This window comes from Clostridium tertium (genome assembly GCF_902652255.1).
In the GTDB taxonomy this organism is placed as follows: domain Bacteria; phylum Bacillota; class Clostridia; order Clostridiales; family Clostridiaceae; genus Clostridium; species Clostridium tertium_A.
Genome location: NZ_CACRTO010000021.1, coordinates 1 through 57,671 on the forward strand (window position 1 = coordinate 1; position 57,671 = coordinate 57,671).

Annotated in this window: 58 protein-coding genes (1 of these 58 running past the window's edge); 4 read left to right on the plus strand and 54 right to left on the minus strand. The window is 28.7% G+C overall.

Translation table 11 applies throughout. From position 1 onward, the window contains the following. The coding region (locus GPX08_RS10345; protein ID WP_156626869.1) for an IS3 family transposase at window positions 1-85 on the plus strand (85 nt) is incomplete at its 5' end. Window positions 86-147: 62 nt separating this feature from the next. Here GPX08_RS10345 and GPX08_RS10350 read toward each other — a convergent pair. Genes GPX08_RS10350 through GPX08_RS10365 form a run of 4 tightly spaced genes read right to left on the minus strand, consistent with a single transcriptional unit; the run spans window position 148 to window position 3,253 of the window. Further along, entirely contained in the window at window positions 148-792 is a 645-nt protein-coding gene (locus GPX08_RS10350) for a membrane-spanning protein (protein ID WP_156626737.1), read from the minus strand. Continuing rightward, window positions 789-1,691: a permease gene (locus GPX08_RS10355; RefSeq protein ID WP_156626738.1), complete on the minus strand. Its 903-nt coding sequence runs from the start codon at window positions 1,689-1,691 to the stop codon at window positions 789-791. Before GPX08_RS10355 ends, GPX08_RS10350 begins: the two co-directional genes overlap by 4 nt. After that, entirely contained in the window at window positions 1,684-2,307 is a 624-nt protein-coding gene (locus GPX08_RS10360) for a hypothetical protein (RefSeq protein ID WP_156626739.1), read from the minus strand. The genes GPX08_RS10355 and GPX08_RS10360 overlap by 8 nt, the downstream gene beginning before the upstream one ends. Before the next feature lie 4 nt (window positions 2,308-2,311). Beyond that, window positions 2,312-3,253, minus strand: a complete 942-nt coding sequence (locus GPX08_RS10365; protein WP_156626740.1) for a GTP-binding protein — start codon at window positions 3,251-3,253, stop codon at window positions 2,312-2,314. A gap of 208 nt (window positions 3,254-3,461) precedes the next feature. Between GPX08_RS10365 and GPX08_RS10370 the strand changes: the two genes are divergently transcribed. Continuing rightward, window positions 3,462-4,064: a DUF975 family protein gene (locus GPX08_RS10370; protein ID WP_156626741.1), complete on the plus strand. Its 603-nt coding sequence runs from the start codon at window positions 3,462-3,464 to the stop codon at window positions 4,062-4,064. 206 nt (window positions 4,065-4,270) lie between these two features. Here the strand turns inward: GPX08_RS10370 and GPX08_RS10375 are convergent, their stop codons facing one another. The 6 genes from GPX08_RS10375 to GPX08_RS10400 all read right to left on the minus strand — a co-directional run bounded on the left by GPX08_RS10375 (window position 4,271) and on the right by GPX08_RS10400 (window position 11,167). Continuing rightward, window positions 4,271-5,899 (minus strand): cell shape-determining protein, encoded by a 1,629-nt coding sequence (locus GPX08_RS10375; RefSeq protein WP_156626742.1) that lies wholly within the window; start codon window positions 5,897-5,899, stop codon window positions 4,271-4,273. 453 nt (window positions 5,900-6,352) lie between these two features. Beyond that, window positions 6,353-7,312: a calcium/sodium antiporter gene (locus tag GPX08_RS10380; protein ID WP_156626743.1), complete on the minus strand. Its 960-nt coding sequence runs from the start codon at window positions 7,310-7,312 to the stop codon at window positions 6,353-6,355. A gap of 209 nt (window positions 7,313-7,521) precedes the next feature. Continuing rightward, a complete protein-coding gene (gene deoC, locus GPX08_RS10385; protein ID WP_156626744.1) occupies window positions 7,522-8,196 on the minus strand; it encodes a deoxyribose-phosphate aldolase in 675 nt (224 codons plus the stop codon). A gap of 82 nt (window positions 8,197-8,278) precedes the next feature. Next, complete coding sequence (locus tag GPX08_RS10390; RefSeq protein ID WP_156626745.1) at window positions 8,279-9,325, minus strand: DNA polymerase IV; 1,047 nt, start codon at window positions 9,323-9,325, stop codon at window positions 8,279-8,281. Between the two features lie 11 nt (window positions 9,326-9,336). After that, complete coding sequence (locus tag GPX08_RS10395) at window positions 9,337-10,284, minus strand: DUF4003 family protein (RefSeq protein WP_156626746.1); 948 nt, start codon at window positions 10,282-10,284, stop codon at window positions 9,337-9,339. Between the two features lie 199 nt (window positions 10,285-10,483). Then, a complete protein-coding gene (locus tag GPX08_RS10400; RefSeq protein ID WP_156626747.1) occupies window positions 10,484-11,167 on the minus strand; it encodes a hypothetical protein in 684 nt (227 codons plus the stop codon). Between the two features lie 353 nt (window positions 11,168-11,520). On the opposite strand from GPX08_RS10400, the gene GPX08_RS10405 reads away from it, so the two are divergent. Continuing rightward, window positions 11,521-11,937, plus strand: coding sequence for a hypothetical protein (locus GPX08_RS10405; RefSeq protein WP_156626748.1), 417 nt, complete (start codon window positions 11,521-11,523; stop codon window positions 11,935-11,937). A gap of 211 nt (window positions 11,938-12,148) precedes the next feature. Here the strand turns inward: GPX08_RS10405 and thiI are convergent, their stop codons facing one another. The 11 genes from thiI to GPX08_RS10460 form a co-directional block, all read right to left on the minus strand. Beyond that, a complete protein-coding gene (gene thiI / locus GPX08_RS10410; protein WP_156626749.1) occupies window positions 12,149-13,303 on the minus strand; it encodes a tRNA 4-thiouridine(8) synthase ThiI in 1,155 nt (384 codons plus the stop codon). Continuing rightward, entirely contained in the window at window positions 13,300-14,445 is a 1,146-nt protein-coding gene (locus GPX08_RS10415; RefSeq protein ID WP_156626750.1) for an aminotransferase class V-fold PLP-dependent enzyme, read from the minus strand. Before GPX08_RS10415 ends, thiI begins: the two co-directional genes overlap by 4 nt. Window positions 14,446-14,756: 311 nt before the next feature. Then, window positions 14,757-15,194, minus strand: coding sequence for an ACT domain-containing protein (locus tag GPX08_RS10420; RefSeq protein WP_156626751.1), 438 nt, complete (start codon window positions 15,192-15,194; stop codon window positions 14,757-14,759). Next, window positions 15,194-16,093, minus strand: coding sequence for a homoserine kinase (locus GPX08_RS10425; RefSeq protein ID WP_156626752.1), 900 nt, complete (start codon window positions 16,091-16,093; stop codon window positions 15,194-15,196). The genes GPX08_RS10420 and GPX08_RS10425 overlap by 1 nt, the downstream gene beginning before the upstream one ends. After that, window positions 16,086-17,555 (minus strand): threonine synthase, encoded by a 1,470-nt coding sequence (locus tag GPX08_RS10430; protein WP_156626753.1) that lies wholly within the window; start codon window positions 17,553-17,555, stop codon window positions 16,086-16,088. Before GPX08_RS10430 ends, GPX08_RS10425 begins: the two co-directional genes overlap by 8 nt. Window positions 17,556-17,779: 224 nt before the next feature. After that, a complete protein-coding gene (locus GPX08_RS10435) occupies window positions 17,780-17,992 on the minus strand; it encodes a hypothetical protein (RefSeq protein ID WP_156626754.1) in 213 nt (70 codons plus the stop codon). A gap of 221 nt (window positions 17,993-18,213) precedes the next feature. Beyond that, complete coding sequence (locus tag GPX08_RS10440; RefSeq protein ID WP_156626755.1) at window positions 18,214-20,328, minus strand: hypothetical protein; 2,115 nt, start codon at window positions 20,326-20,328, stop codon at window positions 18,214-18,216. Between the two features lie 5 nt (window positions 20,329-20,333). Then, window positions 20,334-21,068, minus strand: a complete 735-nt coding sequence (locus tag GPX08_RS10445) for a Csa1 family protein (protein WP_156626756.1) — start codon at window positions 21,066-21,068, stop codon at window positions 20,334-20,336. Window positions 21,069-21,498: 430 nt separating this feature from the next. Continuing rightward, a complete protein-coding gene (locus GPX08_RS10450) occupies window positions 21,499-21,687 on the minus strand; it encodes a hypothetical protein (RefSeq protein WP_156626757.1) in 189 nt (62 codons plus the stop codon). A gap of 5 nt (window positions 21,688-21,692) precedes the next feature. Then, entirely contained in the window at window positions 21,693-22,481 is a 789-nt protein-coding gene (locus GPX08_RS10455) for a Csa1 family protein (RefSeq protein ID WP_156626758.1), read from the minus strand. Between the two features lie 346 nt (window positions 22,482-22,827). After that, entirely contained in the window at window positions 22,828-25,380 is a 2,553-nt protein-coding gene (locus GPX08_RS10460) for a calcium-translocating P-type ATPase, SERCA-type (RefSeq protein ID WP_156626759.1), read from the minus strand. A 337-nt stretch (window positions 25,381-25,717) separates the two neighbouring features. Between GPX08_RS10460 and GPX08_RS10465 the strand changes: the two genes are divergently transcribed. Continuing rightward, on the plus strand, window positions 25,718-27,355 hold the full coding sequence (locus GPX08_RS10465) for a putative manganese-dependent inorganic diphosphatase (RefSeq protein ID WP_156626760.1): 1,638 nt from the start codon (window positions 25,718-25,720) through the stop codon (window positions 27,353-27,355). 259 nt (window positions 27,356-27,614) lie between these two features. Here the strand turns inward: GPX08_RS10465 and flgG are convergent, their stop codons facing one another. The 33 genes from flgG to GPX08_RS10630 all read right to left on the minus strand — a co-directional run. Beyond that, complete coding sequence (flgG, locus tag GPX08_RS10470; RefSeq protein ID WP_156626761.1) at window positions 27,615-28,385, minus strand: flagellar basal body rod protein FlgG; 771 nt, start codon at window positions 28,383-28,385, stop codon at window positions 27,615-27,617. Window positions 28,386-28,398: 13 nt separating this feature from the next. Continuing rightward, a complete protein-coding gene (locus GPX08_RS10475; RefSeq protein ID WP_156626762.1) occupies window positions 28,399-29,181 on the minus strand; it encodes a flagellar basal body rod protein FlgG in 783 nt (260 codons plus the stop codon). Further along, window positions 29,174-29,338 (minus strand): hypothetical protein, encoded by a 165-nt coding sequence (locus tag GPX08_RS10480; protein WP_156626763.1) that lies wholly within the window; start codon window positions 29,336-29,338, stop codon window positions 29,174-29,176. Before GPX08_RS10480 ends, GPX08_RS10475 begins: the two co-directional genes overlap by 8 nt. A 38-nt stretch (window positions 29,339-29,376) precedes the next feature. Beyond that, window positions 29,377-29,898 (minus strand): hypothetical protein, encoded by a 522-nt coding sequence (locus GPX08_RS10485; RefSeq protein ID WP_156626764.1) that lies wholly within the window; start codon window positions 29,896-29,898, stop codon window positions 29,377-29,379. A gap of 17 nt (window positions 29,899-29,915) precedes the next feature. Then, window positions 29,916-30,641 (minus strand): FliA/WhiG family RNA polymerase sigma factor, encoded by a 726-nt coding sequence (locus tag GPX08_RS10490; protein ID WP_156626765.1) that lies wholly within the window; start codon window positions 30,639-30,641, stop codon window positions 29,916-29,918. A 24-nt stretch (window positions 30,642-30,665) separates the two neighbouring features. Continuing rightward, entirely contained in the window at window positions 30,666-31,325 is a 660-nt protein-coding gene (locus GPX08_RS10495) for a pilus assembly protein PilZ (protein ID WP_156626766.1), read from the minus strand. A gap of 9 nt (window positions 31,326-31,334) precedes the next feature. Then, window positions 31,335-32,198 (minus strand): AAA family ATPase, encoded by an 864-nt coding sequence (locus GPX08_RS10500; RefSeq protein WP_156626767.1) that lies wholly within the window; start codon window positions 32,196-32,198, stop codon window positions 31,335-31,337. Further along, window positions 32,192-33,355: a flagellar biosynthesis protein FlhF gene (flhF, locus tag GPX08_RS10505; RefSeq protein ID WP_156626768.1), complete on the minus strand. Its 1,164-nt coding sequence runs from the start codon at window positions 33,353-33,355 to the stop codon at window positions 32,192-32,194. The genes GPX08_RS10500 and flhF overlap by 7 nt, the downstream gene beginning before the upstream one ends. After that, window positions 33,355-35,421, minus strand: a complete 2,067-nt coding sequence (gene flhA / locus GPX08_RS10510; RefSeq protein ID WP_156626769.1) for a flagellar biosynthesis protein FlhA — start codon at window positions 35,419-35,421, stop codon at window positions 33,355-33,357. The genes flhF and flhA overlap by 1 nt, the downstream gene beginning before the upstream one ends. A gap of 15 nt (window positions 35,422-35,436) precedes the next feature. After that, complete coding sequence (locus GPX08_RS10515; protein ID WP_156626770.1) at window positions 35,437-37,278, minus strand: fused FliR family export protein/FlhB family type III secretion system protein; 1,842 nt, start codon at window positions 37,276-37,278, stop codon at window positions 35,437-35,439. 11 nt (window positions 37,279-37,289) lie between these two features. Continuing rightward, the gene (fliQ, locus tag GPX08_RS10520) at window positions 37,290-37,559 is read right to left on the minus strand and encodes a flagellar biosynthesis protein FliQ (protein WP_156626870.1); all 270 of its coding nucleotides are present in this window, start codon (window positions 37,557-37,559) and stop codon (window positions 37,290-37,292) included. A gap of 9 nt (window positions 37,560-37,568) precedes the next feature. Further along, the gene (fliP, locus tag GPX08_RS10525; RefSeq protein ID WP_156626771.1) at window positions 37,569-38,339 is read right to left on the minus strand and encodes a flagellar type III secretion system pore protein FliP; all 771 of its coding nucleotides are present in this window, start codon (window positions 38,337-38,339) and stop codon (window positions 37,569-37,571) included. Between the two features lie 13 nt (window positions 38,340-38,352). After that, window positions 38,353-38,721, minus strand: a complete 369-nt coding sequence (locus GPX08_RS10530) for a flagellar formation protein (RefSeq protein WP_156626772.1) — start codon at window positions 38,719-38,721, stop codon at window positions 38,353-38,355. 16 nt (window positions 38,722-38,737) lie between these two features. Further along, complete coding sequence (locus GPX08_RS10535; protein ID WP_156626773.1) at window positions 38,738-39,190, minus strand: flagellar basal body-associated protein FliL; 453 nt, start codon at window positions 39,188-39,190, stop codon at window positions 38,738-38,740. Continuing rightward, complete coding sequence (locus tag GPX08_RS10540) at window positions 39,191-39,931, minus strand: OmpA family protein (protein ID WP_156626774.1); 741 nt, start codon at window positions 39,929-39,931, stop codon at window positions 39,191-39,193. Continuing rightward, the gene (locus GPX08_RS10545; protein WP_156626775.1) at window positions 39,931-40,737 is read right to left on the minus strand and encodes a motility protein A; all 807 of its coding nucleotides are present in this window, start codon (window positions 40,735-40,737) and stop codon (window positions 39,931-39,933) included. Before GPX08_RS10545 ends, GPX08_RS10540 begins: the two co-directional genes overlap by 1 nt. 14 nt (window positions 40,738-40,751) lie before the next feature. Next, complete coding sequence (locus tag GPX08_RS10550; protein ID WP_156626776.1) at window positions 40,752-40,943, minus strand: endoflagellar protein; 192 nt, start codon at window positions 40,941-40,943, stop codon at window positions 40,752-40,754. Between the two features lie 221 nt (window positions 40,944-41,164). Next, window positions 41,165-43,810, minus strand: a complete 2,646-nt coding sequence (locus tag GPX08_RS10555; RefSeq protein ID WP_156626777.1) for a flagellar hook-basal body complex protein — start codon at window positions 43,808-43,810, stop codon at window positions 41,165-41,167. Between the two features lie 77 nt (window positions 43,811-43,887). Beyond that, window positions 43,888-44,271, minus strand: a complete 384-nt coding sequence (locus GPX08_RS10560; protein WP_156626778.1) for a flagellar biosynthesis protein — start codon at window positions 44,269-44,271, stop codon at window positions 43,888-43,890. Window positions 44,272-44,289: 18 nt separating this feature from the next. After that, entirely contained in the window at window positions 44,290-45,018 is a 729-nt protein-coding gene (locus GPX08_RS10565) for a flagellar biosynthesis protein FlgD (RefSeq protein WP_156626779.1), read from the minus strand. Window positions 45,019-45,029: 11 nt separating this feature from the next. Continuing rightward, entirely contained in the window at window positions 45,030-46,586 is a 1,557-nt protein-coding gene (locus tag GPX08_RS10570; protein WP_156626780.1) for a hypothetical protein, read from the minus strand. Between the two features lie 33 nt (window positions 46,587-46,619). Further along, window positions 46,620-47,051, minus strand: coding sequence for a flagellar export protein FliJ (fliJ, locus tag GPX08_RS10575; protein WP_156626781.1), 432 nt, complete (start codon window positions 47,049-47,051; stop codon window positions 46,620-46,622). 12 nt (window positions 47,052-47,063) lie between these two features. After that, entirely contained in the window at window positions 47,064-48,374 is a 1,311-nt protein-coding gene (fliI, locus tag GPX08_RS10580; RefSeq protein ID WP_156626782.1) for a flagellar protein export ATPase FliI, read from the minus strand. 4 nt (window positions 48,375-48,378) lie between these two features. Further along, complete coding sequence (locus GPX08_RS10585) at window positions 48,379-49,137, minus strand: flagellar biosynthesis/type III secretory pathway-like protein (protein WP_156626783.1); 759 nt, start codon at window positions 49,135-49,137, stop codon at window positions 48,379-48,381. Continuing rightward, window positions 49,121-50,137, minus strand: a complete 1,017-nt coding sequence (gene fliG, locus GPX08_RS10590) for a flagellar motor switch protein FliG (protein ID WP_156626784.1) — start codon at window positions 50,135-50,137, stop codon at window positions 49,121-49,123. Before fliG ends, GPX08_RS10585 begins: the two co-directional genes overlap by 17 nt. 4 nt (window positions 50,138-50,141) lie before the next feature. After that, window positions 50,142-51,698 carry a flagellar basal body M-ring protein FliF gene (fliF, locus tag GPX08_RS10595; protein ID WP_156626785.1) on the minus strand — a complete coding sequence of 519 codons (1,557 nt, stop codon included), beginning with the start codon at window positions 51,696-51,698 and terminating at the stop codon, window positions 50,142-50,144. 21 nt (window positions 51,699-51,719) lie between these two features. Beyond that, entirely contained in the window at window positions 51,720-52,031 is a 312-nt protein-coding gene (fliE, locus tag GPX08_RS10600) for a flagellar hook-basal body complex protein FliE (protein ID WP_156626786.1), read from the minus strand. Window positions 52,032-52,040: 9 nt separating this feature from the next. After that, a complete protein-coding gene (gene flgC, locus GPX08_RS10605) occupies window positions 52,041-52,445 on the minus strand; it encodes a flagellar basal body rod protein FlgC (RefSeq protein WP_156626871.1) in 405 nt (134 codons plus the stop codon). A 5-nt stretch (window positions 52,446-52,450) separates the two neighbouring features. Next, complete coding sequence (gene flgB, locus GPX08_RS10610) at window positions 52,451-52,843, minus strand: flagellar basal body rod protein FlgB (protein WP_156626787.1); 393 nt, start codon at window positions 52,841-52,843, stop codon at window positions 52,451-52,453. Window positions 52,844-53,166: 323 nt separating this feature from the next. Then, window positions 53,167-54,024 carry a flagellin gene (locus GPX08_RS10615; RefSeq protein ID WP_156626788.1) on the minus strand — a complete coding sequence of 286 codons (858 nt, stop codon included), beginning with the start codon at window positions 54,022-54,024 and terminating at the stop codon, window positions 53,167-53,169. Between the two features lie 101 nt (window positions 54,025-54,125). Then, entirely contained in the window at window positions 54,126-55,217 is a 1,092-nt protein-coding gene (locus GPX08_RS10620) for an aminotransferase class I/II-fold pyridoxal phosphate-dependent enzyme (RefSeq protein WP_156626789.1), read from the minus strand. Further along, window positions 55,210-56,523 carry a hypothetical protein gene (locus GPX08_RS10625; protein WP_156626790.1) on the minus strand — a complete coding sequence of 438 codons (1,314 nt, stop codon included), beginning with the start codon at window positions 56,521-56,523 and terminating at the stop codon, window positions 55,210-55,212. Before GPX08_RS10625 ends, GPX08_RS10620 begins: the two co-directional genes overlap by 8 nt. Before the next feature lies 1 nt (window position 56,524). Then, window positions 56,525-57,671, minus strand: partial view of an ATP-grasp domain-containing protein gene (locus tag GPX08_RS10630; protein ID WP_156626791.1) — the 3' portion only. Its footprint extends 137 nt past the window's final position; the window shows 1,147 of its 1,284 coding nt (coding positions 138-1,284); its start codon lies beyond the right edge, outside the window — the gene reads right to left on this strand; the stop codon is at window positions 56,525-56,527.

The window sequence follows — 57,671 nt, forward strand, 5'->3', positions numbered from 1 at the left end:
AAAATTTTATAATACAAAAAGATTACAAAAGAAATTAAAAGGTATGGCTCCTATTGAATATAGAAGCCACACCTTAGTAGCATAATTTTATATTATTTACCCTGTCTACTTGACAGGGGGCGGTTCATAAAGCTAGTCACTTTTATTTTAAAAATATACATTCTTAGGTTCACTTATCTTAATATACTCATTTATATTAAGATAATATTCTCCATTATACTCTATTTTTCCTAATACCTTAACCCATTGCCCTTCCTGAAACTTCTCATCTGCCATTGATTTAACTCCAATTATAAAAGAGTCTGCAGCACAACAATTCATTTCTTCTCTTGCTAAAATGAATTTATCACCTTCATATTTATATACAAATCCAGTAAAAATTATATACTTACCTAAAAACTCTTCTCCTCTTTCCTCTAACTCTTCTAAAATATAATGTGTTTCATGATTAATTTCTATAGCATTATGAGAAATAACATTATTAAAATTATTTCCGTTAACCTCTTCATCTATATTATGACTCCTAAATACTAATAGCACGGATACAACTAAGGTAATAACTATTGGTAAAAACTTAATAGAAACATCATCTCTAGAATTAAAAGTAAAAACTTTAGCAATCTGTACTATAATTAAAATTGGCAATACAATTAAGACTATGTTTAAATTTTTAGCACTTTTTTCACTAAGAAAATTATATATATCCCCTGTTATCATTAGAAAAGAAACTAAGGATAATATTAAAATTAATATTAATAATGATATAAATTCATTTACATTAAACTTCCTCATATTACTCCTCCTAATAAACTAAGAATTAAGGAAGAGATAAACACTACCAGAATTATTACTATAACTAAAGTAATAGTAAAAGATTTTTTAAAGTACGAATTTAAAATTATAGTATTTTTTAAATCTATCATAGGTCCCAATATTAAAAATGCTGATATTGCTGGCACTCCAAAATACTCTAAGAATCCTCTTGCTATAAAAGCGTCTGCTTCTGAACAAAGAGATAATAAAAAAGCTAAAGCCATCATAATTAATATAGGCAAGATCCCTTTATTAGAGTAATTTAATAATGTCTCTTCTTTTACTAAGACAATAAACATACTAGATAAAAATGACCCAAAGATGTAATACCTTAAAATATTTAAGAATTCTTTACTACCATGTTCTAAACATAATCTAACTTTAGACTTTCTATTAAAATAATCTATTACTTCACATCCACAGTCACAACTACTTTCATAGATGCTACTTTCCCTAAATATATTTTTATTTTTCTTAGTTATAAGAGACATTATAATCCCAATTACAATTGAAATTATCATTCCACCAACTACCCTTATTAAAACTATATTGATAGATTTAAAGGCATAAAATGTAGATGCAATAACTACAGGATTTACTATTGGCACAGAAAGCATAAATACTATAGCTACAGCTATTGGAACTCCTTTTTTCATTAAACTTCTAGCAATAGGAACTATAGCACATTCACAAATTGGAAGTACAAGTCCAAGCAAAGCAGCTATAATTATAGATATAAAACTACTTTTAGGTAAAAACTTTTTTACTATCTCTTCGGAAATAAACACTTGAATTAATGATGATATTAAGGCCCCTATTAAAATAAATGGCATAGCCTCCAATATCATACTTATAAAAATATTAGCCCATCTAATCATTTAATTTTACCTTAAAAAGAGATTTAAGACTTTCAAAAAATAAATTCCTTTTAAAATACTTACTATTTTTTATCATTGTATCCATATCACTTATTGAGGGTATAGTAATTATAGGTGAGTTAGTATTGATTTCTTTTATAAGATTAATAATTTCATCACCTTTTTCTTTGCTTATTAATTCCATATTATTAATTATTAAAATCTTACTTCCTTGAATAAAAGGTATAATAATTTCCCCTATATTTTTAATATAGACTATCATATCCTTAGCATCCCCTATAAAATATCCCCCATAAAATTCTATATATTTTTTTACACTCTTATCATTACATATATCACTTATAATATCTACTGATAAAGTTCCATTATACTCAACAATAATTCTATCAAAAGTACTAGTCCCTAATTCTCTTATTATTATCTCCTTTAAATATTTTATATCTTCTATATAAATAACTTTATTGTTACTTATTTCTTTTATTATCGTATTACCTTTTTCTAATAGAATGATTAATATCTTTTCATCCTCACATATCCCACTTTCTAAATAAGAGTTAATAAAATTACTTTTCCCGCTTCCTAAAAAACCAAATACAAACTCTAGCTTAATCTTCATATTATTAACTAAAAAATTTTTTCAGTTCCTCCTTATTTAAATTTACTCCTATAAATGAAATAACACTATCTATCTTGTTATTCATTTCTCTTACTTCAAACTCATCACCAGCAAAGTCAAACTGCCCGCATGTTCCTTCTTTGAGCCTAATTATACCCTTAGCTCTAATAACATCTCCATAAGCCTTAGAAGATGATATAAAGTTAAATTTTGATTTTAATTCTGCTTTAGAAAAAATATCTTTAGGATAAATAGCATAACTTTCAAATATATCTTTAGCTGAAGTTTTTTCTTTAATTATTCCCTTTAAAGAAGCTTTAAAATTTGAATTTTCTATTTTTAGTTTTTCATTATTTAGTGATTCATTAAATATATCACTAGCTTTTAAATTAATATAAGGCTTTTTAATAATTTCTGACCTTGAATTAATGCTTTTTATATTATTTTCTATTTTAGATAAACTTTCCTTATCTATATTTTCAACTCTACTTATCACTATTTTTTTTGCATTTTTTATTTGATCTATATAGAATTCCTTAAAATTTGTAATATAAGAATAATATTTTTCTGGATTAATTACTGTAATTAAATTATCTATCGCTACTTTATCTCTTAATTCTATATCCTTAAAAACCTTAATAATATCTGTAAGCTTGGCTACCCCTGAAGGTTCAATAATTATTCTATCTGGCTTATACTTTTCAATAACTTCAATGCAAGCTTTTTTAAAGTCTCCTGTTACCTCGCAGCATATACATCCTGAATTTATTTCTCTAATTTTAATATTTGTATCTCTAAGAATTAATGAGTCAATACTGACTTCACCAAACTCATTTTCTATAATTGCAATATTTTCATTATATGCTCCACTAGATATTAACCTTTTTATAAGAAGTGTTTTTCCAGCCCCTAAAAACCCAGAAAATACATCTACTTTTACTTTCATACTCCACCTCAAAAACATAATTACTCTAAACATTTTATGAAAATTTCATTCCTTTTATTACTTTAACTAAATCAATTTCAAAGTTGTTAACTAATTAAGAAGTCATTAAGATACAATTTGAATTCTATTTTCCCCTTATTTTAATATATATTACATTTTTATGTAAAATATTGTATAATATAATTGATAATATTTTTAAGGGGGCAATATGGATAGAACTTATTTAAAATCTAAATCAAAGCAACAATTAAAAGAAAACTTAGTAATTTCAATAATTACAGTATTTATAGCTAGTATTTTTATTGATGCATCTACACTTAAAAATGGTGTAACCTTCTTTTATGGTGATGGTTCTTATATTTACTTAGATTTATTGACAATATTATTTGCTGGAGTATTTACTACAGGTCTTAATAAATTTCTATTAAAAATAGTAAAAAATTCAAGTACTCCAGAAATAGGGGATTTGTTTTCACACTTTAATATTTATTTAAAAACTCTAGGCTTATACGTTGTTATTGCTGTAATCGGATTTATTGGAACTTTATTATTTATAATCCCAGGGATTATATTGTTAATAATGTTCTCTCAATCATTCTTTATCTTAGCAGAAGATCCATCTAAATCAATTAAAGATTGTATGGTAGAAAGTCAAAAAATGATGTATGGTCATAAATCAGAATATTTTGTACTTCAACTATCCTTTATTGGATGGTATCTATTAACTGGGATAACTCTAGGTATTGCTGGTTTTTGGGTGAATCCTTATGTTAAAATAACAAATGCTAATTATTATCTGGAAATTAAGTAAATAAAAAATCCCCTACTTTATTGTAGAGGAAAAGTGAGACTACAATTCTTTTTATAATTTTAGTTCAACTTAATTAAATAGTTTTAAACAAATTAAATTATAAATTATTCAATGTTAATAATTAATGGGGCTATCCTTTCGATAGCCCCATTTTACTAATTTAGAACAAATTATAACCTAACCCGTTAATTGTTCCTTATTAATTTTTAATTGCTTTGTTGAGTTCCTTTTAAACTTAAGTTTTCAAAAGAATTTGTTAAGATATACTGTCCTTCGCCAACTTTAATATATTTTAATAAAACTTTATCTCCAACCTTGCTTAAAGCTACTTCTCTTGATGTTTCAGTTGAAACAGTAAATAAGCTTTCATTACCTTTTAATTTAATATCGTAGATACTTGTTCCATCTTTAACTACTAGTCCTATTCTCTCGATCTCACCTTCTAAAGCCTCTTCATTATTACTTCCTTCTAAAGAAATATTAGTGTTAGTTAATCCTTCTAAATATTTATTTAATGTAGATTGAAGAGAATCACCTACACCAACTATATTATAGTTTTTAACATTAACCATAGCATATTGTTTAACTAATCCATTTGAATCCTTTAAAGTCATGAAATAAGTAGGTTCATTTTGAATATTTATTAAATAAGGTAATGTTGCAGTATAACCAAATTGTTGAACTTTACCTTCTGCTGATTTCATACTTGCATTTTCAGTAGCACCTGATGTTTTATACATACTAGTTTCACCAGTTCTTGTATCTGTTAAAGTGAATCCTACTAATCCTTCATCATTCCCCACTGAAGTTACTCCTGTGAAGTAATAACAGCTATCATTATTATAAATTAAGTTCATATCCTCTGTAGTCTTTAACTTATTCTTATCACTAAAGTTAAATACTCCATGAACAAGTTCTCCCCACTTATCTATATAATTCTTTATATATCTTTTGGGTTGAATTCTATCTATCCATTTAGGAGCGTTTTCTATATCATATACTTCTGAATCACCAGTTTGAGCGTCTAAAACTACTACACCTGTAGCCTTTGATTCTGTAAACCCTATTGCAGTATCATATCTAGTAATTACCCAGTATGGTCTTCCTTCATCATTTAATTCAAAAGTAAAATCTGTATGGCCAGCCTTCATATCTCTTAAGTAAACAGCTCTATCTAAGTCACTAAACAGATATGCAGATTCTAAATATTTAATTTTTATTTCTTCTCCATTTAATTCAGTAATTAATTGAACATCACTTTCATTAGTTGCACTAACCTTTATATAGCCAGTAGTTCCTTTACTATTAGTTAACCATTTAAAGAAAGAAGAATGTTCTAATGGAGCAACATAATAAAGTTGTCCATTTACACTTTGCATAGTTAATTCACCAATTGTAACCTGACTACCTAAACTAGGAATCTCTCCAAGCTTCTTATCAGCTAATTTATAAGCTACATCATCATCTATTATTGGAAGTTGTTTTAAATCTATATGATCAATTTCATTACTAAATTCAACATCTTCTACTTCACCAATTAAATTCCTGTGGGCTTTATAACTTACTATTGGACTAAATACTATTGAAGTAATTATATATACTAAAGCTACAAGTACTGCTGCTACCCCGTACTTTTTATTAAAAGTTACAAAGGCGTATATACCTGTAACAATTACAAAAATTCCTACGATATAGAATATACTTAAACTAAAATCTAATATCAACTTACTATTAAAAGCTAATACTATTGCTGATATTATATAAGCTAAAATTAAAAAGCCTATATATTTTTTAAATGATGCCTTTTTTTGCGCAAAATCTCTGATATTTTCCATTTGTATCCCCCTAATCATTTTTATATATGGTTTATATTATATATAATATAGTATATTATACCTCTTGTAAAGTTATTTCTTCACATTTAACATATTGTTTATATTTGAAATAAAAAAACTCCATATGGAGTTTCCTAAATAAATTTTTTAGTATAAATTACGTCAATATTTTTTAATTTCTAATTAGAAATGAGCTGTATTAATACAGCTCATTAAATCAAATTATTTATATTGTTTTAAAATTTTATAACCATGTACTATTTGCCCCATTGATTATTAGTAGCTGTCTTTTCAGCTCCATGAGACTTATGTTTCTTATCTTTGCTTTGTGAATTTTCTTTATTATTAGACATGCTTAACACCTCCTACAGCATAATTATATTTTATCCTTTTATCAAAATATAATTCTGTAAAAAAGTGGTTATGTAAGAATAAAGTATTTACTATGTATAATTAATTTCTGTATATTATAAACACCATGTAACAAATATAAAGTAAAACTAAAATTAAACCTTTTATTTTCCCTAAATTAAGCTTTTCTTTTTTTCCTGTAAACATGAATAAGCCTAAGATTATAGCAATAAATATTAAAAATATCATATCTACTATAAGAGAACTACTAACAATTATCGGATTAATTGCAGATGATACTCCTAATATTAATAATATATTAAAAATATTAGATCCCAATACATTTCCAACAGCTATATCATTTTCTCCTTTTATAGCAGCTATAATTGAAGTTACAAGCTCAGGTAATGATGTACCCATTGCTACTATAGTTAATCCAACTAACTTATCACTTAATCCAAAAGAATATGCTATGCTACTAGCCGAATTAACAACTAAGTTTCCTCCAATAACTATTCCAATAATTCCAATTATTATTCTAACAATTGATGCTCCTACTTTATATTCTGTATTATCTTCATCCTCTTCTTCTACACCGCTAGTTTTAGCAGTCTTAATTAAATAAAAAATGTATACAATACAACTTAGTAATAATATTATACCTGAAACCCTTGATAATGCTGCTTCTTTATTAAAAAGAGTCCTTCCGAATGTTAATATTAATAATCCCAATGACACCACTATATTAACTAAGTAATCCTTAAACATTGTAGACTTTTTAATAATAATTGGCATAATTATAGCAGTTACACCTAAAACCATCAATGTATTAAATATATTCGATCCTAAAACATTTCCAATAGCGATTCCATTATTTCCTTCAATTGAAGATATTAAGCTTACTGCAAGTTCTGGTGCACTAGTTCCAAGAGATACAATTGTAAGCCCTACGATTATTGGAGGTATTTTAAATTTTTTTGCAATATTTGAAGCACCATCTACAAATATATCTGCTCCTTTTATAAGTAGTGCAAATCCTAGTATTAAAATTAAATATTCCATATTTTCTCCTTAGATTATAAAAAAGTTTACTTATATACCTTTGCTTATTACGTTATTTCTCTCCAATTAACACAAACTTACATATGTCAACTAGAATACTCAAGTAAGGAAATTATAATAATTAATTCATATGGTTAGCTTTTTATAATTTCCTAAAAGAATAGAATAAGGTAACCCACTAATAGATTACCTTAAAATCTTATATTTTATTAGTATGTTGAATTACTTTTAGTTCCTTCACATATCGCAATAGATGCTGAAGCTCCTATTCTACTAGCTCCATTTTCTATCATAAGCTCTGCATCTTCTAAACTTCTAACTCCACCAGAAGCCTTAACACCTAATTCTTCTCCTACAGTTTCTCTCATCAGCTTAATATCTTTTGCTGTAGCTCCACCAGTACTAAATCCTGTTGAAGTTTTTACAAAATCAGCGCCAGCTTCTTTTGATAACTTACATGCTGTTACTTTTTCTTCATCAGTTAATAAACAAGTTTCTATTATAACCTTTGTTAAGGCTTTGCCTTTTGCAGCATTAACAACAGCTTCTATATCCTTTTTAACGTAATCTAAGTTTCCTTCTTTTAGCTTACCTACATTAATAACCATATCTACTTCAGTAGCACCTTTTTTTATTACATCTTCTGTTTCAAAGGCCTTTACTTCTGTAGTAGTTGCACCTAAAGGAAATCCTATAACAGTACAAACCTTTACATCGCTACCTTTTAACATTTCAGCTGCCTTTTCTACCATAGAAGGATTAATGCAAACTGAAGCAAAATTATATTCTAAAGCCTCTTTACAAAGTTTTTCTACTTCCTTTTCTGTAGCTTCTGGCTTTAAGATAGTATGGTCTATCATTCTTGCTAAATCATTTTTATTCATTTAAGAATCTCCTCTCGAAACGTTATTTTTGTATTTCTAAATATTAATTATATAAGAAATTTATATATAATTAAAGCAAATTTTAAAATAAAGTTAATTGTTCTATAGTATTTTCTTTAAAAGAAGATATCGTGACTCCTATTAATCTGATATTCTCCTTTATATCCTCATTCATTAGTATTTCTTCACATGTATTATATATTTCATTAAAATCATTGGTATAATGATTTAAAGTTTTACTTCTCGTATGGTTTATAAAACTTTCAGTCTTATACTTTACAGTTATAGTTTTTCCATAAACACTTTGATTTATTAAGTAATTACTTATTTCCTTTGAAAAGTCCTTTAAGTATAACAATAATTCTTCCTTATCAGTAGTATCTGATTTTAAAGTCCTCTCTTTTCCAAAAGACTTTCTATCTCTTACAGGTATTACTTCTCTATTATCTATACCACGTATCCTATCATAAATTTCAACTCCATATTTCCCTAAATATTCTATATAGAACTCCTTAGGCATTTCATATAGATCTTGCACTGTAAAAATCCCCATATTATTTAGCTTTTCTACTGACTTTTTCCCTAATCCATAAATTTTTGAAACTGGAAAAGGCATAAGCAGCTCTGGCATCATTTCTTTATCTATTATCATTATACCATTAGGTTTATTCCAGTCTGAAGCAAGTTTTGCTAAAAACTTATTATACGATATTCCAACAGAAATAGTTAAACCAACTTCTTTTAAGACTCTAAACTTAATATATTTAGCAGCTTCAAGTCCACTCTTAAACTTACTATCTGTAATATCTAAGTATGCTTCATCTATAGATAGAGGTTCTATAATAGATGTTACCTCTCTTAATATATCAAATACTCTACTTGATACTTCCTTATATCTATAAAACCTTGTTCTAACAAATATACCATGAGGGCATAATTTTCTCGCAATAAATACAGGCATAGCAGAATGTACTCCATACTTTCTAGCCTCATAAGAGCATGTAGAAACTACTCCTCTTTCACTAACTCCACCAACTATAACTGGCTTTCCTCTTAGTGACTTATTATCAAGTTGTTCTACAGATGCAAAAAAAGCATCCATATCTACATGTAAAATTATCCTTTCCATCACTTCTCCCTTTAGGCTAAAGCTTCTGCAAACATTCCCTTATTCTTAGATTTAATTAAACAATATACTCCTTGAGCTAGTAATTCATCTATATAATTTCTATTATCTCCTATTGTGTTAAATGAAATAATTGAAATAGCTATAATTGTTCTAAATCCCTTATCCATATAGTATTCATACTCACTTTCTTCTTCACAAAGCATATCTACTACATCTTCTATTAAATCAATACTTTTTCTCATATCCCTATTAGATAATACACCTAATAAAGGTAAGAATTGCTGAGCTATTTTAATATCTCTTTTTTCCATTTGTAATATAAACTCTATAGTCTTATACATATGACCTGAAGAACCATTTAACATTATAGCATTAGTTAAACTTTGTATTCCATTTTTTGATTTAATCTTTAAATTAGTAATGTTATTATATATTGTTTCTATAAACTCATCTATTGTAGTAACATCAATATCATTCAATGCCCACAGTGCACATACTAAATAATCATCTTCTCCAGTTATATTGTAATACTTTTCTTTTAATAATATAAATACTTCCTTCATTTTTTTAGAAATTTTTAACTTGTCCATATTTTTACCATACTTAGCTATTACAAATGCCGTTAAAACTAAATAATCACATTCATTAAATCCTTCTTCGATAAGTAAGTCCATGACTTCATATATATCATTTATTATTCTTGCTTCTTCATTTTCTAAAGCTATTAACAAAGATAAAATATATAATGTTTCCCCTCTAAAAGGTGATACTCTAGATGATGTGTCTTTTATATATCTTCTTATTTCTTTTACTTTATCAAAAGGTATCTCTTTATTGTTATGTGCAAATACTAAAGATGCAAGATGATTTATTAAATCCCCATCATTTCTTAATTTTGCTTTTGCACTTCTGTAGTTGTTAATTGTCAGAGCTATTCTGTCTTTGAGAAGTTTCTCCATATTAATACTCCCTCACTTTACTCTATGAATATTAAATTCCTCACCCTTATTATACTATAATTTATGTGTCAGTATCATAACAAAATTATAACAATTTATTTAAAATAAAATTTATAACAATTTATTCAAGATAAAAATTAGCCAAGGTAAGCTTAACTTATCTTGGCCCTTTTTACTTATCCTTTGTTTTTCTTAAGGATTAGCAGCAACAGAATAATAATGCTAAAGCAGCAAACCCAAAGCCGCAGCCTCCAAATCCACAGCCTCCAAAGCCACCTCCAAAGCCACATCCCCCAAATCCTCCACAGCCTCCAAAGCCGCAGCCTCCTCTAAAATCACATCTTGAATCACATTTTCGTGATTCAAATACGCTACCATTTTTATCAAAGATAAATATTAACCTTACAGTTCTATCATTATCTTCTAAAAAGATTTGTGGAAAATCACATAAGAATTGTGATAATACAGGACTGAAAGATCTAACTATGATAGCAAATTCTTGTTCTCTAGAACTAGAAGAAATGCTATTACAGCAACTTGAATTATTAAATTTACTACCTTCATTACTAAAACTGAAGTTATCAAAGTCTTCTCTAAAATTGTCAAAACTCTCATTATCAAAATCAGAATTATTAAAATCTCTACATGGATTTCTTCTTATAATTCTAATAGGAGTAGATAATGCTACTACATCATTACATGGGAAAGCTGGTGGGCATAATACTCCATCACAACCAGTTACTATAATATTTATCTTAATCCCATCACCACAGATACATTTAGGTAAATTTCTTCTTATTTTAATACCTATACACTTATCTGCGCAAATAACTAGATTAAACTCATTACACATGCTATTAATCCTTTTTAAACAAACCTTCATTAGTAAATCCCCCTTTTTTATCTAAAGTGTCTTTACTATATCCTATGAGAAATATTAATATATTCTCTAAAAAAAGAGAATTTGAATAAAAAAAATATTAATGGTAATAATAAAAAAGGATACGATAATTAGTGTCCTCTGTATATTATGAAAAAAGAATGGGTCTTTCAGTAGACCCATTCTTTTTTATAAATTACTTCTAATTGCTTAGCTCGAAGCGACTGAATACGGAAGTAATTTCACTTAATCATAATATTTTAAATTTTTGTTTTATAAATATTTTAGTTATGTTATAATAACCTTGATATTATAATTGTTTTATACAATATTTCTTAATAAAAGGAGTTTTAATTATGGGTTTCAAAGATAAAGTAAGCAAATATTTTACTGATGCATATATGCAAAAGTACGGAGATAGAATGACTAGTACTGCTGGTACTGTTTTATCTGTTAAAATTGAAGAAAAGAACATATTAGGTATTTTCAGAAAATTAAATGCAATCATTTTACTTAAGCCAGATGCAGGTAAGGGTGTAGTTAAAACTCAATACAAAGTAAGAAAGTGGTTTAAGAAACCAGCTTTTATAGATGTTAAACAAGGTCATAAAGTTATTATTATGGGAATTGAAGGTGAAAAAGGTAAGGCCGATTCTGAAATAATCACTATTTCTAACATTTTAAATTTAACTACTAAAAAAGACCTGCACCCATTTGATCATAGCCAAATAAAGAAGGCTAGACAACAAGCAACTAAGATGAGAACAAGATAAGAATTAAAGAATGAAATAATGAAAAATTTAAAAAATGAAAGTTAAAACTCCTATGGAGTTTTAAAATAAAGAGGTTGCCTCAGGGCAACCTCTTTATTTATTATTTTATTGTGATTTTGGAAAAATCACTTCCATAATTCTTTCATTATTTCATTTCTTAGCAACTTAGAACAAATTGCATCCTCAACTGTTAATTATTAATTGTTAATTGCTAATTGAAAACAACTACTTCTGTTTCTTCTATTGCTTTATTAACTAATTCATCTATATTTAATACTTCTTCAGATTTTTTAATTAAATCTAATCTTGGTTTTGTTTTTGGATGTTTTGGAACAAATATAGTACAGCAATCTTCATATGGAAGTATTGATGTTTCATAAGTTTCTATTTCTCTTGCTATATCCATAATATCTGTTTTATCCATTGCTATTAATGGTCTAAATACTGGTCTATCAGCACAATCATTACTTACAATTAAACCTTCCATAGTTTGACTAGCAACTTGACCTATGCTTTCACCAGTTGCAACTGAATGTATATTGTACTTATCTGCTAAAGCACAAGCTACTCTCATCATAAATCTTCTCATTATAATAGTAAGCTCATCTTCTCTGCATCCATTTATAATTGCCATTTGTATTTCTGTGAAAGGTACAATATGAAGATTTACCCTTTCAGTGTAAGTAGATAATATCTTAGCTAAATCCTTAACCTTATCTTTTGCTCTTTCTGAAGTATAAGGGTGACTATGATAATAAACGCAATGTAACTCTACACCTCTTCTAGCCATTAAATAACCTGCTACAGGTGAATCTATACCTCCAGATAACATAAGCATTGTACTTCCATTAATTCCATAAGGAAGGCCTCCAACACCTTTAATCTTATCTTTTGTTATATATATATATGCTTTTTCTCTTATTTCTATATTTACTAGACACTCTGGATTTTTAACCTTTACCTCAAGTCCATTCATATTATAAACTACAAAAGCTCCAACTTCTTTAGATGTTTCTAAAGAATTCTTAGGGAATGCTTTATTAGCTCTATTTGTTTCAATCTTAAAGTTCTTTGGATTAGCTTCTCTAACCTTATTTAAAGCTTCTTCCTTAATTGCTTGCATATCTCTTTCAACTTCAGTAACTATGCATACTTCTGCTACCCCAAAAACTTTTCTTACTCTTTCAGTAGCTTCTTCAATATTTTCAGCTTTAATAAAATATCTACCTTGATCTGAAATTAAAGAATATTCTATTCCCTTTAGCTTTTTCTTAATATTATCTCTTAATTTCTTTTCAAACTTATTTCTGTTTAATCCTTTTAAAAATATTTCAGATGCGTACTTAACTAATATTAGTTGATTCATTTTTTTACTCTCCTTAAAAATCTTAATGAGTTTTTTAAAACTTCTACAGTTTTATCTATATCTTCTTTAGTGTTAAACTTTGAGAATGAGAACCTTATAGCACTTTCAACTTCTCCTTTGCTTAATCCTAAAGCTTTAATAACATAACTACCTTGTACTGAGCTAGTCTTTGAAGTACATGCAGAACCTGTAGCTACAAATATATTATTTTCTTCAAGTAAATGAAGTAATACTTCAGCACGAACTCCAGTGAAAGATACATTTAAAATATAAGGCGTAAAATCTTCACCTAGTGGGCTATTTATTCTAATATTATCTATTTCACTAAGTTTATTTACCATATATTCTTTTAATTCACTAACTTTTTTATAACTATCATTAATATTTTCCATAGTTATTTCTGCTGCTTTATAAAATCCTATGATTCCAGGAACATTTTGAGTTCCACCTCTTACTCCACTTTCTTGACTTCCACCATGTATCAATGGATTTAATACTAATCCTTTTTTAATATAAGTAAACCCAACACCTTTTGGTCCATGAATCTTATGTGAAGATGCAGTTAACATATCTATGTTCATTTTTTTCACATCTATATTAAGTTTACCAAAGGATTGGACAGCATCTACATGAAATCTAGCTCTACTAGATTTTTCTTTTATTACCTTACCTATTTCCTGTAAATCTTGTATCGCTCCCATTTCATTATTTACATGTACAATAGAAACTAAGACAGTTTCCTTCGTAATAGAATTTTTAATATCTTCTATAGAAACCCTGCCATTACTATCTACGTTTAAATATGTAACTTTAACTCCATTCTTTTCAAGCTCTTTATATGTCATTAAAACAGAATGATGTTCAAAAACAGTAGTTATTATATGATGTCCTGGCTTAGCTAGTCCTTTTATTATTAAATTATTACTTTCACTTCCACCTGAAGTAAAGTATATTTCTTCCTTAGATGCATTTATACATTTTCCTATAAATTCTCTAGCTTCATTTATCTTTCTTTCTGATTTTATTCCAAGACTATGAAGTGAAGATGGATTACCATAATATTCTTCCATTCCCTTAGCAATTTCATCTATTACTTCTTTATAGGGTTTTGTAGTTGCACTATTGTCTAAATAAATATCCAAAGTTAGTCCTCCCACTATCAATTTGTATATTCAATTAATTATTATAAATACAAATTATATAATAATTAAAAGAAAGATATACATAATAGATTTTAAACATACTATAACAAATTTCAATAAATAAATAAAGTTTTTTCTTATACATATATATATGTTTCAATCAATAATCTACATCTGTAGTCTTATAACAAGATAAGTTTAAACATTCTTTAGTAAAATATTAAAATTGAAAGCATCTATACTTTTATCAAAATAAAAAAGGCTATATTTAAATAGCCTTCATGCAAGATATGAAACTTTTATAAGGAGATTTACTCCATAGCTACGAATTCAACACTTTCAACATCTTTTACTTTTGATAAACCTTCCATTAAGGTTGTTAAATCTCCATTAATAGATGCAATATTAATAGTTAAACTCACATTAGCTTTTTTATTCATAGGGATTCCTTGATTTATAGTAATTATACTTCCACCTTCTTCAGAAATATAATTTAAAATACAAGAAAGTACTCCCTTATTATCATTTATCATCATATTTAATGTTACTTTTTGACCTACTTCTGTTTCAGCAAGTTCAAAAACAGTTTCTTTATACTTATAGTAAACACTTCTACTTATATTTACTGTTTTAGCTGCTTCAGTAACATCCTTTACTTTACCTTCCTTCAGTAACCTTTTAGCATCTACTACTTTTTCGTATACATCTGGAAGTGATCTTTTATCTACAATTAGAAAATTACCTTTCATTAATTAGTACCACCTTTAAATACTGTTGCCCCCAAGTTATCTATAGATAGTTCCTTAATGCTCCAAGGAATATTCTCATCCTTGATAAAAGTATTAAGCTTATCTAGAAAATCTTCATTGTCATTTTTAATAATTGCCATTATAGTTGGCCCTGCCCCGCTTAAAAAACAACATAAAGCATCTAAATCCATACATTTATTATATACTAAATTATAATTTTTTATTAATGGACTTCTATATTTTTCATGTAAGGCATCTTTGCAGCAATACTTTAAAAGATCGAATTTACCACTAATAAAACTAGAAATCATCAAAGATACTCTACTAACATTATAAACAGCATCTTTAAAGTCTACTTCAACTGGTAGTACTTTTCTTGAAGAAGATGTAGATAGTTCAAAATCAGGTACTAAAGCAATAAAGCTTAGACCTTCTTTTATATTAATCTTATTGTAATATACTTCCCCATCTTCAACTACTGACACTATCATATCCCCAAAGAATGCTGGTGCAATATTATCTGGATGACCTTCTATTTCTACCCCAATTTTGAAAAGTTCTTCTATACTTAAAGGATTATTCATTATGGCATTTGCACCTAATAGTCCTGCAACTATACAAGTAGAGCTTGATCCAAGCCCCCTTGATATAGGTATATTTTCTTTAACTAAACCAATTTTTAATCCCTTAGGCTTGTATTTACATTTTTCAAAACATGTTTCCATAGCTTTATAAACTATATTATCTGTATTAGAAAATTCCTCTTTAAATCCATAAAAGCTTATACCTTCATTTACTTCCGAAAATTCAAATTCATTATATAAATTAAAAGCTATACCTAAAGAATCAAAACCTGGCCCAATATTGGCAGATGTTGCAGGTACCTTAACTCTAAACATTAGGCTCTTCCTTTAAATAATTTAAAAGTGCACCTTTAAGTTCATTTGCTTCTGACTTAAAGTTATGAAGAACTGCCTTTTTATCTAAATCCTTTAAGTTATTTGGTATTGGAATCTTACATTGTTCATTTAACTTTTTAATAACTTCAAAATCATCTAATTCTTCAACATCAATACCTAAAGCCTTAGTAATGCTTCTTGGGAACTTATATGGACTTGCTGTTGAAGCAATTAAGTATGGTGTAGTATCATTAGTTTCCTTTTGATACTTTTGTAATACAACATATCCTACTGCAGTATGTGTATCAACTAAATAGCCCTCTTTTTCATATAAATCTTTTATTGCATTATAAACTTCATCTGTGCTAGCACTTTCTCCATAGAAGTCCTTTAAGAAATCTTTTATGTTAGTACTAACTTCATATACGCCCTTTTCATTTAAATCCTTCATTAATGATTTAACTATATTCTCGTCCCTACCACTAGCTTCAAATAATAATCTTTCTAAATTGGATGAAACTAAAATATCCATTGAAGGAGATTCAGTTAAGATAAGTTCCCTTCTCTTATCATATACACCCTCATTAAAGAAGTCAGCTAGAACCTTGTTTTCATTAGATGCACATATAAATTTAGCAACAGGAAGCCCCATTTCCCTTGCATAATATGATGCTAGTATGTTACCAAAGTTTCCAGTAGGGACTACTACATTTATTTTATCCCCCAATTTTATTTTTTGCTTATTGACTAATTGAAAATATCCATAGAAATAATAAATAATTTGTGGTACTAATCTACCAATATTTATAGAATTTGCAGAAGATAATCTAAAGCCCATATGTAATAACTCTTCTTTAAATTCATTATCCCCAAATATTTCTTTTACTCCTCTTTGTGCATCATCAAAGTTTCCATTAATCCCAACTACTCTAACATTTGCCCCTTCTTGAGTAACCATTTGTTTTTCTTGAACTGCACTAACCCCATCATTTGGATAATAAACCATCACCCTAAAACCATCTACGTCGCTAAAACCTTCTAAAGCAGCCTTACCTGTATCCCCTGAAGTAGCTGCAAGTATTACTATTTCTTCCTTAACGTTAAGCTTTTTCTTAGCTAAGCTCATTATTTGTGGTAAGAATAATAATGCAGCATCTTTAAATGCAGAGGTTGGCCCATGATAAAGCTCTAAAAAGTTTTTTTCTTCTACTACTTTAAACCTATTAGTATATGCTTTGCTTATTGCAGTTTTAATTTCTTCATCAGTAAAATCAGTAAAGAACTCTTTTATAACTTCAAAAGAAATTTCCTCATAAGTCATATTAGACTTATCTTTTACCTTATCAAAAAGGTTAGGAAAACTTAAAGGTACATATAGCCCGCCGTCCTTAGATATTCCATTTATAATTGCTTGTGAGGAAGTAATATCTTTTTCTCCCCCTCTGGTACTTGTAAACCTCATAAAATCGCCCCCAAACCATGGTTTAGTTCCCTTAAAAAATATATTATCATGTTTTCAATCTATATACAAGTGTTTTTATTAGAGATACACTCTTTCTTTTTAATGTAAACATTTAACATTTTATAAAGTTAGTAACCACTCTACTCGCCTTATAAATAATAAGAAATTAAGAGTAATAAAAAAAGCACATGCCATTTATATTTAACATATGCTTATATCCATCTTTAGAGTTTACGATTTCCAAAACAATCATTTATCATCAAATCAAAATAATTAAATACCTTTACTAAATCATTTAATTGTTCTTGAAACACTTTTAATGATTTCCCTTTATACTGAAGTTGGATGCTTTCATTAACTTTTTCTATTTCCTTCATCATTACATTTATTCTAATAGATATAAGATTTTGCCCTTCAATAATAGAGCCCAATTCCATTGAATCATAAACTGCTTTTTCAATAATATATATGTTTCAATAAGTAACCAACATTTTTAGTACTTATGTTATTTTAAGTAAAAAATACTTTTAAAGTAAACTACATCAATTGAAAGCATATATATCATTTAATTTTTATATAAGTTGTCAAACTATTTCAATTTCTTAAATATTTTTAGTATGAAGTATAAATTAATAAAATATAAAAACTTTATTGCAACTTATATACTATTAAAATATTCTCTCATATTGTAAATTCCTAAATTATAGAGTTCTATAACGTTAATATCACTATAAATCGAATCTATAATCGGAATAATTTTCTCCTCTGAACTATTAATATTGGCTACTATATAACTAGGAAATATTTCTGCAATAGTTCCATGATAATTCTTTATTTCTTCAGTTTCCCATTCATTATACCCAGTTGATATTACTTTTATATATGTTGATGTTATATTTTTGTCCATAACTGATTTAATCTTCACTATTGAATATTTAAAATCTTCAATTGCGGTACTCATTTTTCTTAATACAGTATGTGCTCTATTTATAAGGTCAGTAAAATCTGAAATAATATTTTCAGAAAAGGTATTTGCTGCTTCCTCTACCTGCAAATCATATGCCTCAATCACATCTTTTACATCATCAAATATATGATTTTCTTCTAAGTAAGCTTTGTAATTATTTGCTATATTACTAATATTATATTCCCCAGTCATATTTCCATTTTCAATACTTTTACTTAACCATTTATCTGCACTGGTAAAATTATCTGCAACTCCTTGAGCCATTTTGGCTATACTTATTATTTTATTTTCTATTTCAATTACATTTTTTTCTTCAATTTCAAGTACTTCAGAAATAGAATTAACTATTCCATCATTTTTTCCTGAACGTAGTCCTGTTCCTTTAAAAGCCTCCTTTGCTTTACTTAAAAATCCATTAGTAATATTTACAAAGGCTTGTGCTATTTCAGATATAATATCAAACTTATATACTTGCAGCTCACTTGAACCCCTTGTATAATATGTGAATTCCCCTGTTGCAGTTATTTGATGATGTAAAATATTAGCTGATTGCTGTAAATCTTCAATGTAATTAATTATTTCATATTCATCAAATTCAGTTCCATCAAGAAACCACTTACGTCCACCACTAGAACCCCATCTATCAAATTTACGAGTTATATTGTACATATTAAATACACTTAATTGTTCAAGTATATTTTTATTTTTAACCAAATTCCCATGAGAATTATTTATTTGCGTTATTAATTTATTTAAACCTGCATTATTAAGTCCCTCAATAATACCTTCACTTAAATTATCTTCTCTCGTACTTCTATCTTGTTTAATTGATTCATTCTTTGTTTTACATAATTTTATGGCACGTTTTATCCAACTTATTTCATCAGCAGCCATTTTTCCCTCTAAATTATCTTTTAAAAAGGTAAATGCTGAAGGGGTTATTTTAATTGTAGTTCCATTTCCACTATATAATCCGCCTTGTCCAAAAAGATTTTTAACAAACAAATCTTCAGTTGATAAAGATAAATCAACCTTCTCATCTCCATTAAAATCAACAGATAATACAATAGGTCCATCTAGTTCTTTCATTTTAGAAAGTAATACTTTTGAAATATTTTCTTGTTCTTCTTTTCCCTTAAAAAACTCTATTCCATGACCGAGACCATTATAAAACATCACTTCTTCTCCAATGTAAAACCCGTTTGCAAAATCAGCTGCAGAATTTAATAGATCTCTTTCAGTTACAAACCTTGTGACTTTACCATTATACTTTTTTACTTTATCTTTTATTAAAAATATATTTCCTATCCCATCTTTAGTAGGCAATACATATAAAGGTGCTCCATTATAAGTGGCAACTAAAGGTATATTATGATTAATTCCAGCATATACAGATAATGCCCCACCTAATGAATGACCTGTAGATTGTGCAATGTTATATCCTTTTTCCTTCAAATCATTAATAAATTTATTTGCTTCATACATATACGCAGAATTTGGGCTATTTTGAGAAAAGGCTAACCCAGCATCTGTAATTATATCTTTTACAAATTCTTTAGTTCCATTTCTATCATTAGTCCCAGCAAATCCAATGATCGTTTCTCCTGTATTTGTATCTAAAAAAGCACATCCACTTGAGCCATAGGATTTATCTAAGTATGCATCTATTAATTTTAGGTTTTTAGGGAACATGCCTTCACCTTGTAGCTCCTTAATTTCTTTATCTATAGATTTTATACTATAACCTTGGTATAACCAAACTTCCACTTTATAACTTATTTCGGAAATATAACTAGTATTCTCCATGACACCTATTCCTCACTACTCACATTTTCAGATGTATCACTCTTCTTGAAACTCATATTAGCCTTGAAATAATTATTATTTTTATCATCCAAACGTATCCATAGTGATAAGTAACTAGTAGTTTTCCATGGTGTCCCATTTCCCATAAAGTCCAATATTAGATTATTTTCATCCATAACCACATCAGGGTAAAGCTCTTTTATCTTTTTAATATTTTTATCTTCAGCTGTTAATTTATAAGTTGCTCCATATAGTGGAACTTCTTCATTATAAAAAATATCTTTAGATTTTAGTGTATTTAAATATTCTCTATCTATAGATATAAATTCATACATAATTTTGAAATTAGATAATTCTTCTACAATGGATGCTTCCATATTTTTATCAACAAAATGAAGACCATCTTTATCATAATAAATTGGATATTCTATATCCTCTATAGTTTCTTCATCCTTTATGACACTTTTTATAAAAATTCCTTTTGCTTCCTTTGTATTTCTATTAAATCTTATAATAACACCTATCTTTTCATCTCCTTTTTCACTTATTGAATATTTATAAGATGATAATTGCCAAGTACCTAAGTCACCAGCTTTCAAATCGCTTCCATTGCCATTCTTATCATATAACACTGTTAAATCTTCTGTGGGAAACATATTTACGAATTCAGCAAATTTACCTACAATTTCTTTATCACTTGGTTTATTAATAACATTTGAACATCCGGTTATTGATATCATAATTAATACACCTCCTACTAATAAAAGTAATAGTTTTTTTATATTTAATATTTTTCTAAGCAATATATCAACTCCTTTACAAACACTCTTATCTATATTATGTATTATATGTAATTTATAGTAAATTTAACATTCTAGAATAGAGACTACGAACAAAATCTCACTATTTATTTATATAAAATGCACTTTATAATTTATTGTAATCCCTATAATTAATACTCAATAAGGATATCCCTTAAACTATATAATTTCATGATTCTTAAATTTTATTATATAGAAGAATTTATTTACAATCTCAGTATATTCCGAATTTGAATTGATTCCATTAAAAACTATCCCCACACCTGTAATTACATCCTTTGCAAATTCCTTAGCTCCATTTCTATATTAGTCCCAGCAAATCCAATGATCGTTTCCCCTGTATTTGTATCTAAAAATGCACATACACGTACCCATATGATTTATCTAAGAAAGTATCAATTAACTCTAGATTTTTAGGAAATTTCCCTTTACCTTGTAGCTTTATAATCATTTCTTTTATCGATTCTATATCATAACCATTATATAACCACTTCTCTATTTGATAACTTATATCAGATATATAACTAATATTCTCCATAAAATTTATTTTCCACTAATACTTTCTTGAAATTCATCACTCTTCTCAAAAGCCATCATAGCAGTAAAGTAATTATTATGCTTATCATCTAAAAATATATTGAACGTCACATAACCAGTAGTTGTCCAAAGAGTTCCATGCCCTTCTAAGTCTAATGTAAGGTTATTTTCATCCATAGTCATTTCAGGATAAAGTTCTTTTATCTTTTTAATATTTTTATCTTCAGTTGTTAGTTTATAAGTCGCTCCATAGAGTGGAACTTCTCCATTATAATAAAATTCTTTAGCTTTTAAGGTGTCTAAATATTCTCTACCTACAGATAGATATTCATACATCATTTTAAAATTAGACAACTCTTCTACAAGTGATTCTTCTAAATTTTCATCAATAAAATGAAAACCTTCTTTATCATAATATATAGGGTATTCTATGTCCTCTATAACATCCTCACCATTTTTAATAGTTTTGTAAAATCTCCCCTTAGATTCCTTTGTATTTCTATTAAATCTTATATCAATGCCTATAATTTCCCTACCTTTTTCACTTCTTGAATATTTATCCGTGGATATTAGCCAAGTTCCCAAATCATCAACTTTCAAATTGCTTCTATTTCCATCTTTATCATATAATACTGTTAAATCTTCTATTGGAAACATATTTACAAACTCACCAAATTTACCTTCAATTTCTTTATCACTTGGTCTATTAAAAACATTTGAACATCCTGTGATTGTTGTCATAATTAATAATCCCATTATAAATAACAATATCCTTCTTATATTTCCTATAAACAATTTATCAGCTCCTTAGCCAGCTATTTTAGTTATATTATGTGTTAAGTGTAAATTATAGTCAATATAATCCTTATAATTAGATTAATTTGTTCTAATTATGAAACTATATTGAAAAACCCTCGTTTTAAAAAACAGAGGGTTTTCAATCTAACTAGGACTGTTTTAAAAAGCAGCCCCAATTTTTTATTTTCTATTATGCAAACAGCCGAAATTAAGAATTAAAAATGAAGAATTGTTGATTTAATTCTTACAGAATTACCAAAATTAACGTCTTCTCAAAACTCCTTCAGGAGTTTTTTCATTAATTTTTCATTATTCATTATCCATTCTTAATTGTGCGACAGCACTATTTTCCTTTGCTCTTAATAAATAAGTAAACACTATTAATTAAGAATATTACACCTGAATAAAATAATACAATTCCCCATTGACCTATACCTAAAGCTACTGTATTAAATACATCAGCTAAAAATGGTATATAAAGTATTGCACAAACCATAGTTATTGAAACTAAAACTGCTCCTACTAAATATGGGTTTGTAAATAATTTTATTTCGAAGATTGAATGTCTTTCAGATCTACATTCAAATACATGTAATAGTTGAGACATTACTAATGTAGTAAGTGCTAATGTTCTACAAGTAGCTAAATCCATTCCATATAACCTTCCTGTCATAAAAGCCATTAATGTACAAATACCAATTAAACATCCCCTTACAAGTATCTTAGACCATAAACCACGAGCAAATATACTTTCTCCCTTTTCCCTTGGCTGTTGCATCATTATATCTTTATCTGCTGGATCAACCCCTAAGGCTATAGCTGGAAGACCATCTGTTGCTAAATTTACAAATAATATTTGAATAGGTGTTAATGGATTAGGTAAATAGAAAATTGATGCAAGGAACATAGTTAAAACTTCTCCTAGGTTACAAGATAATAAATACCTAATAAACTTTCTTATATTATCGTAAATAATTCTTCCCTCTTCTACTGCAGAAACTATAGTCTTAAAGTTATCATCCATAAGTACCATAGATGCAGCTTCTTTAGTAACATCAGTTCCTGATATCCCCATTGCCACACCAATGTCAGCTTCCTTAATAGCTGGAGCATCATTAACTCCATCACCAGTCATAGCAACTATATTATTTTGCTTTTTAAATGCCTTTACAATTCTTAGCTTATGATGTGGTGAAACTCTTGCAAAAACTCTAACATTCATTACTTTCTTTTCTAATTCTGCATCACTAAGCCTTTCAATTTCTTCGCCAGTAATACCTTGATCATCAGTGTTACAAATATTAATAGACTTAGCAATGGCTAAAGCTGTATTTTTATGATCACCAGTAATCATAACTGGCTTAATTCCGGCAAGTTTACACTTTAACACCGCATCTCTAACTTCAACTCTAGGAGGATCTATACTTCCAGCAACTCCTAAGAAAATAAGATCTTTTTCTAAGGAATCATTTCTAACTAATCCTTCTTCCTTATAAGCTGCAGCAATACATCTTAAGGCCCTATTAGACATCACTTCTATATATGAAGCTACTTGTCTTCTCTTTTGAGATGTTAAAGGCTTAATACTTCCATTTTCTAAAATATAGCTACATTTATCAATTACTCTCTCAGGAGCTCCTTTCATGTAGCAAACTTCCTTTGATCCATCTCTTACTATTACACTCATCATCTTTCTATTTGAATCAAAAGGAATGTCAAAAACTCTTTGTACCTTAGAAACATATCCTTTAAGTAAATTAACATCCTTAAAGAATGCTTTTACTAATGCAGTTTCTGTAGGGTCACCATGAAGAGCCTTATCTATGTTTTTAATTTTAAAATCATAATTGCAATCATTGCAATAAACTAATGCTTTAGCTAAACTTGTACTACTATCTACATTTTCCTTATCTAAATCATAAATCCTACCATTAATATATATTTCCTTAACAGTCATCTTATTTTGAGTAAGGGTACCAGTCTTATCAGAACATATTACAGATGTACATCCTAAAGTTTCAACAGCTGGAAGTTTTCTAACTAGTGCATTTTTCTTTAGCATCCTTGATACACCTAAAGCTAAGGCAACAGTTACAATTGCTGCAAGTCCTTCTGGAATAGCTGCAACTGCTAATGAAACTCCAAGAAGAAACATTTCTGAGACTTCATTCCCTCTTAATATTCCAAGAATCGTAACTACTGCACAAATTCCTAAGCATAAAATTACTAAAATCTTACCTAATGAATCTAATCTTTCTCTTAAAGGTGATTTTTCTTCTTCTATATTATCTAAAAGATTTGCTATCTTACCCATTTCTGTTTGCATACCAATGCTATCTACAAACAAAATTCCTCTTCCTTTTAATATAGTTGTTCCCATAAATCCTTGATTTTTTCCTTTTCTATAGTCCTTCGATACCCCAACTGATTCTCCAGTTAATAGGGACTCATCTACCATTAAACTAGAAGCTTCAATAAAGGTTCCATCAGCAGGAATCCTATCTCCAGCCTCTAAAATAACCATATCTCCAATAGTTATATAAATAGAGTTAATTACTTTCAGTGCTCCATCTCTAAGAACCTTACAACTAGGTGCTGCTAATTCCTTAAGGGCCTCAAGGGACTTTTCTGTTCTATATTCTTGAACAAATCCCATAATAGCATTAACAACTACTATAATTAGTATAGTAACTGCATCAGCTAAATCTCCCATAAGCCCTGATATTATTGTTGCAGCTATTAATACCCAAACTATAAAGTCATTAAATTGTGATAAAAATATTACTATTGGTGATGATTTTTTCTTATGGGATATTTCATTTAATCCATAAGATTTTTGTCTTGCTTCAGCTTCTTTTGTAGATAATCCTCTCGATATTTCTCTCTCCTGTATCACCAGATTCCTCCTTAAATTAGTTTCTATATATTATATATATGTTTCAATAAATAAATTACATCTTTATGTCTTATTAAATATTAAATAAAAAGACATTTTGAAGATAACTACATCAATTGAAATCATCTAGTTTTCAATTTTCATATAAGTTGATTGTATACTTTTATATGTAAAACATTTTATAAGGAAAATAAAGTTTACATTAAATATAGAAATTTCATTTCAACTTATATATTTAGTTAATTCCAAGATATGAATTTTAATTAGATACCTTTACAAATTTTCAATATAAATATAGAATATGAATAGATGATTAATATACTAAGGAGGCAATAACTTGAAAGATATAATATACGTAACTGGGCATAAAAACCCAGATTCAGACTCAATTTGTTCAGCTTATGCATATGCTGAATTAAAAAATAAAACAGGCAACCTGCCTGCTATTCCAGTTAGACTTGGAAATGTAAATAGAGAAACTCAATATATACTTGATTATTTTGGAGTAGAAGCTCCACAATTATTAAAAACTGTGAAACTTAAGGTGGAAGATTTAGAATTTGATAGAATAACACCTGTTTCACCAGAAATATCATTAAAAATGGCTTGGAACATAATGAGTAGCAAGAATATTAAAACTCTTCCTGTTGCAGATGAAAATGATCATCTATTAGGAGTTTTAGCTATTTCAAACTTAACTTCTTGCTATATGGATATCTGGGATAATAGAATTTTAGCAAAGAGTAATACTTCTTTTGAAAACATAGTAGATACATTATCTGCAAAAGAAATATATGTTAACGAAGGAACTAAATCTTTCCCAGGTAAAATAGTAGTTTCTGCTATGAAACCAGAAAGCATGAAGGATCATATTGAAGAAGGCGATATTGCAATAGTTGGAGATAGAGAAGAAGTTCAAAGTGCTTTATTAGACTTAAACATTTCTCTTATGATAATTACAGGATCACATACTCCTACTGCTGAAATAGTTGAAAAAGCTAAGGAAGCTAACATAAGTGTAATTACTACACCTCATGATTCATTTACTACATCAAGACTTATAATTCAAAGTATCCCTGTTGGATATGTAATGATAAAAGATAAGTTAGTTACTTTCTCAACAGAAGATTTAGTTGATGATGTTAAGCCAGTTATGGTTGAAACTAGATTTAGAAGCTATCCTGTTATAGATACAGATGGAAAAGTAGTAGGAACTATGTCTAGATATCATTTAATTTCTAATTATAGAAAGAAAATCATTCAAATGGACCATAATGAAAGAGGTCAATCAGTTGATGGACTTGAAGATGCTGATATATTAGAAATTATAGATCACCATAGAGTAGCTGATATTCAAACAGGTGGTCCTCTATACTTTAGAAGTGAACCTATCGGAAGTACTTCTACTATAGTTGGTAAATGCTTCTTTGAACGTGGAATAAGGCCTTCAAAGCAAGCTGCTGGACTTTTATGTGGTGCAATAATTTCTGACACATTATTATTCAGAAGCCCAACTTGTACTCCAGAAGATAAGCAAATTTGCTTAAGACTTGCTGAAATTGCTGGAATCAATGTTGAAGAATTTGCAAAAGAAATGTTTAAAGCAGGTACTTCACTTAAAGGTAAAACTGTTGAGGAAATCTTTAACCAAGACTTTAAACCATTTACTATAGGTGAAACTAAAGTAGGTATTGCCCAAGTTAACACTATGGATATAGAAGGCTTTATGCCACTTAAAAATGACATGTTAAAATACATGGATAGTAAGGCAAAAGAAGCTGGTTTAGATATGACACTATTACTTTTAACTGATATTTTAAATGAAGGATCACAAATATTAGTAGCTGGCGATAAACCAGAAATTGCAGAAAAAGCATTTAAAGTAACACTTAATGATAGTACTGCATTCTTAGATGGTGTACTTTCAAGAAAGAAACAAGTAGTACCACCAATAACTTCAGCTATAAACAGCTAGTTTTAAATTAAGAATGTAAAATAAAAATGAAGAATTTAGGAAGTGATTTTTTTACAAATCACCATAAAAAAAGGCTTTGAAAAAAGCCTTTTTTTTAATGAAATAATTAAGCAATGAAAAAAATGAAAGAATTGTGGATGTAATTTGTACCAAATTACTATAAAAGAATAAAAGCAAAAAAACTCCCGTAGGAGTTTTTACATCAATTTTTCATTCTTAATTCTTCATTCTTCATTAAAAATTGCAAAGCAATTTTCAACTATCTTCTCATATTATTGATCATTCCCCACATCTCATCTGCAGTACTTATTCCCCTAGAGCTTAATTGGAATGCTCTTTGAGTAAGTATCATATCTGCAAATTCAGTGGCTATATCTACATTTGAACCTTCTAACATACCTTGTATCATTTCAAAATCTGTACTTCTAGTAACTTGTACCCCTGGTGCTGGAGAATATAAATTATCACCTACTGATATAAATGCTCTATCTCCTACTGCTGTATAAAGTGGAATTTCTCCTACTTGATTAAATTCTTCTCCTTTTTTAACAAATACTTCTCCTTTTTTATCAACAAAGAAGTTATTTTTATTAAATACAACATTATTTTCTGAATATCCATTTAAATAGTTTATCTCTACTTTATATCCCCTATTATCTACTAATCTACCATTTGAATCTATAGTAAAAGCACCATCTCTAGTATATAATTCATTACCATCTTGAGTAATAATTTTGAAGTATCCTTCTCCATCTATTGATAAATCAGTACTAAGTAATGTTTCTTGAAGTATCCCTTGAGTATTATCTCTATACCATTCAGATGTTTTAGTTCCTGTTCCAATAATAGAGTCTTTATCATTTATAGGATTACCTAATCTATCTAATGATTCAGAAAGTAAATCTTTAAAACCAACTTCTAATTTTTTATAACCTAAAGTATTTGAATTAGCTAAATTATTAGATATTGCATCCAACTTATCTTGATTAGCATTCATTCCAGTTTTTGCAGTCCATATAGTTCTTAACATACTTTACCTCCCACTATCTAATTGACCCTATTTCATTAGCAGCTTTATTTAATGTATCATCTAAAGTTTGTACTATTTTTTGATTAGTCTCAAAGTTTCTCATATTAGTAATCATATTAACCATTTCATTAGTTATGTTTACATTTGAATTTTCTAAGGCTCCTTGAACTACATAAGTTTCAGCATTATATATAGGATTTTCTCCTCTATAATAGTTATCACCGATTTTTTCTAGACTATTATAATCAGTAAAGTCTGCTACTGCTAAAGAGTAGTTTGCATTATTCCCTATATGTAAAGTATTATCTTTACCTAATACCATACTGTCATTTCCAACAAAAATAGGCTCTAATGCACCTGTTCCTTTGTTAACACCTAAAACTCTATCTCCTGTTGAAGTCATCAGATAACCGTTATTTCCAACCTTAAAGCTTCCATCTCTTGTATATACTACTTCATTACCTGCTGTTGTCTGCTTTTCTATTGCAAAAAATCCTCTACCTTCAATAGCAAAATCAGTTTTCTTATCAGTATTTTTTAATACTCCTTGCGTAAAAGCTGTATCTACAGAGTCAATTTTAGCTCCAAGGCTTATAGTACCTAATTTTTGAGTTACGTTTCTTCCGCCTACAACTTTATCTTTATTTTGAATCATAACCTCATCAAAGCTTTTTACAGATAAATTATCTCCTTTAAATCCTGTAGTGTTAGCATTAGTCATATTATTAGTTATGGTAGCTTGTCTATTTTCTAAAGTAATCAAACCAGATACTGCTGTATAAAGACTTCTAATCACTTACCTCATTCCCTTCAAATAAAACTTTACATTCATCATTATAATGCATCCCAAGGCCTCTAGCCTTTTCCTCTATTTTAGCATCAGATATTTCACTACTATAATTAACTCCTAGCATTAAAATAACTGTAATAATCATACCTATTCCTATACCCATAAGTATTTTTCTATCGGAAAGAAAATTAAATATATCAACTATCTTTTTAATAAGCTTCTTATTAATAGTACCTCCCCCTTACCTATGGATAATTCTTCACAAATTTTATCATCATTTAATCCCTTATCTAATAGTTCTTTTACCTTATTCAATTTACTATTTTCCTCTACTTCTTCATCTCTTGAATTTTCAAGGAAATTATCGTCAATTTCTATATTTAAACTATTACCTATACTAGGATTAATCTCTAACTGACTCTCACTGTTATCACTTGGATTATTTACATTTTGTAATTTTTCCTCATTATATATAATATCGTATCTTTTATTATCATCCTTAATAGTATTTATGGATATTTTTAAATTTTCTATTTCTTTTTGTAATTCTAGAACAGTTTCTGCAAAGGATTTCCTAATTTCTATGATTTCTATATCATAGTCCTTACTTCTATATTCTTCTCTTTCTAGAATCTTATCAAAGGAGTTATCTTCCTTCTTAATAGCTTTAAAATTTAATATAATTAAAATAATACCTAATATAAAAATTAAAACAGGAATCACATTTATCACTCCCTTGATTAAATATAGTTAACTTCTTTCATAACCTCTCTTAAGTTTCTAATAGCTCTACTATGAAGTTGACAAACCCTAGATTCTGATACCTCTAATACTTGTCCTATTTCTTTTAAAGTAAACTTTTCATAATAATAAAGTTTTAATATTAGCTTATCTTTATCCTTTAATCTTTCAATTGCTTCTGCTAATATTGTAGTCTTTTCTTTATTTTCTAATGATTCTTCTGGAGATACAGACTCCTTATCTTCTAAGGTTTCCATTACGGTAACATCATCATCATCAGAATAAATTACTGATTCTAAAGATATAATAGACATATAATTTATATAGTTTTCAACTTGAGAAACCTCTTCTTCTGATACTCCGAGGTCTAACGCTATTTCTTTAAGTGAAGGCTCTCTCATTAGCTTATTTTGTAATCTTTCGATAGCTTCATTATATTTAGCAAGCTTATCCATAGCCCCTTTAGAAATAGGTCTATTTTTTCTTATTTCATCTATCATAGCCCCTTTTATTCTTAAGGTAGCATAGGAGGAAAATTTCATTCCCTTTGTTGGATTAAACCTATTTATCGCATCCATAAGCCCAACAATCCCATAGCTAACCAAGTCTTCATATTCAATATATTTTGTTTTCCCAAGCATAATTCTAGATGCAAGATACTTAACCAGTGGTATATACTTTTCAACAATCTCTTCTTTATGAATTAGAGGGCTTTGACATTCCATATTATAAACCTCCTTAAAAGCTCCTTAAACTAGTTCTCTTTGTTTTCTCATAATTTTAAACACAGTTTTTATTATTTTCTCTCTAGTGGAATTATTTATATCAACAAATGTTACTCCACATACAAAACTTCTATCTTCAGCTTTTACTCTTCTAATTACTTTTCCTTTAATCTCAATATTTTCATCTTCATATATTAAATTAGCAATTATTGTATCATTTATATTAATTGGATCATTTATTTTAACTTTCATTCCGCCACCACTTAAATCTAAAAGCATGGCATTCTTATAGTGCCTTTTTCTTATCTTTTCAACATCTTCTTCATTTGCAGTTTCTATTTCCTTCTCATTAATATAGTTAATAATTTGTACTATATTAACTCTTACATAATCTCTTCTTTGAATTTTAGTAACATCAAACGGAAAACTTAATCTGTAGTAAGGCTTTTCAGATTCAACATATCTTCCAAGAACTTTCGACTTATATCCAAAAACATTTCCATTACCATCATATATTATTTGTTGCAGTTCATCTCCCTCATTTAGAGTTAAGAAAATACCATCATTTACAGGAACTGCAATTAAGAATTCATCTTCTCTAATATCCTGAATAGTTGATTTATATATATTGTTTTCGAATAAAATATCTACCATACAATTTATTTCTAGCTTTATATTTGACATGTTTACCCCCTAAGAAAAAATATTGAATAATTTTTTAAATAACCCCTGTACTCCTATTCCAGTTTCTTGTTTTTCTTTTCCAACTATTTTTGAAGCTATAGCATTTACACATTTTGCAGCATCACAATTTGGATAACCTATAACAAATGGCAATTGATTTCTAACAGATATCGTTAATTTTCTATCATCATAAATATATCCTAAATAGTTAATATCTAAAGTTAAAAATCTATTTACTGCGGTCTTAAATTTAGAGAATGTTATTTCTCCTTCTTTTTTTTCTAAAACTTTATTAACAACTATACTTGCCTTATTTTTAATTTTAAAATGGTTTACCGCCTTTAGTAAGCTATATCCATCTGTTAATGATGTTGGTTCAGGAGTAGTAACAAGTATTACTTCATCCGAGCAAGCAATAAAGGCTAAAACACTCCTGCTTATTCCAGCTCCAGTATCAATAAAAATATAGTCAAAGCCTTGTAGCATTTCTATTTTCTTTAAAAATAGTTCTCTTTGATTTTGCTGTAAATCTTCTATGTTATTTAGGCCACTTCCTCCTGGTAGAAGGCTAACACCTTCAGGGCCTTCCACAATAACATCTTCTATTGATAAATTTCCATTTATTAAATCTAAAACATTATGTTTTGGATAAATTCCCATTAAAACATCGTCATTACCCATCCCAATATCAGCATCAAATACTAAAACCTTTTTCCCTTGCCTTACTAAACTTATAGCTAAATTTACTACAAAATTGCTTTTCCCAACTCCACCTTTACCTGAAGTTATAGTTATTATTTTAGATTTTTTCGTTTCTGTATTGCTTGAATTACCATTAGCAAGCCTTCTTAAGCTTTCAGCTTGATCTAGCATACTGATTCCTCCCCAAGAATAAGTTTTACAATTTCCTCTTTACTTGGCACCTTAATATCATCAGGAACATTTTGTCCAACTGTTATGTATGATATAGGCTTCTTTGACTTTTTAGCAATATTATAAATACATCCATAGGAAGTAGTCTCATCAAGCTTTGTGATTATAATATCTTTGTAGTTTATTTCTCCATAACCACTTAATATAGCATTAATATCTTTATTTTTAGTAGTTCCACTTATTACCAGGGAAATATTACTTGAATTAACCTTCTGAATAAATGCTCTAAGTTCAGATATTTGCATAGTATTTTTACTACTTCTACCTGTTGTATCAATTAAAATAACGTCACACTCTTTTAATGCATTAATAGCTTCTTCCATTTCTTTTAATGTAATAACTACTTTAAATGGTATATTCATTATTTCAGCATAAGTTTTTAATTGCTCAACAGCACCTATTCTATATGTATCTATTGTAATTAAACCAACCTTTTTCTTTTCAATTAGAGCAAGTCTACCAGCAAGTTTAGCAATGGTAGTAGTCTTACCTACCCCTGTAGGTCCAATTAACACTACATTTCCTCTTAAATCTTTATTTACTACTTCAATATCTTTTTTTACGATATCTATTAAATCTTCCTTAAATGCTTCTATATCTTCATAATTTTCTAAATTAATATCTTCTATTAAATTTTCTTCTATATCTATTTCTCTTAAATACTCAATAGCTACTACTTCTTCTTTTTCTTTGTTAGTATTCTTTATAACTTTATTTAATAATTCCTTTATTTCTTTTACTTCATCCTTTAAAGCCTCATCTTCTTTAGAGTTTTTATCTTCAGAAGCAATTTCTTTATCTTTTAGTGTTTTTATGTTTTCGCGGCCTTTTACCTCTTCTTTTTCAAAAATACTCTTAATACTACTTAATGAAGCTTTAAAATCATCTACTTCAGATGCTTTTTTACTTTGTTTCTTATCTAATTTGCTATTTTCTAATGCAGCTGTAACTTCTATTAACTTAGGTTTAAAATATCCTTTAACGCCTGATTCTCTTACTTTTCTTTGACTTATAATAATAGCATCCTTACCCAATTCATATCTTATTCTTGTCATAGCTTCATTCATATTTTTTACTAAGTACTTCTTAATAAGCATTATAGTGATACAACTCCTTCTGTTTTTATTTCAACATCATTTGGTATTTCATTTAAAGAAATAACCATAACATGTGGAAATACCATTTCTATTAATTTTCTAAAAACAGGTCTTATATTAGGTGATACAAGTATAACTGGCTGATTATTATAGAAGTAAATTCTATCTATTGTATCTCTTACACTATTTAAAATCTTTGTTGTTGTATCAGGATCTACTGCTGGGAATGATCCTTGGATAGATTTTTGTGTATTGGCCGCAACTATTTCTTCTATTTGTGCTGATAAAGTTACCACTGTTATACTCTTATCTTCATCTATAATAGTATTACAAATAGTTCTAGCTAAGGAGAATCTAACATACTCAGTTAATAACTCTAAATCTTTAGTTAATCTTGAATTGTCTGCTAATGATTCCATTATAGTAACCATGTCTTTTATTGGAACTTTTTCTCTTAACAAGTTTTGTAGAACCTTTTGAAGCTCACCAATAGTCATTAAATCTGGTATAAGTTCATCTACTACAGCACTATATTTTTCCTTAGTATTTTCAACTATTAATTGAACTTCTTGTCTTCCAAGTAATTCATATGAATGTGCTTTAATTGTTTCAGTTAAATGAGTAACCATAACTGTTGTTGGGTCAACTACTGTTAATCCTTTAATTTCAGCTTCTTCCCTTTGATCTTTATTAATCCATACTGCCGGCAAATTAAATGTAGGTTCAACAGTTCTAATACCTGCTATTTGAGTGTTTTCACCTGATGGATCCATGCATAGTAACATACTTGCCATAAGTTCTGCTGAAGCTATTACAGTTCCTCTTATCTTAATTACATATTCATTAGTCTTTAATTGAAGATTATCTCTTATTCTAATAGGTTGAACTACTATTCCCATTTCAATTGCGCATTGTCTTCTAACAGATGCAATTCTTTGAAGTAAATCTCCACCTGTTGATTCATCAGCAAGAGGAATTAAACCATAACCTATTTCTACTTCCATAGGTTCAACAGAAATTAAACTCATAACATTTTCCGGTTCTTTTCTTTCAAGCTCTGTATATTCTTCTTCAACTCTTTGAAGCTCTTGTTCTTGAGTTTTTTGTTCTTCCTTGATTAGTAAATATGTAGCAACCGCTCCTACAACTGAAGCTAGTAAAAATGGGAACATTGGCATTCCAGGTATTAATGCTAAGAAGAACATTACTGCAGATACTATTCCAAGTGCTACTGGGAAAGCAGTAAGTTGTCTACTAAATGTCTTACCGAAGTTATCAGCACTTCCTGATCTAGTAACTAAAATACCTGAAGCAGTAGATATTAATAGTGCTGGCACTTGGCTAACAAGCCCATCTCCTATAGTTAATCTTGTGTATAACTCTCCAGCTTGAGCAAAATCCATTCCACCCATAACTCCAATGATTATACCTGCAACTATATTAATAATAGTAATAATTATCCCTGCTATTGCATCTCCTTTTACGAATTTAGAAGCCCCGTCCATAGCTCCATAAAAGTCAGCTTCTGATTGAAGGTCTTCTCTTCTTTTTCTTGCTGTAGCTTCATCTATTAATCCAGCATTTAAGTCTGCATCTATACTCATTTGTTTTCCTGGCATAGCATCTAATGTAAATCTAGCTGATACTTCTGATACTCTACCTGCCCCGTTTGTAATAACTACAAACTGTATAATAACTATAATTAAGAATATTATTATACCAACCACATAATTTCCACCTATAACAAATTCACCAAAGGCTTCAATAATACTTCCTGCATTACCTTCACTTAATATAAGTCTTGTTGAAGATATATTTAGACCTAGTCTAAATAATGTTGTTACAAGTAAAAGAGTTGGGAATACAGATAACTGTAATACATTTGTAGTGAACATAGTTATCATTATAATTACAGCAGATAATGTAATATTAAATGCCAGTAATATATCTAATATAATTGATGGAAGAGGTATTATTATCATAAGTACAATACCTAGTACTCCGAAGGCCACTAATATATCCATATTCTTTTTTATATTTAATTTGTTATTTTCAAGCAAACCTATCCCATCCTTTATTGTCTAGTTCTTCTTCTTATTTTTATCCAGTTTAAATACCATAGCTAGAACTTCTGCTACTGCTTGATACATATCTTGAGGTATTTCACCATCAATTTCTACAGAGTCATATATAAGCCTTGCTAAAGGTTTATTTTCTATAATAGGTACATTGTTTTCTAAAGCCTTTTCTTTTATCTTTAAGGCAATATTGTCAGCTCCCTTAGCAATAACCTTAGGGGCTTCCATTTTTCCTTCCTCATATTTTATGGCTATAGCTAAATGAGTTGGGTTAGTGATTACAACTGTTGCATCTCCAACAGACTGCATCATTCTTCTTTGAGACATTTCTCTTTGCTTTTGTTTTATTTTAGATTTTATTTGTGGATCCCCTTCCATTTGCTTGTATTCTTCTTTTACTTCTTGCTTAGTCATCCTGATTTCCTTTTGGAAAAGAATATACTGCACAACATAGTCTACTATTGCTATTACTACTAGCAATATACAAATTTTCACGAAGAGTCCAACTATTAATGACTTAACTTCAACACCTAGAGTCGGAAGATACAGGTTTCCAATTTGCATAATTTTATCAAAGTTTGAACTTATGTATGAATATGCAATATAAATAACTATACTTATCATTATTAAGTTCTTTACAAGCTCTACTAATGCTTTTTTAGAAAACATATTCTTAAAACCATTAATTGGATTTAACTTCCCAAAGGAAGGTTTTATAGCATCTTTAACTACTAAAAATCCTGATTGTATTAAACTAGCAAATACACCTGCTATCATTATAGGAAGAATAACTGGCATTATAGTAATTAACCCCTTACTTATTACTAAAAGATTAATACTTTTTAAGCTGTTTTCAGTTACTTCCATAGTTCCTAAGTCACCTAAGAAATAAATGACATTATCTTTTAATGCAGAAACTATAAATCCACTTAAGGCCACTATTACTAAAGTCGTAGCAACTAAAGTAATTGCTAGTCCAACATCTTTACTTCTAGGAATTTGTCCTTTTTTTCGAGAATCACTTTTCTTTTTAGGAGTAGCTTCTTCTGTCCTTTCATCTGCACCTATAAACATAATTAGTGGTACAGTAGTTATTATCTTTCTAAAAATATCTGGTAAATAGCTAACACTACTTATAAATAACTTAATAATTATTGGTAGTGATACAGATATTGCTAATATTCCTACTAGCATCTTTACAGGCATTCCAAGAATCATAACATTTATTTGAGGAACTGCCCTCGATACAAGTCCCATAGCTACATCTGTTAATATCATAATCAATACTATTGGTATTGCTATTTTCAAACCTATAGCAAAATAATTTGCTATTATTTCAATAAGAGTACTCATGGTTTCAGCATGAAATAGTCCATTTCCCATTGGAAGAGTAATAAAACTTTCCATTAAAGATTTAATTAACATATGGTGTCCATCTACAATAAAGAAAATTATTAAAGCTACATAATGAAGTAAATTCCCTGTTATTGTAGTATTGGCTTTACTATTAGGATCTAAAGTATTAACCATACTTAATCCTATATGTACATCTAGTAAGCTACCCGCCATAAGTACTACTTCAAAAGCAATATTAGATACTAATCCTAAGATTAATCCATTTGTTATTTCAAAAATCATATAAATAATTAAATAATAATTGCTCGTTATTCCATTTAGGCTTCCATAATCTACTCCACTTAATAATGCAAAGGAAAAGATTAATGAAAACATAGCTTTTAAAGTTTTAGGTGTTCCATTTGGAAAGAACACATTTGTTATTGCAAAAAAGGCTGTTACTCTTAAGAAAATTAAAAATAACGCTAAAAAATACATAGTATCTATCATGGATCTACCCCCTAAGTAGATACTTTAATAATAAGCTCAAAAATTCTTTCGGTAAAGCCTACTAATGTATGTAACATAAAGCTAGCTAAGAATAAGCCAGTAAATGCTATTCCAATAAGCTTAGGAACAAAAGTTAAAGTTTGTTCTTGAATTTGAGTAGTTGCTTGAAAAATACTTATTATTAATCCAATTAAAATAGAAACTATAAGGATAGGGCCTGCTACCTTTAAAGATGTCATTAATGCATCTCTTACAATTCCTATTATTAAACTCTCACTCATTTTTCTCACCTACCCTCCAAAACTCATTATTAAGGATCTAACCATTAAATACCAACCATCTACCATAACAAATAATAATAATTTAAATGGTAGTGATACCATAACAGGAGGTACCATAAACATACCCATTGACATTAAAACACTTGCCACCACCATATCTATAATTAAGAATGGTAAGAATAATAAGAATCCTATTTGAAAGGCTGTTTTAAGTTCACTTATTGCAAAAGCTGGAATTACAACAGTTAATGGTATATTATCTTTTGTTATTTCTTCTTTATTAAGTTTAGAACTTTCTATAAAAAGTTCTAAGTCCTTCTGTCTAGTTTGTCTAAGCATAAACTCTCTTAGAGGTTTACTTCCCGCCTCCATGGCCTGCTCTTGAGTAATTTCATTATTCATAAAAGGCTTAAAGGCATTTTCATTTATTTCAGAATAAACTGGTTGCATTATAAATATAGTTAAAAATAAAGCTAGTCCAATTAAAATTTGGTTTGGAATAGATTGCTGAGCTCCTAAAGCATTCTTTAAAAAAGAAAATACTACTATTATTCTAGTAAAGGAGGTCATCATTATTATTATTGATGGTAATAAAGTTAATATTGTAAGCACAATTAACAATTTAATATTATCCACATAGTTTTGAGGTGACGTATTTTCTCCACCTACTTGTATATTTATATCTGGTATATTAATAGGCTGCGCACTAACACTTTTATTAAAGGCAAATATTAAAGTGAATACTAATAGCACCATAAATAAGTATTTCTTTTTCTTCATAATTATCTTCCTTCTAATTATTTTTATCCTTAAATCTCTTTATTTTAGATTTAAGATTAGTAATAGCTATCTCATATTGCTTACTTACCTTCTCTTTTTCTTTCCTCTTCTCTTCTTCTAAAAGAAAAGTTTCTTCTTCAGATAGCTCATCCAATTTATTAGTAGAGTTATTTGAAGTACTTAGAATATATCCCTTTTTACCTATTTTAACTACTACTATAGCAGTATCCTTAGAAATTTGATTTCTCTCAAGAACCTTTATGTATTTTCCTTCATTAATTTGACTTATTTTATTGTTACTTAATTTAAAAGATAAGTACATAAGTCCAAGTACTACTGCTAAAGCAAATATTAGTTTAAAAAGTAAAAATATAAAATCCATTGTTATCCTACTTTCTTTATTGAACTATAATATCACTAATATAAACATCCTTTAATACGCCTTTAGTTAGCTTCTCATTGATTCTAGTTATTAATTCACCCTTTAATACAGCTTCATTTGCTGGTTCAAAATCTTTAGCCTTGCAGGATTTAATATAAAATATAGCCACATCTCTTATGACTACCTTTTTTTCTTCTATTTCTTTTGCTAAATCTTTATTCTTCTTGTCATAACTTACAGACATATTTAACTTTACATATCTCTTTGAATTTTCATCACTCAAATTTACGAATATTTCTTCTCCAACACCTACATACGCTTCTTCTATTACTACAGGTTGTGACCCTGAGTTTTTACTCATAAAATAGTAAACTCCTCCAAAGGTCCCTCCTCCTACAAATATTAAAAGTAGCACTATTATTAAAACAAGTCTTTTACCCTTTTTCTTTTCTTTATTTTCATCAGCCATTTAGCCTTCCTCCTCCTCAGCTGTAACTATTAAAATATCTACTCTTCTATTTTTCGCCATATCATCATAAGTATTATTTGGAGCTACAGGTTGATATTCAGCATATCCTGTTGCCGAAAATCTTCTAGCATCTTGTCCTAAAACTTCTACAAAATATCTAACTACATTAACTGCTCTGTCTGCAGATAACTCCCAATTTGAAGGAAACCTTGATGTATTTATAGGACGGTTATCTGTATGCCCTTCTACTAATATAGGATTACTAACTGATGATATAATTGTGTTTAACTGATTTAATATATCTTTGCTATCTTCTTTTAAATCTGAGCTTGAAGTTTCAAATAATATATTATCTTTTACTTGCATAGCTACGCCTCTTTCATCATCAACTATTTCTACAACGCCTTGAAGATTCTTATCATTTATAAACTTCTTAATATTATTATACAATTTCTCTTGCTCAGTAAGTTCTTCTCCACCATCAATACTATCTTCAGTTTCTCCACCTATTAACGGTACTTCCCCATTATAAAGGTTGTATTGCATTAAAGTATCTCCTGTTTGTCCATTCATCATTGAAACAAAGGCTTGTGCAATATTCTTTGTTTTCTCAGCATCCACAGAAGACATTGAGTAAAGTAAAACGAAAAATGTAAGTAATAATGTTACAGTGTCGGCATAAGTAGCCATCCATTCATCGCCTTTTAAGCCTCCACCTTTACTTTTCTTATTTCTAGCCATTAAATAACAACTCCTTCACCATTTTCAATGCTGTTATTTAAATATTCTAACTTCTCCTTAGGAGGTAAGTATGTTATTAATTTTTCTTCTACAATTCTAGGATTTACACCAGATTGAATTGCAAGAATACCTTCTAATATCATCTCTCTTTCTCCCGCTTCCTTTGCACTTTTTTGCTTTAAATTTGATGCAATAGGATTACAAACTAAATTAGCCAATAATGAACCATAAAATGTTGTAATTAGGGCTTTTCCCATACCTGATGCAATATTTGCAACGTCAGTTAAATTTGCAAGCATTTGAATTAACCCTATTAAGGTACCAAGCATACCAAATGCTGGTGCATAAGCTCCCCAAGATAAGAATATTCCTGCTCCCTTTTCATGTCTATTTTCCATTTCTCCAATTTCTAGCTCTAATATTTCTCTAATAGTTTCAGGTTCTATACCATCTACTACCATTTGTAAGCCTTTTTTCATAAAAGGATCATCCATTTCAGAAATATCATCTTCTAAGGATAATAAACCTTCTCTTCTTGCTTTCTTAGAAATATTTGTGAACTGCAGGATAATATCTTTTGCTGAAGATTTATTTTCCTTAAAAGCTTGTACAAATAATTTTCCCATATTCTTCATCTCTTCTAATGTATAAGTAATTAGAAGGGCTGATATAGATCCACCTACTGTTATTATTACTGATGATAAATCCCAGAAAATTATAAGAGTACTTCCAAGGAACATCCCATATAGCATTAATAATATTCCTAAAACTAACCCTATTGAGGTTAAAATATCTGATTTTTTCATAATATTGCCTCCTATTACAACCTATAAGTAACAATTTTATTTTTATACTTTATAACTTTATCTACCACTTCATCTACGCTCTCTAGGACAATATACTTTTTTCCATTAGTTAATGTAATTAATGTTTCCGGGACTTCTTCTATTTTTTCTATATGATCTGCATTTAGTATAAATTCTTTGTTGTTCATTGCCGTAACATCTATCATATTATCTACCCCTTTGAACCTATATTTACAATTAATAATTAGCAATTAATAATGAATAATTAAGGAAGTGATTTGTTCCAAATCACTTTTAATAAATAATTACAAACAATTATTTATTACTGATTTAATTTGGAACAAACTACTAAAAACTCAGTTTCAAAATCTCCATAAAGAGTTTTATCCCCAATTATTCATTATCTATTATTTATTATCAATTACCATTATCTTTTTAAGTTTATTATGTCCTGAAGTATTTCATCTCCAGTAGTTATCATCTTACCTGAAGCTTGGAAAGCTCTACTTGAAACTATCATATCAGTAAATTGCTCTGCTAAGTCTACGTTTGACATTTCAAGCATACCTTGCAGATTGTCTCCATAACCTTTTGAATTATCATCATTTAATGTTCCTACACCACTTTTTATAATAGCATCACCGGAGTTAACTGATGAACTATAAAGGTTTCCTCCAAGTTTAGTTAAACCTTCTGGGTTCTTAAAGTTTGCCATTGCAATTTGTCCAAGTGCAGCAACTCTACCATCTTCAAGAACTCCATTAATTATTCCATTCTTATCTATAGTATAAGTTTTAACTGCAAGCTCAGTATCTGTTCCTGGAACTCTAACCTTATCTGGAATCTTTAAAGTCTTAAGTTGTCCATCATAAGATTTTAAATCTTTAGTTCCATCTACAAAGTTTATACTTCCATCAGCATTCATACTTTCAACTGGAGTACCACCATAAGTTTCATCAGAAACTACTCCATCAATTTCCATAGGCTTTCCTGTGGCAGTTATACCTTGATCAATTCCTTTACCTTCTAATGCTCTAGTTAAAGCATCTTGGATATTTTTTGCAGTTACAGCATTAGCTGTTACAAAATCTGCATTTATTGTAATAGTCTTTGATTTTTCATCAATTTCAGCAGAAGTTTTTGTTCCTGGAGTTATAGTTCCAACTTGGAACTTATATCCGTTAAGAGCTGCTCCAGCATCAAAAGTTAATTCAACTCCACCCACAACTACTTTAGCTGGTGACTTATCAACTTCACCACCTTCGATCACATCTGAAGTTAATCCTGTATAAGGCTTAGATGTTCCTGAAACCTTAACCTTTGGAGTATCTTTTGGATAATCCTTTGCTAATGCTTCATTAATTTTATCTTCTAAATCTCTAGCTGCTACCTTCTTAGTAAAATCTCCTGTAATTACAAGTTTTGGATTAGTTCCTGTTGTTCCAGGAGTATATTTTACACCAAGTGATGTTGCGTTAATATCTTGAATTTCAAACTCAATATTATTTAATAGCTCTCCTGTAGGCAATTCAACATTTAATCCTGCTATATTTAAAGCCTTAGGAGATGTTGCAGTTACACCCTCAGTAAACTTAATCTTATTATCTATATTATCTTTGTTTATTTGTCCTTCTACAGTTTCAAATTGAGTTTTAAGTCCTTCTGCTTTTAAAGCACTATTAAGCTTGGCTTTTAATTCATCTTTATTAAATTTATCTGGAGTGGAATAGAAATCTCCATTAATAACTATATTTCCATTTTCAACCACTACAGATAAAGCAGTTCCTGCTGAACTTTCTCCAATTGAAATAGTATAGTCATTTAACTCTCCATTTTTTGGCTTGCTAAAAGTAAATCCACCTACTGAAAGATCATTTTTACTTCCATCTTTCGCATTAACTATCTCTGCTTCCTTATCTTTCTTACCTGAATCATCTGAAGCTCCCTTAATATTAGCTAATGTAGCTGCACTCCCTGTAACCTTTGCTTCTTGTATAAATCCTTCTTTTTTAAGGGCATTATTTATTTCATCTTGTAAATCTGCAGCATTAAAAGCCTTATTTAAGAAATCACCATTGATAACTATTTTCTTTCTACCTTTTTCTACATTAACCTCTAATGGATCCTTAGATATATCTCCAATTTCAAAACTAAATCCATTTAATGCATTTCCTTCATTAAATTGAACTGTAAATCCAGCTATTGTAGTAGCTTTAGGAGGTAATGCATCAGTACCTCCTAAAACAGCATCAGATCCTAACTCTTCAAATTTCATAGGTCTACCAGATACAAATACTTGTTGAGATATACCTGCTGAAGATAATCCTTTATTAATTGCTGATTCAACTTGTGCAGGAGTTAAAGCTCCAGTATCTGAGAAGTCTCCATTAACTATTATTGTCTTTTCAGCTTTATTTACATCTGCTGATGTAACAGTTCCTGGTCCTATGTTTCCTAAAACAACTTTAAATCCATTTAATTGAGATCCTGGTCCAAATCTAAAGTCTAATCCAGCAGTATTTACAGCATCTGGTGATACACCAGTAGCTTGTTGAGCACTGTCATCATTAGTTAATGAATATCCAAGTACTCTAAATCCATCACCTGTTAATAAATTTCCTTGTTCATCTAATATAAATGAACCGTCTCTTGAATACATTATTTCTGTGCCAGAGTTACTTAATGATTGCTCTGTAATGTTATGAGCTCCTGCTCTATGATTTACTTCTAAAGCATTTCCATATATAGAAGGTCCTTTACTTACCATAAAGAATCCATCACCATCAATTGCAACGTCTAGTTGTCTTCCTGTTGGTTGCATCATACCTTGAGTCATAACTGAATCTATACTTGCAAGTTGTACTCCTAGTCCAACTTGGCTAGCATTAACCCCCCCTTGATTATTAGAAGGTGCCATTGCATCTGAAACATTTTGGCTTAACATATCACTAAATCTTGCTCTTGAAGATTTAAATGAAGTAGTACCTACGTTTGATATATTATTACCTATAACATCTAATTTTGTTTGATTTACTTTCATACCGCTTATACCGGAATACATTGATCTTAACATAATTGACCTCCAACCCTATATTTGTTTCTTGCATCTGTCATTCAGCAAGAATTAAGCCTCCTTATAAAAGGTCCAGCTTATAAAATTACTACACTATCAATATTCGTAAAAATATTATCCTTTGCTCTTTCCTTATCTACAGCTGTAATTACAGTTTTATTTTCAATACTAGCAACTAAAGCTACATCTTTATAAAGCATTACTGAATTCTTAGAACCCTTGTTTTCTGCTATCTTAAAACCTTTGCCTATTTCCTTCATATCATTTTCAGTAAAATTGATTTCTTTTAATCTATTGGCTGCATGTTTAGATAAGGTATATTCTTCTTGTTTACTAATTTCACTATTTAAAATATCTTTAAAACTAGCTTTATTATCATTAGTCTTTTCTGTACCCGTACCCTTTGGTAATTGAAAATTGCCAACTGGATAGGCTACACCATTAATTACCCTAAAGCCCAATGTAACACCTTCTTTTTATTAAGAATTTTCCACTTCTCCTTCTACTTCCCCTTCGCCATCTTCCTTATCTATCAGCTCATCTTTATTATTAGCTGCTTTAATAATTTTATCGTAAGTAAATTCTTGTATTTCATCGTTATCGTGTCTCTTAATTCTAACCTTAACAATACCTTGATCTTTAACGACTCCTAATACTTCTCCGGTAATATTTTCTTTGCTATCGTTTTGTTCACTTAGTTCAACATGCTTTCCTATAAATGATGATGCAACTAAGAATGACATATTACCATTCATATTGTTAATAGCAGGTAATGAATAATCAGGAACATCTAATACAGTTAAAATATCTGTTACATCAAAATCTTTATAAGTATTAGTTCCATTTTCATTTACTTCTATAGAAACTGTTGTTTTGCTACTATTGCTAGTAACAGATTTTACTATACCTGTGTAGTTAACTCCATTACTATCAACGCTCTTCATAGTAACGCCTTTTCCTACTAATGAGTTATTAGCATATCCAGTCATTGTATTATTTAAGTTAGTCATTTGCTCCATAGATGCAAATTGAGCCATTTGAGTTACATATTGAGTTGAATCATTATTCCCCATAGGATCCATATTAGATAACTCTGCTGCAAGTATAGTTAAGAATGCATTCTTATCCATATCTTGTCCAGGTTTCATAATTTGAGTTCCTCTATCTGTTGCCCTAGCTCCAGTATAACTATTAATTGTGTTAGACAATTCTCTTCCCCCTATGCTAAAATATTTAAATTATTTTCTAAGAGTGAAATTTCATCAGTTTCCTCATCATCAACAGAAGATATTCCACTTACATTTTGTGTTTGACTATTCTTGAAATTTTGATTTTGATTTTCATCTTCTCCACTAAAGAAAGTTGTATCTTCGTTATAAATACCTATATTCACTTCTTGAATTTTAATATTTTGATTCTCAAGTAATTTCTTTATCTCATTTAAATTAGAATTCAATAAGTTATACGTTTCTTTAGATGTAGCTTTAATTTCGGCCTTCATTATTCCTTCTTCAGAAAGAATTTTTATAGTCATTTCTCCAAGTTCTTTTGGATAAACCTTTACTTTAAGTTCAGAAATAGCATCTCTCATCATAAACTTTACATTTTTGATAATATCCATTTCTAATGTCTGCTTATTAACTGTAACAGGCATTTTTACTTCTTCAGTAACTGAAGGTAATCCATTAAGTTTATTATAATAGTTAAAGTTCTTCGCAGAAGTAATACTTGAATCATCATCTAAAAATTTCATTAAGACTTTCTCTTCCTTCTTAGATATCTCATCTTTATTAGATGTACTTTCTTTATTCGTAAAACTTTCTTTATTTAAGTCATTATTATTTTCTTCACTTGATTCTTTTATGGTATTAGCATCTTTAATATTATCTACTTTAGTATCTACCTTAGTAGCATTTTCTAATGAATCTTCTTTTTCATTAACCTTATTTACCAAAGAATTAAATATTGCCTTAACATTGCTATCTGTATCATCAAAATTTAAAACTTTTTCAATAGAAGCCATAATATCATTTTTCGTATCTTTTGGAATTACTTCAATTAAGTTTTTAACTTCTTTTACTAAATCATCTCTAATTAAATCTAATGAATTATTGTCTATCAATTCTAAATTAATACCACTTAACTTTAGATTTTCTTCAGCCTTTATAAGATTTTGAAGTATCTCTTGTATTTCTAAAAGACTATCTTTAAAAGTTTTATTCTCTACATCATTATTTAATAATGAAAGAAAATCATTACTTGAAGCCTTATCAGAAGTCTTGTTAAGTAAATCTAAAGGATTTTCACTTTTTAATGAAGCTATAGAGTCTATTAAATTTTCTTCATTAACTTTAGAAGTTTCATCATTATTTCCATCACTTAGCTTATTAAGTAAAGCTAATAGTAATGCCACTAGTTCAGTTGCCTCAACAGAGTCAGTTTCCACCTCTTTAGAGATTTCACTAGTTAAGTTTTCTATTTTCTCTACTATCTTTGAAGCCAATTCATCTGTAGATAATGAATCTGATTCCTTTATTGTTTTATCTGCTACATTAGTTAAATCATTATTATCACTATTTAACATCTTTTTATCAATATTATTTGCTTCTTTTGATACTGCTTTTTCTTTAACATTATTTGAAGATAAATTTTCTTTTAAGTAATCTTTGAAATTATCTTTTTTCAAATTTTTCACATCTGATTTAGAAAAACTTTCTGAAGACTTAAAATTATCAGTCTTATTTGTAAAGACTTTTAGTCCACTAATATCTACCACTTATCTCACCTCCTTTCAAGTGTAATAAGTTTCTTAATGATTCCTCATATATGCATATAAGGCTAACTCATCATTAAATATTTGTTCTTTTCTATCCTCTTCTTTGTTGAACTCTAAAAGTTGTCTTTCTTTTAAAATATCAACTGTTTTTCTATCAATTTGTTTTTTGATAAGGTCTTCTCTTCTTATTTCAAGTTCCTTAGCCTTAGTTATTAACTCTTTTTCAGTTTCATTTATCCCCTTATCTAAAGCAAACAAATAATTTTTCTTAATCTTTTGATAAATTAAGGATTCACCTTTGTTTATTCCATTGTACTTATCATAATTGCTTTTAAGCTCATTAAGCTTTTCTTCACTTTTTTGCTTTTCTCTTTGAGTCTTTGTAAAATTCCTTTTACTTTCCTCTTCTTTTTCTACTCTAATTTCTAAAAGCTTTTCTAAACCAAACTTAAACTTTGTAGACATTTAATCATCCCTTTAACTTCTAAATATTGAAATTAGTCTGTCCAAAGAAGTATTAAAATCAGACTTTTCTTCTATGCCTTGCTTTAAGAAGCCATTAATTGCATCATTATATTTTATCGCTAAATCTATTTTTTTATTGCTTCCTTTAACATAAGCTCCTAAATTAATTAAGTCCTCTGCATCTTTATATGTAGCAAGTAAATCTCTTCCTATAGATGCAGCTTCCTTATGATCATTTTCAGCAATATTAGACATAAGTCTACTTATACTGTTTAGTACATCTATTGCAGGATAGTGATTCTTATGAGCTAGTTTTCTTGATAAAACTATATGCCCATCTAATATTCCTCTTACAGCATCTGCAATAGGCTCATTAAAGTCATCTCCATCAACTAAAACTGTATAAAACGCAGTGATAGATCCCTTATCAGAGGTACCTGGTCTTTCCATAAGCTTAGGCAATTTAGCAAATACTGATGGAGTGTACCCCTTTTGAGCTGGTGGCTCTCCAATAGCTAGCCCTACTTCCCTTTGTGCCATTGCAAATCTAGTTACTGAATCCATCATTAATATAACTTTTTTACCTTTATCTCTAAAGTATTCAGCAATCGCTGTAGCAGTTAAGGCACCTTTAATTCTAATAAGGGCAGGTTTATCAGATGTAGCACAAACTACAATTGATTTTTTCATTCCTTCAGGACCTAAATCTTTCTCTATAAACTCCAGGACTTCTCTTCCTCTTTCTCCAATTAATGAAATTACATTTATATCTGCTTCTGCCTCTCTTGCAATCATTCCTAAAGTTGTACTTTTACCAACTCCAGAACCTGCAAATATTCCTATTCTCTGCCCCTCTCCCACAGTTAAGAATCCATCTATAGCTCTAACTCCTGTAGGTAGAATATCAGTTATTCTTTTCCTTTTTAAAGGATCTGGCGGCTCATTTTCTAAAGGATAGGCTTCGCCTAAAACTAATTCCTCATCAGTTAATGGATTGCCAAGTCCATCAAGAACCTTCCCTAATAAATCTCCTGAACAATTAACTTCCAAAGGTCTTCTTTCTGGAACAACCCTGCACCCTGATGAAATACCAATTAATTCTCCTAATGGCATTAATAGAACTGCATCTTCCCTAAAACCTACTACTTCGCACTTAACTGCTTTTCCCTCTTGATTATAGATAGTACATAGTTCACCAACAAAAGCTTTAATTCCTTGGACTTCAATAGTTAGCCCAATTACTTCTTTAACTGTACCTTCTATATAATGAGTATTTATTTCTCTAACAGTTTTATTTAATAACTCAAAATTAATATCTAACATCTTTTCACCTATTAATTTGTAATGCTTGTTCTAAATTTTTCAGGGCTACATCTAATCCTATGACTACTTTTCCTGTATTTTTTTCTATTACAGCATTTCCCTCTTCCATTAAAGGATCTTCTAATATGAATATTTCTCCTTTAATAGCATAAGCCTTCTTGTAGTATTCAGCTTTATCTTCTATTGCTTTAATATGAACTGAATTACATTTAATAATTATATTTTCTTCTCCCTTTGCATCACTTAAAATATCTTCAAGCAATGGTAAAATTCCAGACGAGGTTGAAACTTCTTTTTTTGCAATAACACTTGCCATTTCAAATGCTAAAGATATAATATCTTTTTCTTTTTTGTTCAGATATTCTAAAAATTCTCTGTTAGATTTACTTAAAATTTCTTCTGATTTTTCAATATTCCCTCTAACTTCATCTTTTGTTTCTTGTCTTACTTTTTCTAATCCTTCATTGTATCCATCTTCATAGCCATTTCTTTTTCCTTGAGCATAACCTTCTTCATAAGCTTTCTTTTCTATTTCACTTTTACTCTTACAGGCCTTATCTATTATTTCATCAGCATCTTCTTTAGCCTTCTTTAAAATATTAGCTCCAAGACTTTCATAACTTTTCTTTATATCTATTTCTCTTGAATCCTGATTCTTTTCGCTTTCCAAAAGCTCTGCTTTACTCACATAGTTTGTTGCTATCTTCTTCTCATTTCCTTTTAAAGCCGAAGTATTTTTAATTAAGTTATACGATGATTGCATCTTCTCCACCTCTTGAAATTATTATTTCTTGTGCATCATCTAACCTTCTAATAATAGCAACAATCTTTTGTTGAGCTTTTTCAACATCCATAAGTCTTACAGGTCCAAGGAATTCCATATCTTCCTTTAAAGCTGCAGCTGCTCTCTTAGATTGGTTTCTATAGATAGAGTTTGCAACTTCATCTGAACATCCCTTAAGAGCAAGTGCAAGTTCCTTACCATCAACTTCTCTAAGAATTCTTTGAATAGATACATCATCAAGAGTAATAATATCTTCAAATACGAACATAGAACTCTTAACAATATCTGCAAGCTCTGCATCTTCTCTTTCTAAGCTTTCAGTAATATTCTTTTCAGTAGTTCTATCAACTTGGTTCAGAATATCAACTAAGGTTTCAACTCCACCAAGTGATGTCATTTCACTCCTTACTACATTACTTAATTTGCTTTCAAGAACTTTTTCTATCTCTTTAATTACCATAGGAGATGTATTATTCATAGTTGCTATTCTAAATGCAACATCACTTTGTGTATCTTCTGGCAACTCCGCAAGTACTTGGGCAGCTTTATCTGGCTGTAAGTAACAAAGTATAAGAGCAATAGTTTGTGGATGCTCATATGTAATTACATTTAACAGTTGATGAGCATCTGCCTTTCTCGCAATGGAGAAAGGTCTATACTGCTGAGTAGCTTCAGTTACCTTACTTAAAATATCATTTGCTCTTTGAGTACCAAGAGCCTTAGACAATAATGTTCTTGCATACTCAATTCCACCTTCAATAATATAATCTCTAGCCTTATTCATTTCTAAAAACTCATCTAAAATAGTTTGCCTTTGCTCAGCAGAGACTGTAGAAATATTAGCTATTTCATATGTTATTTTTTGAATTTCTGGATCAGGTAGTTTCTTTAATATTGCTGACGAAGCCTCAGGTCCAAGTGTAATAAATAATATAGCTGCCTTTTGAACTCCGTTAAGCTTAGATGTATCTCTAGCCATATTATCACCTCTCATTATCAGCTAACCAAGATTTAACTATATCTGCAACTTGATCTGGTTTTTCACTGGCATATTTTTTTATTTCATTTTCTATATGTGCTTTAGGGTTTACTGTTTCAAAATTAATACTTGGCATTTGTGCTGTTTCTTCTGGTCTGTCATCTATTACTACATCTAAAAGATTAGTCTTTTCTTCTTCAGATTTTTTTCTTCTCTTTCTTAGTAAAATAATAGCTACAATAACTATAATTAGAGCTAGTAATCCTAAAACTGAATATAATATTATTTTATTTCTGCTTTCTTTAGCTAAAGCATCACTGATAGCATCAAACTCTTTTTGAGCCTCTTCCTTTGTTACAGGATCAAATGTCATTCCTACTACTGAAACGCTATCTCCTCTTTCAGTATTTAATCCTATAGCATTAGCAACAGATATTTCTATTGCATCTTGAACATTTCCTTCGATATTTCCATCTATAAATACTGAAGCTGTTAATCTCTTAACTTCTCCTGGAGCACTTATAGTCTTAATTTCCGTTTTACCACTTTCATAATTAGTATTAGTTTCTTCTTTTGAAGAGCCACCATTAGTGGTGTTTTCATCTATAGTATTTCCCATATTATTATCTACAGCACTTCCACTAGTTGAACCAGTGTTGCCACCATTATTTTCTTTAATCACTTGTTGACTAACAATAACTTTATTAGGATCTACTATAGTTTCTGTCTTTTGCCTAGAGTCAAAATCCAAATCAACATTAACAGAACTTTTAACCTTGTTTTTACCTACTACAGGTTCAAGTAATGAAACTATAGACTTCTCTATATCTTCTTCATATTTCTTTTCTAAACCGTATTGTTCTGTAATAGTTTCTGAGCTTACTACATTACCATCTTCAGAGTTTAGACCTTCTGTAAGTAAATTCATATTGTCATCAATTACTTCTATATTTTCCTTAGGTACATTTTCTGTACTCCCTGAAACTAGAGCAACTATTGATTTAACTTGTTCTTTAGTTAATTTATTTCCTGGTACAAGCTTCACATAAACAGCTGCTTTACCTGGCTCTTTATCCTCAACAAAAACAGAATCCTTTGAAGGAGTAATATGTACTCTAGCTGAATCTATTTGAGGGAAACTTTTAATAGTCTTCTCTAATTCACCCTGTTGCATTCTTAATTTCTTTAACTTAAACTCTTCATCTGTCATTCCAAAAGAATTTCCAGAATCCATTAGTTCATATCCCTTACTTCCATCAGAAAGTTCAGGCGCTAATTCTAATCTTAATTCATCAACTTGTGTCTTAGGAACTAATATTGAATCTCCTTCAATTTTCATATCAACTTTCTTTTCATTTAATTGACTTGTTACAAGTTGTGCATCACTTGCTTCTAGATTTGAAAATAAAACCTTATACTTAGTTGCTGAATTATAAAAGAACAAAGATAAAATTGCTATAATAAATGTAATAATCGCAGCAATTATCGCAATCCTAACACCTTTACTGAAAGATTTAAACCTTTTCCACAGCTTACTAAGGCTCTCCTTTAGCTTTTCCATTAAATAAGCACTCCTCACTATCTACAATTGCATTCTTGTTAATTCTTGTACTGCTTCAACTACTTTATTTCTTACTTGAATTGCTAGTTGCATACTCATTTTAGCTTCTTCCATTGATAAAAGCATTTCATGAACTTCAACATCTTCTCCTGCAATAAAGTCATTTGTTATTTCATTAGCTTGTACTTGTTTTTCATTTAATTTATCTAAACTATCCTTAAGTACATTTTGAAAACTACTATTAGAGGAAGTCTTATTATTCTCATTATTATTTATAAAAAAATTATCATTCCCAAATATTTTTTCAGATGGAACAAAATTATTTATTATCATATTAAACACCTACCTTCCTAGCTCTAATGTTTTAGTAAACATACTTTTTGTTGCATTTAAAGTATCTATATTAGCTTCATAAGACCTAGAGGCAGTTATCATATCCGCCATTTCATTTAAAATATTAACATTAGGCATAGTAACATAGCCATTTTCATCTGCATCTGGATGAGTTGGATCATATACATTTTTTAATGGTGATGGATCATCAACTATTCCAACAGCCTTTACACCATTTAATCCTTTTGCATTATCTAGATTTTCTTGAAAGACTGCAATCTTTCTTACATATGGTTTTCCATCTTCTCCCCTAGTGGTAGTAGCATTAGTCATATTAGATGTTATTGTATCCATCCTAAGCCTTTCTGCTGATAATCCACTTGCACTTATTCTCATAGTATTAAACAATCCCATACCCATTAATTCCCTCCTGAAATTACACTTTTAGTCATATTTAATTTAGAATTAGCTTGAGTGATTAAAGCATTATACATTAAACTATTTGCTGCTTGATCTACCTTTTCTAAATCTAAATCTACATTATTTCCATCAGTTCTCATACTTGTACTATTATCAACTTCAACATCTATTAAAGAATCGTTTAAAGTACCATTTAAGTGTTTGTTATTAGTTTTCTTCAAAGAAAATTTTTCTACTTCACTTTTTAAATTCTCCTCAAAAGAAACATATGATCTTTTATATTCTTTCGTGTTTATATTCGACATATTGTTTGCTATGACTTTTCCTCTTAAAGCAGAAGCATCTAATCCAGCCCTTAACAGCTGCATTGTTGAATCATTATTTATATTCACATCCTCATCTCCTAAACAACCAGATTTTTTGACACGTTTTTATCTTATATAAAAACATAGTTTGACTTATTACAATATATTTCTCCATAATATTTGCCATATAATCTTATTATAAATAAATAATGAACATTTTTCTATGAGAAATTTACCAAGGAAATTTATACCAATTAAAATTAACAAAAATTTTAATATTGAAACACATAGTTTACAACTTATTTCTACAATATTCTACAATACTTTTAGTAATTTTCCAATATAAATATATTAAATTTTAATTTTTTGTAAAAAAAAGAGAAGTTTTATCCACTTCTCTGTCGAAAGATTTATTTCATATTTTCTAAAACTCTTAATATATCCTTAGGGAAATTATTAGTTTGTTGCATTAACGCTATAGATGTTTCCTGTAATATTGAAGTTCTTGCATATTCTGACATCTCTAGTGCAATATCAGTATCCCTAATTCTACTTTCAGCTTTTTCTAAATTTAATGATGTTGAACTTAAATTAGTTCCTGATGTCTCCATTCTATTTTGGATAGCACCATATCTACTTCTGACTGAATTTACTGTAGCCATAGCTGAATCTAAAACTTGTATATTCTTATCAATATTTTCGCTATTAACTACATCCAAAGAATTAATTGAATTTCCTTCTCTATCAGTAAGCATGTCAGTAGTTAAATTATATACTGGGATATCTATATCTTCATTAGTATTAGCCCCTACTGTATGCTTTAAATATTTAGGATAATTATTGTTAGTAACTCTCTCAGAATTTAGTAACTTAACCCCATTAAATTCAGAATTGTTAGCAGTATAATCAATATGTTCCTTTAGCTGATCTATTTCTGATTGAATTACTCTTCTATCATCTTCTGCAGTAACACCTACAGATTGTATAGTAAGCTCTTTAATTCTATTTAAAGATTCTGTAATAGAACTTAATCCGCCATCAACAGTTTGTACCATAGATACTCCATCTTGTATGTTTCTTTCAGCCATTTGAAGACTTCTTATTTGAAGTCTAAGGCATTCACTAACTCCAAGCTTATTAGGATTATCCTTTGCAGAATTAATCTTTGTTCCTGTAGATATTTTACTTAAAGCTGATGAATTTAATGTTAAACTTTTTTTGTAATTTCTATATACATTTAAAGATTGCATATTTTGATTTAATCTCATAATATCTCTCCTAAAAAATTTATTATATTATAAATATCGTGAAATTATTTCTCATCTTAAGATATTTATAATATCTTTTATCATCTCTCGAAATAATTGTCTTATTTTAAAATAATTTCACAAATTCTATGTATCTCTTCTATCTCTAACTCAGAATAAAGTGGAAGACATAAAATTCTTTCAGATATATATCTAGCCACTGGAGTATCATTATTAAAAAGTCCTTTATAACATTCAAAATCACTAGTTAAAGGGAAAAAATATTTTCTAGCAAAAATATTTTCCTTTTTCAACTTTTCATATACTTCATCTCTTGTATATTTATATCCATCAAAAACAACAGGATAATATGAATAATTCTGTTTTACATTATTCTGAATAATAGGTAATTTAATTCCTTCTATATTTTTTAATAAATCATTGTATTTATTAAACACTAATTTCCTTTTTTCAAGTTTAGTCCCATAATGACGCAAATTACAAATACCCATAGCAGCTTGAAACTCATTCATTTTAGCATTCCCACCTATATAATCTACATTTTCCAGCCCAGCTATGCCAAAATTTTTCAGTTTATACAATATATCATTTATTTCTTTATTCTCAAATGTAACTGCCCCACCTTCAATAGTATTAAATACTTTTGTAGCATGAAAACTAAAAATCGATGCATCACCAAAATTCCCAATCCCTATTCCATTAAGTTCAACTCCAAAACAATGTGCCGCATCATATATTACTTTTAGTTTATATTTTTTAGCTATCTTTTCTATTCCATCAACATTGCATACATTTCCAAATACATGAATAGGAACTATTGCCGACGTTTTTTCTGTTATTAACGATTCAATTTTATCCACATCTATTGTATAATCATCTTCATTTATATCACAAAATACTGGAGTTAATCCATTTCGAACTATCGCATGTGTAGTAGAAGCAAATGTAAATGGAGTAGTTATTATTTCACCTGTAAGATTCATCGCAGAAATAATTGACTCTAATGCTAGATGACCATTTGTAAATAAAGATAAGTTTTCTACACTTAGAAAATCTAATAACCTATTTTCTAACTCTTTATGCTTAACCCCCATATTGGTTATCCACTTTGTATCCCACAAGCCTTTTATCTCTTCAATATATTCCTCAAAATCAGGAATAGATGATAGCGTTACCTGTATTCCCTTATCCATTTTTATCCTCCAACTTAATTAACTCTAAATATTCCTTTCTAATTTTCTTCAAATTCTTCTTATTATAATTATATATATTACTTTTATATATCTCCTTTTGTTTTTTTATAATATCATAAAAATTATTTTCTATATATTTAAGAGTTTCTAAAAAATCTATTTTAATATAATCCATTTCATTAAATTCTAAGCCATCAAAGGCATACTCTAGTAATCCATAGTTTTTATTAAAATAATATCTATTATCGTCACATACCTTTTTAATTATATTTACAACTGGGATATCGTATCCTACAGATAAAACTAATGCATGATATCTAGTACACAAAACCATTTCTGCATTTTTTATTATTTTATATAAATCTTGTATTGGCATATATCCAGTTTTATTTATATCATAAAAATAAAAATTTTTTAAATTTTCTTTTAAATAATCACATTGCCACATACCACCTCTTTCAAAGTCAAATGGTATGAATACAATTGATAATCCGTATCTTGCATATATATTATCGCTAAATCTTTTAATATCAGAAATGTATTTTTTTATATCGTCTAATGATAAATAAATCTCTACTGCAATATACTTTCCTAATCTATTAATATCTAAATTATTTTTACTTGGCAACTTAATAATATCTTCGTTTATAATATATAAATCATCTGGCAAAAACTTAATTTGTGATGACTCGATATTAATTCTTTCTAAATAGCCTCTAGAATACATTCTATCTCTAACTGCAAAAGTAGTATTCTTTAAATAATTAAATAGATAATTGAAAAATTCTTCACTTTGATCAAACGGTCCAAAGCTATTAGCTGTAAATATAATTTTTTTATTAAATTGTTTAGCAATAATCATTGGAGCGACTATTTTTTTTAACATATCTGATCTCCATAGACTATTATTCCATAAGTGGTTAAAATATCCACCACCACTAACTATTAATAAATCGATTTCCTTTATATATTTCCTTATCTCATATAAATTTTTAATTCTATATAAAATATCAATTGGTGTCTCAGTAGGATGATTAAACGGAAGAATTCCTACTTTAGGAATTGATTTTTTTTTATCTTCTTTAACTTCATCATATTTTTTCTCTAAAAGTTCAACTTCTACTAACGAAATATTAAACCCATTAAAATAATCTTTGATAATATTTTCTGAAAATTCTTTATTGTAAGAAAAAATTGTAATATTCTTGATTCCAATATCATAAACATTATTAATAAACATAGCATAATCACCAAAGTTAATTTCAGATATAGGACCTGTAAAACCAATTCTTATATTTTTTTTCATTCTATTCTCTCCAATCTATTAAACACTCTACTTCACTACTATCAAATACTGGTATGTTCAGGTTACTATATACATCGTACCTTTCAGAAAATGAATCATCTATAAAAATCGATTTTTTATGTACTAAAAAATCAGATTTTTTCTCTAACATATTAATATTAATAATCTCATCAAAAATATCTTTGTTTATTTTCATTCTGCTTAAAGTTTCTAAAATATTATGTATATGCTTAGTCATAAGTATTATTTTTATATTATTATTTATAGATTGATAAATGAACATCATCAATAATTTATTAACTTTATTTTTAATAATTAACGTATCATCTAAATCTACATATACAACATTATAGTCAAAATCCAAACTATATCGACTTATTAAAGCCCTATCAACTTCTATTTTGTATTTATTTTCAATAATTTTTATTGGAATTCTCATTTTATTAAAAATAGTTAATAAAGGAAAATTAATTCCTAAACTGCGGCTTAACCCCATTGTTCCAGAAATTCTAGGTGCTATTTCTAACAACTTATATTTATCATTAATATCTTTCTTTAATTGAAAGAACCACGCTCCATTAAACTTTAAATTATCATTAATTATTTTAGCAATTTTTAAGACTTCATTATCTGTTAATAAAATTTCTGATCTAACACTAATTCCCTCTCTAATTCGCTTTCTATTTCTCATCTTACAAACCCTTAATTCTCCATGAAAATCTGTAAAACAATCTATTGTATATTCTTCTCCAGGTAAGTACTCACAAAATACATACTTCTCTTCACTTCTTAATAAACAATTTAATTCATTAAAATTGTTTATTATAATAGCTCCTTTTGCCCCCTGTCCAATATCGGGTTTTGCAAATATAGGAAATTTTTTCACATCGGATATTTTTTCAAAAAACTTGGGTGTAAATTCAGTATCCTTAAATAAATTATATGTTGTTATTTTGGAGCGACACACTCTTACTGTTTTAATATCGGTTGTAATAATCTCAGCATTTATTTTATCATAATTTTCTGTTAAAAATAATTGCACATCATCATTAGCTGGAAATATATATTGAATTTCATTTTCTTTAATACTTTTATTAAATTCATTTAAAAAATTTTCATCATTGTAGAACGGTAAATTATCCACATAA

Bases quoted from the DNA above. Each gene is read 5' to 3' on its own strand.
- GPX08_RS10350 (WP_156626737.1), bottom strand. From the start codon at position 792: ATGAGGAAGTTTAATGTAAATGAATTTATATCATTATTAATATTAATT.
- GPX08_RS10355 (WP_156626738.1), bottom strand. From the start codon at position 1,691: ATGATTAGATGGGCTAATATTTTTATAAGTATGATATTGGAGGCTATG.
- GPX08_RS10360 (WP_156626739.1), bottom strand. From the start codon at position 2,307: ATGAAGATTAAGCTAGAGTTTGTATTTGGTTTTTTAGGAAGCGGGAAA.
- GPX08_RS10365 (WP_156626740.1), bottom strand. From the start codon at position 3,253: ATGAAAGTAAAAGTAGATGTATTTTCTGGGTTTTTAGGGGCTGGAAAA.
- GPX08_RS10370 (WP_156626741.1), top strand. From the start codon at position 3,462: ATGGATAGAACTTATTTAAAATCTAAATCAAAGCAACAATTAAAAGAA.
- GPX08_RS10375 (WP_156626742.1), bottom strand. From the start codon at position 5,899: ATGGAAAATATCAGAGATTTTGCGCAAAAAAAGGCATCATTTAAAAAA.
- GPX08_RS10380 (WP_156626743.1), bottom strand. From the start codon at position 7,312: ATGGAATATTTAATTTTAATACTAGGATTTGCACTACTTATAAAAGGA.
- deoC (WP_156626744.1), bottom strand. From the start codon at position 8,196: ATGAATAAAAATGATTTAGCAAGAATGATAGACCATACTATCTTAAAG.
- GPX08_RS10390 (WP_156626745.1), bottom strand. From the start codon at position 9,325: ATGGAAAGGATAATTTTACATGTAGATATGGATGCTTTTTTTGCATCT.
- GPX08_RS10395 (WP_156626746.1), bottom strand. From the start codon at position 10,284: ATGGAGAAACTTCTCAAAGACAGAATAGCTCTGACAATTAACAACTAC.
- GPX08_RS10400 (WP_156626747.1), bottom strand. From the start codon at position 11,167: ATGAAGGTTTGTTTAAAAAGGATTAATAGCATGTGTAATGAGTTTAAT.
- GPX08_RS10405 (WP_156626748.1), top strand. From the start codon at position 11,521: ATGGGTTTCAAAGATAAAGTAAGCAAATATTTTACTGATGCATATATG.
- thiI (WP_156626749.1), bottom strand. From the start codon at position 13,303: ATGAATCAACTAATATTAGTTAAGTACGCATCTGAAATATTTTTAAAA.
- GPX08_RS10420 (WP_156626751.1), bottom strand. From the start codon at position 15,194: ATGAAAGGTAATTTTCTAATTGTAGATAAAAGATCACTTCCAGATGTA.
- GPX08_RS10425 (WP_156626752.1), bottom strand. From the start codon at position 16,093: ATGTTTAGAGTTAAGGTACCTGCAACATCTGCCAATATTGGGCCAGGT.
- GPX08_RS10430 (WP_156626753.1), bottom strand. From the start codon at position 17,555: ATGAGGTTTACAAGTACCAGAGGGGGAGAAAAAGATATTACTTCCTCA.
- GPX08_RS10435 (WP_156626754.1), bottom strand. From the start codon at position 17,992: ATGGAATTGGGCTCTATTATTGAAGGGCAAAATCTTATATCTATTAGA.
- GPX08_RS10440 (WP_156626755.1), bottom strand. From the start codon at position 20,328: ATGGAGAATACTAGTTATATTTCCGAAATAAGTTATAAAGTGGAAGTT.
- GPX08_RS10445 (WP_156626756.1), bottom strand. From the start codon at position 21,068: ATGATATCAATAACCGGATGTTCAAATGTTATTAATAAACCAAGTGAT.
- GPX08_RS10450 (WP_156626757.1), bottom strand. From the start codon at position 21,687: ATGGAGAATATTAGTTATATATCTGATATAAGTTATCAAATAGAGAAG.
- flgG (WP_156626761.1), bottom strand. From the start codon at position 28,385: ATGTTAAGAACTATATGGACTGCAAAAACTGGAATGAATGCTAATCAA.
- GPX08_RS10480 (WP_156626763.1), bottom strand. From the start codon at position 29,338: ATGGGTATAGGAATAGGTATGATTATTACAGTTATTTTAATGCTAGGA.
- GPX08_RS10490 (WP_156626765.1), bottom strand. From the start codon at position 30,641: ATGGAATGTCAAAGCCCTCTAATTCATAAAGAAGAGATTGTTGAAAAG.
- GPX08_RS10495 (WP_156626766.1), bottom strand. From the start codon at position 31,325: ATGTCAAATATAAAGCTAGAAATAAATTGTATGGTAGATATTTTATTC.
- GPX08_RS10500 (WP_156626767.1), bottom strand. From the start codon at position 32,198: ATGCTAGATCAAGCTGAAAGCTTAAGAAGGCTTGCTAATGGTAATTCA.
- flhF (WP_156626768.1), bottom strand. From the start codon at position 33,355: ATGCTTATTAAGAAGTACTTAGTAAAAAATATGAATGAAGCTATGACA.
- GPX08_RS10515 (WP_156626770.1), bottom strand. From the start codon at position 37,278: ATGATAGATACTATGTATTTTTTAGCGTTATTTTTAATTTTCTTAAGA.
- fliQ (WP_156626870.1), bottom strand. From the start codon at position 37,559: ATGAGTGAGAGTTTAATAATAGGAATTGTAAGAGATGCATTAATGACA.
- fliP (WP_156626771.1), bottom strand. From the start codon at position 38,339: ATGAAGAAAAAGAAATACTTATTTATGGTGCTATTAGTATTCACTTTA.
- GPX08_RS10530 (WP_156626772.1), bottom strand. From the start codon at position 38,721: ATGGATTTTATATTTTTACTTTTTAAACTAATATTTGCTTTAGCAGTA.
- GPX08_RS10535 (WP_156626773.1), bottom strand. From the start codon at position 39,190: ATGGCTGATGAAAATAAAGAAAAGAAAAAGGGTAAAAGACTTGTTTTA.
- GPX08_RS10540 (WP_156626774.1), bottom strand. From the start codon at position 39,931: ATGGCTAGAAATAAGAAAAGTAAAGGTGGAGGCTTAAAAGGCGATGAA.
- GPX08_RS10545 (WP_156626775.1), bottom strand. From the start codon at position 40,737: ATGAAAAAATCAGATATTTTAACCTCAATAGGGTTAGTTTTAGGAATA.
- GPX08_RS10550 (WP_156626776.1), bottom strand. From the start codon at position 40,943: ATGATAGATGTTACGGCAATGAACAACAAAGAATTTATACTAAATGCA.
- GPX08_RS10555 (WP_156626777.1), bottom strand. From the start codon at position 43,810: ATGTTAAGATCAATGTATTCCGGTATAAGCGGTATGAAAGTAAATCAA.
- fliJ (WP_156626781.1), bottom strand. From the start codon at position 47,051: ATGTCTACAAAGTTTAAGTTTGGTTTAGAAAAGCTTTTAGAAATTAGA.
- fliI (WP_156626782.1), bottom strand. From the start codon at position 48,374: ATGTTAGATATTAATTTTGAGTTATTAAATAAAACTGTTAGAGAAATA.
- GPX08_RS10585 (WP_156626783.1), bottom strand. From the start codon at position 49,137: ATGCAATCATCGTATAACTTAATTAAAAATACTTCGGCTTTAAAAGGA.
- fliG (WP_156626784.1), bottom strand. From the start codon at position 50,137: ATGGCTAGAGATACATCTAAGCTTAACGGAGTTCAAAAGGCAGCTATA.
- fliF (WP_156626785.1), bottom strand. From the start codon at position 51,698: ATGGAAAAGCTAAAGGAGAGCCTTAGTAAGCTGTGGAAAAGGTTTAAA.
- fliE (WP_156626786.1), bottom strand. From the start codon at position 52,031: ATGATAATAAATAATTTTGTTCCATCTGAAAAAATATTTGGGAATGAT.
- flgC (WP_156626871.1), bottom strand. From the start codon at position 52,445: ATGGGATTGTTTAATACTATGAGAATAAGTGCAAGTGGATTATCAGCA.
- GPX08_RS10615 (WP_156626788.1), bottom strand. From the start codon at position 54,024: ATGAGATTAAATCAAAATATGCAATCTTTAAATGTATATAGAAATTAC.
- GPX08_RS10620 (WP_156626789.1), bottom strand. From the start codon at position 55,217: ATGGATAAGGGAATACAGGTAACGCTATCATCTATTCCTGATTTTGAG.
- GPX08_RS10625 (WP_156626790.1), bottom strand. From the start codon at position 56,523: ATGAAAAAAAATATAAGAATTGGTTTTACAGGTCCTATATCTGAAATT.